Raw genomic sequence first — 57671 nt, forward strand, 5'->3', positions numbered from 1 at the left:
GATATTTTCTATACCTTTGCAAACAAAATAAAAGAGATTCATCCGCATGAAACAATATTTGGACTTATTACAACGCATCCGCACAGAGGGTGTCAGAAAAGACGACCGCACCGGAACCGGTACGATCAGCGTATTCGGCCATCAGATGCGCTTTAATCTGGAAGAAGGATTTCCGCTGGTCACGACCAAGAAACTTCATCTGAAATCAATCATTTACGAACTGCTCTGGTTCCTGAAAGGCGATACCAATGTCAAGTATCTGCAAGAAAACGGAGTACGTATCTGGAATGAATGGGCCGACGAGAATGGTGACTTAGGACATATATACGGCTACCAGTGGCGTTCATGGCCTGATTATGAAGGAGGTTTCATCGACCAGATTTCGGAAGCAGTGGAAACTATCAAGCATAATCCTGACTCACGCAGAATCATCGTCAATGCATGGAATGTAGCCGACCTGAAAAACATGAATCTGCCTCCTTGTCACATGTTCTTCCAGTTCTACGTAGCCAACGGACGTCTGAGCCTTCAGATGTACCAGCGTAGTGCCGATACCTTCCTCGGAGTGCCGTTCAATATTGCCTCGTATGCATTGCTGTTGCAGATGATGGCACAGGTTACGGGACTGAAAGCTGGAGATTTTGTCCACACCATAGGCGACGCGCACATCTATCTGAACCACTTAGAACAGGTGGACTTGCAGCTTACCCGTACTCCCCGCCCGCTTCCGCAAATGAAGCTGAACCCGGATGTAAAAAACATCTTCGACTTCAAATACGAAGATTTCGAACTGGTAAATTATGATCCGTGGCCTCACATTGCAGGAAAAGTATCTGTCTAACCCCTATAACCCAACATAACAATATGCTGTCGATTATCGTCGCTATCAACAAAAACAGAGGAATCGGATTCGAAAACAAGCTGTTATACTGGCTGCCGAACGACCTGAAACGTTTTAAGGCACTTACTACAGGACATACCATCATCATGGGAAGAAAAACCTTCGAATCGCTTCCCAAAGGTGCCTTGCCCAACCGCCGCAACATCGTGTTGAGCCGTAGTTGCCACGAATTTCCCGGAGCAGAATGTTTTCATTCGCTGCAAGATGCCTTGCACCAATGTAAGGAGGAAGAAGAAGTCTATATTATAGGAGGAGCAAGTCTTTATGCTGAAGCATTGCCTCTTGCCGACAGGCTTAATATCACCGAAATAGAGGATGCGGATAAAGAAGCCGATGTTTTCTTTCCGCCCATCAACCTCAACGAATGGAAGGAAGTACAGCGCGAAAGCCATTCCACCGACGAAAAGCACCAATATGCTTATCATTTTGTAGACTACGAACGTATCTAAAACAATAAATCCCCGCTTCCGGCGGGGATTATCATTTTTATCTCTTCTTCTTGAAAAATTCTTTCATCAACTTTGCACAGTCCTCGGCAAGTACACCTTTTACTACAACTGTCTTGGGGTGCAAGGCATCGGGCGCATACCGCTGATAGCCTCTTTTCTCGTCTTCAGCGCCAAACACCAGTTTTCCCGTCTGTGCCCAGGCTATTGCTCCAGCACACATCACGCAAGGCTCTACCGTAACATAAAGCGTACATTCATTCAGGTACTTGGCTCCCAGTGCATTGGCAGCAGCCGTTATGGCCTGCATTTCAGCATGAGCCGTCACATCGTTCAGGGTTTCGGTCAGGTTATGCGAACGGGCAATGATACGGTCGCGACAAACAACAACAGCCCCAACAGGAACTTCTCCCCTGCCGGCAGCTTTCTGCGCCTCCATTAAGGCCTGCTTCATATAAAAAACATCATCAGCCATAACTTATCTGCGCATATCGTGCTCCTTAAACAAAGTAGGATAATCGTCCTCCATATTCTGATGAATAAAAGCCAATATGGTTTCACGAAGCCAGCGCGCCTTGTTCTTTATCTGGTAAGTTTCCAGATACCGATCCACAATCTGCACTTCTTCTTCACTCATCAGGCATACCATCCGCTGCTTACGTGGCGGAACCGATGGTGGTACTTTTTTTCGTTTTTTTCCGTTATTCATCATTGCAGGTACAAAATTAGTACACTTCAACTAAATACAAAACAGAAAATACGTATTTTTGCAAAAAACAAAATGGCTAAGCACAACGAACTGGGAAAAGAAGGGGAAACAGAAGCTGCTGAATTCCTGATAAGCAAAGGCTACACAATTCGTCACCGCAACTGGCGTTCAGGAAAACGGGAACTGGATATCGTTGCACAGAAAGACGGTGAACTGGTAGTGGTAGAAGTAAAGACTCGCCGGAACGATGAGTTCGGCCGGCCGGAAGAGGCTATCACCGACCGGAAAATCAGAAACATCATCATCTCGACTGATGCATATATCAAGAAGTTCGAAATAGACCTGCCGGTTCGCTTCGATATTATTACAATAACAGGCACAGAGCCTCCCTTTCACATTGAACATATCGAAGAAGCTTTTTTACCGCCAATTTGGTAAGACATACATATAATATAACGTCAAGTCAGAAAAAATTATGGATATAGAAACCCTTCGTCAATATTGTCTAAGCAAGCCCGCCGTAACCGAATGTTTTCCTTTCGACGAAACAAGCCTTGTCTTTAAAGTTGTAGACCGTATGTTCCTACTAGTCGATCTGGAACATCCCGACCATGCCAGCATGAAATGTAATCCGGATTATGCCATAGAACTTCGTGACCATTACAACGGTATTGAAGGAGCTTACCATTTCAATAAGAAATACTGGAATCAGGTAGCACTGGAAAGTGATGTACCCGACCAGCTTATCCGTCAACTGATAGACCACTCGTATGAAGAAGTCGTCAGGAAGTTTACTAAAAAACAACGGGACGTTTTAGAGAAAACATCACCACGTTTTACTGAAAACGTGGGCACGTTTTCTACCGATTATCCGGAACCGATATTTCTAAGCGAAACAAACTCGACCAACAGCTACCTGGACGAATTGTGTAATACAACTTCGGTGGCAGAATTAACCAGCGTATATACCGACTTCCAGACTGCGGGACGCGGACAGAGAGGTAACAGTTGGGAGTCGGAAGCCGGAGCAAACTTACTTTTCAGCTTTGTAGTTTATCCTGACTTTCTGGAGGCTCGGAAACAATTCCTGCTTTCTCAGATCACAGCTCTTGCCTTACAGGAAGTCTTGTCGCAATATACCGACGAAATCCGTATCAAATGGCCCAACGATATTTATTGGAAAGACAAGAAAATCTGCGGAACCTTGATAGAAAATGATCTGACGGGCATACACATCAGCCGTTCCATTTCGGGCACAGGCGTGAATCTGAATCAGGAAAGCTTTCTGAGTGATGCCCCCAATCCGGTATCACTTTTTCAGATAACCGGACGGCGTTACGACCGGAAAGAAATTCTGGATGAATTCATGGAACGTGCCGCCTACTACTATTCACTCCTGAAAAATGGAAATGCAGAACTGATTTCTTCACGCTATCAGGCTGTACTCTATCGCAAGGAAGGCTTTTATGCCTATAAAGATAAAGACGGAAGTTTCCGTGCACGCATCTGTGGAATAGAACCATCGGGAGCTTTAATCCTGGAAGATGAGAGCGGAAAGAGAAGAGAATATATGTTTAAAGAAGTGTCTTTCGAATTATAATCCTAAGCATGTCACCTACCAGCCAACGAATATTACACATAGCTATACCTTCTATCATTTCGAATATTACAGTTCCCTTGCTGGGACTGGTAGATGTTACTATTGTAGGTCACCTCGGTTCGGCTTCATACATCGGAGCCATCGCTGTAGGAGGAATGCTTTTCAATATGATCTACTGGATATTCGGCTTCTTACGTATGGGAACAAGCGGACTGACGGCGCAAGCCTATGGCGGTCACGACCTAAAGGAAGTCACCCGCATCTTACTGCGTTCGGTCGGTATCAGCCTGATGCTGGCGCTGGCTCTACTTGTATTACAATATCCCATACGGCTCATTGCCTTCGAACTGATAGATACCAGTGCCGAGGTACAGAAGCTTGCCACATTATATTTTCACATTTGCATCTGGGGAGCTCCGGCAACTCTTGGTTTATATAGTTTTTCGGGATGGTTCATCGGCATGCAGAACTCACGTTTTCCGATGTTCATAGCCATTACACAAAACATTGTAAACATAGCAGCCAGTGTACTTTTTGTTTTTGTTCTTGGCATGAAGGTGGAAGGAGTTGCCTTGGGTACGCTAATAGCTCAGTATGCAGGACTTTTCATGGCGTACTTGCTCTGGCTGCGTTACTATCGTCCTTTACGAAAATATATCGGCCGGAAAAATCTCTTTACCCATGACGCCATGAAACGCCTGTTTCAGGTAAACCGAGACATCTTCCTCCGAACCTTGTGTCTGGTTGCCGTTACCGTGTTCTTTACTTCTACCGGAGCTGCCTATGGAGATGTAGTCCTGGCTGTCAACACCCTGCTCATGCAATTGTTTACACTCTTCTCTTATATCATGGATGGATTTGCCTATGCAGGAGAAGCGTTGACCGGCAAATACATCGGAGCCGGCAACAAGCAGGAACTGCACCGTACCATCCGGCATTTGTTCGGTTGGGGAATTGCCTTGTCGATTGCCTTTACTCTATTGTATGGAATAGGAGGACAAGGATTTTTAGGACTGTTGACGAATGACCTGTCGGTTATTGCTGCTTCGGGCGATTATTTTTACTGGGTACTTGCCATTCCGCTTGCCGGATTTTCAGCTTTCCTGCTGGACGGTATCTGCATCGGAACCACTTCCACCAACATCATGCTGAAAGCAATGGTGGTAGCTGCCGGAAGTTTCTTCCTGATTTATTATGGACTACACCATACACTTCACAACCATGCACTGTGGTTAGGCTTTATCGTTTATCTGGCACTGCGAGGCATCGTTCAGGCCTGGTTGCTCAACTCCTCCAGCCTTCGGACTGCCAGATGATGTTTCTTTCCGGCAGCTTTCCGATACCAATACAACGCTTTCTCCCTGTCCGGTGCACCGGTCCATCCTTCCTCATAAGCTTGTCCGATGCGATAAAGAGCATAGATATCTTCCGACTTTTTATATGCTTCGAAAGCCAAAGGAAGGGATATGGGTAAGGCTCCGCAACCCTTTCGGTATAAATCTCCCAAATTTGTAGGGGCATATAAATGATCTCCCTGAAGATAAGCCTGCTTGAACCAGTACTCGGCTTTCAGTCCGTCACGTTCTACGCCGATACCTTCCTGATAGATAGTTCCTAAATCGTTCAGCACGACTCCCGCTACATCCGCTCCAGCCTGATAACTTTCACCGAGAGCCACCAGCATTTCTGTATCTTCACGCGAATAGCTTTCCCAGGTTTCGGCCCCGTCTATCTGCCAGGACTTAACTCGTCCAATGGAAACATGCTGAGGAACATCGACTTCGGTTTCCAGCTCTTCCCGTCGATGGTCTTCTTCCAGTTCCGCTTCAGTTGCTTGTGGAAGCAGCCCTTTCCGCATGATATACTGTACATAGCCGTAAATGCGCGGAGTGGAAGAATGAAGATTCACTCCATATTGCGCCAATAAATCCAATGACAAATAAGGGGTTCCTTCCAATGGAAGCCCCACATAGTAACGTGGAAACACAGACAATGCCGATTTCAGCATTGCTATTTCTTCTCCAATGGCATCTTCAATCCATGCTTCATCGTATACACGATATACTGTTTGGTCCGCAGCACCGGGAAATGTCAAGTTCTTATGGTTAAGATGCTGACTCAAACAGTCTATCAGGTATGGAAAGAACTTATAATCGTTATAGGAAGCCAGTCCGTCTATCATGACTTCATATTCATCCGGTCCCTCTGCTATGACAAACATAGTTGTTGAGATTTCCGGACGAGTGAAATAATAATAGCTGCGTTCTCCGTCGTAACCTTCGAACTCAAATTGAAAAGGAACATCCAGTTCACGCAAAAAGACATCCAAATTTAGCCTGGCCGATGAATGTATATATACTGATTTCATGCCTTCTCTCCCTCTTCTGTACCATCCAACAGATATTCCTTTCTAAACATGTCAAGAAACAGCAGGAATAATGACACCAGCAAAGGTCCAAAAATAATTCCCATGAATCCAAAAATCGGCAGTCCGGCCACAACACCGAATATCGTAATCAATGGATGGATGTTAGCCATTTTCTTCTGAAGAATAAAGCGAATCAAGTTATCACACTGAGAAATAATAATACCTCCATATCCCAACAGGATAAGCGCATTCACCCATTCACCCATTATCAGGAAGTAAACAGATACCGGAACCCAAATCAATGCAGTACCCACCAATGGTATAATCGAAGCAAATGCTGTAAGCAATGCAGTCAGATACGGATTGGGAGCATCACACAGCCAATATCCTCCTAAAGAAATAATACCCTGTATAACAGCCAGCAACGGAATACCTATAGCATTCGACCGTACCATCAACTGGATTTTATTAAGTACTTCACGCTTATTTGTTTCAGTAAAAGGCATAATGGTCGATACATAATGCTCCATTTTCTTGCCTTCCCACAACATAAAAAACAAAAGCATAATGGCAACCGCGAGATTGACAACCAAATCGCTTACGCCAGTCATTATCTTTTGTCCGATAGAAGATGCCTGCGCTACCATAAACGACAAGCTTTGCTCTGACAGCAAATCGAATCCGGTGCGTTCCTCTATCACATCAATAACCTGGCGTGCAGGTTGAATGATCGACTGAGTATCAAAATGCATTCCCGAAATTTGGCTCACAATTGCCCAACTAAACAGCGACAACGGAATCAGGATAAAGAGAGTAACTCCGATTGTGATAATCCAGACTGCCAGAAGTGGCTTTATCTTGCTCTGAAGCCAATTCGAAAAATTACGCAATAACAGATATAAAGTGAATCCTCCTAATATACCATTCATAAATGGCTGTGCCTGACGAAACAACAAAATTCCTAATCCGATGATTAAAATAACTAAGGAATATTTCCAATATTGCTCTTTCATACTACAAATTTTCTTTTTAAAATTATGACAAACAGACTGTCCGATCGGGAGCAAAGTTACGGAATTATACTTATCGGCAAGCTTTTTAATGTCTTATTTTCCACGGAAAGTACATAAGAACATACGATAAAAGTACATACGCCCTGTCTTTTAAAAAGATATGATAATAAAAAAGGTCGTTTACGAACGTTACTTCATGCTTTCAGCACAAAATGAACGTTTCATAAACGACCCGGCATTTTTCAAATTCCACATTCAATAAAATGCCTTACTTTACCTAAAAAATTCCCAATACCTACGTATGCTTTGCCGGTTTACTCGATACCTATTTCATCAACAAAAATGAATGCAGGTCGTCCGTTACCCCAATGCCATGCAGGGATTTTATATTCCGGTTTAGCAATAATCTTAACATAACGAGTATTTACAGAGTTAAACTCCAATTCATGGGTATAAATACCATTTTTATCTTTAGAAGTAACAGGAGGAAAATCTTCCGTTTTCAATTCCTTAAAAGTTTTACCATCATCGGATGCCAATACAGAAATGCTTCTTACATCCAAAATTTCTTCTCCTATCTCAACATAAGTCCGTACCCATGCTTTATGAATGGAAGTTTCCTGCTTTAGGTCAACGACTGCTTCCATATCATTTTTATAAAATGCAATCCACCGTCCTGTTCTGTAGTTGGGTGTTCCACTCAGTCCGTCTACTAATGTATATTCGCCATTGAATTTATATTTTTCATTGATTGGTTGCAACAAAGTCAAAGGTTTGGCAGTAGCTTTATTGAAATCGATTTTTTCGGTAAGAACATCACTCTTTTTATTATTGCGGATAGTGATAGCTTTCAAGATACAACTTTCTTTTAACGAAAGTGTATCACTATATTGTTGCGATTTCTCTGTAGGTTCACTACCATCGAGTGTATAATAAATCGGTGAATTGCCAATTGCAGACAATACAACCTTTATTGAATTGTCTACGTAATCGGTAATATATTCAGCCTTGACGTTAAAAACATGCTTTGCATAATTATATCCCTTCAGGTCATAAATTGATATTAACTGAGGCAAACGCTGCAAGAAGTTATCATAATTCTTTTTCGCCGGCAAAGTCCACTGAACTTCAGACAATGCAGCCAAACGAGGCAGTTCCATATACTCCAACTGGCTATAGGTAGGAATATATTCCGTCCACAAATTAGCCTGAACACCAATAATATGCTTAGCTTCGTCTGCTGTCAGACTTTGATCGACCGGTTCATAGCTATAAACTCTTTCTACAGATACATAACCACCGATAGCTAAAGGCTCATTTTCTGTATCTATTGTCTGATAATAATCGAAATACAAATGAGAAGCAGGAGTCATAATGGCATCATTACCCAGCTTGGCAGCTTCAATACCTCCTTCACTCCCTCTCCACGACATAACTGTTGCGGTAGGACTTAGTTCTCCTTCCAAAATTTCGTCCCAACCTATTATTTTCCGTCCTTTACTGTTCAAGAATTTCTCCGCATATCCAATAATGTAGGACTGCAATTTCTGCTCGGCTGTATGCTTGTCATCTGCTTTAATTCCCAAAGCCTTAATACGAGCCTGACATTTCGGACATTTCTGCCAACGTACTTTAGGACATTCATCCCCACCTACATGTATATACTCAGAAGGGAAAATATCTACTATTTCTCCTAAAACATCTTCGATGAATTTAAGAGTTTCATCGTTTCCGGCACACAATACATCGTCTGAAATTCCCCACTGCTTCCAGACTTCATATGGTCCGCCCGTACATCCCAGATAAGGATAGGCTGCCAATGCTGCCTGCATATGTCCGGGCAAATCAATTTCAGGCACAACTGTAATAAACCGTTCTTGGGCATATTTTACAATGTCACGTGCCTCCTCCTGAGTATAGAAACCTCCATATTCTACATTATCATATTCTCCTGAATTACGAGCGATAACCGTTCCTGCACGTTTGGAGCCAATGGTCGTAAGTTCCGGACGTTTCTTTATTTCAATTCTCCAACCCTGATCATCCGTAAGATGCCAATGGAACCGATTGATATTATGTAAGGCAAGCATATCTATAAAACGTTTGATAGAATCTGCCGGAAAGAAATGACGAGAAACATCCAGATGTACTCCACGATAAGAAAAGCGAGGATAATCGTTTACGACAGTAGAAGGAAAAAGTACATCACCCTCTGCAACAGGCATAGTCTTACGCAATGTCTGAATACCATAAAAGACTCCGGCTTCCGTTGCCCCTGTAATAGTAATCTGCTGTTTAGTAACCTCCAGATGATATGCTTCCTTATTAGCATTGTCCAGCCCAAGTGACAAAACAATCGCACCCGATGAAGGAATTTCGTCTGTAAGCTGAACATTTTTACCCGTTTGTTCTTTGATATATTCAGCCAAAAATTCAGCATTACGCTTCATTGCATCATTACCTTTTGGATAAGCAATAACCGTATTATTACTCAAGACAAAGTCACCAGCAGAAGCTGTCTGTACTTCTTGTGGTAACGGAATAACGTCAAAATCAGCCTGATTTTTTACTCCTGACGAACAAGAAAAGAGTCCTCCACACAGAAGGATCAGCCCTAAAATGTACTGTTTTTTCATTTAAAATGATTGATTAGTTAACAAATTAATTATTTATCCCCCATTAATCTAATGATAACAAATTTATTATTTTTTTCGGAACATCTATATAAAGAGTCGCTACCTTTAAACACTGCAATAGTGTTTCTATATGGGCATTTTATTTTAAAATAAAAAAGCAACCGGTAAACAATATCGGTTGCTTCTTATTTATTTTAATCAATAAAATAATTTTTTACTGATACATATATACCGAAAATCTTGTAATATCTACACGGCCAGGAACATCAATCATCTGATATTTCAAGAAACGAGTGTCTATTCTCTGATCAAATTTGATAGTTTGGGTATAACCACTTGTTTCGAATACTCCTATAGACTCCCAAGTAGTACCATTTTCTGAAGTAAATAATTCTACTTTAGTTGGAGCATACTGATTTGCCCAATGCTGAGTCTGTATACCTGATATAGTTTTTACAGATTTAAAATCTACTGTAAGCCAGAAAGGCACTCCATTAGTAGCTACATCATTACTTCCTGTACCTGCCACAGTGTTAGCTCCCGGGTTTTCTACTCCGTCCATGAAAGTAAAAATCCATTCTTTCGGCGTAGTAACCAGTACATCTTGTTTGGGTTTCTCGGCTGTTTTCTTCACAGTAAATGCAAACCCTTTATTAAATTCGCTAAAAGTAACTCCCTGAGCATTCGAATTTATAGATTTCATGTTTATGCTAAGAGTGTATTCAGCAGCTTCTTTATTATCAGCCAATTCAGACCAGTCAGTAATACTTAAAGTAATAGGTTCTGACTGTTTTTGCCCAGCTTTTATTACGGCCTTCTGTGAACTCAAAGCAATTTTATCTGCACTGATAGGAAGAGTTGTAGTCACTTCAATATCTACAGTTACATCTTGCTCTACTGGTTTTGATGAAACAGCCATGAACTGAAAGTCTATCTTACCTTCTACTCCTGTACCTTCTGCATGATTCAAAGTAAACTCGGTAGTAAGAGGTTTCAAATAATCTACAGGAAGCAAGGAGATATAGCTCATATTCCATTCATTCAGCTGGTTTTCATCATCATCATTACATGATGTAAAAGGAATGGTTCCACCTATCAAGGCGGCCATTAATATATAATGAAAAAACTTTTTCATACTATTAGTCTTTATTTCATTCACCTCTCTGAAAGACAGAGAGGTGAATTATTATTAAAATTATTTATTTCCAAGGAGTTGCTGTATCAGTAGACAAGATACCATCTACCCAAGTAACATTTTGCTTGGTTTCCAATGTATAACCATGTTCTGTTACATCTTTAAATACAGTATAAGTACCATCGCTTCTTTGTTCGGTTGTACCTTCGTCCATACGCCAGTATGCTTCCAATCCGGTAGCTTTCGGGCTTACCTGTGTCATACTGTTCTGAATCTGAGCTGCATTGCGGGCTACAGACCAGATACGTATCTGGCTTACCAAAATCTTACAGCCATTCCACCAACCTGACTGATTTCCATCTCCATCAGTAAACCAACCAATGCCTTTGAATTTCAAACAAGGTTTTCCACCTTCCAATTTACCACTATCAACACCATTTACATAGATACGATAAGTAGTTCCATCGAAAGTCACAGCTATATGCTGCCATTTATTTACATCAAAATGATTGGTTGGATTCACATATGAACCATTCAACTGAATCTGAACCAATGAGTGAGCAGGATGATCATTATTGGCAGACTGAGGGTCTTCAAAACGTAACAACAGACTACCTCCACCATCTTCTCCATCACTGGTAGTAAATACGGCACGGTTACGGTTATTAGTATCACTAATCTGGAAACGTGCTTCTACAGTATATTGAGAATAACTCTTCGGGTCTGAAGCATATTCCGGTGAAGACAACTTAGCACCTCCATAGAACTGAGGAGCTGAGAACTGAATAATATTTTCAGCTAATATCACATAAGATCCAGTATTATCCATGACAGGATAATTACCATCTTTCGAAACCAGTCTGACAGGCAATGCATAAGCTTCTCCCGAATCTACCATTTCCTTGGTAAAAGCTTTCAAAGTTATTGTTGTTTCTTCAGCATTATATTCTCCTGATTTAATAACAATATCTTCGGGTAAAACATATTCACCTTCAGGAATGGTTACGTAACTTGTACCATTCTGCTTATTGTATGTTTCCAATACAGAAGGATCTACCACAAGTTTATAATGACTATCTACAGAAGCAGCATCACTCATATGAATATTGATTGTAGTTGTGGTTTCTCCTGTAGCCTGAACAGTTACTTTTGTACCTGTCCCATCAAGTGCTTCATTTATATAAGCATGAGTATCAAGAACAGAATATTCTGCATCATCACATGCTGCAAATATTCCCATACCAGCTATCATCGCTGAGCAAAAGAATGTTTTTATATAATTCAGTTTCATAATCTAATTAATATTTAAGTAATGAATGTGAAGAAGGATTCATAATCTGAATAGCTTTACGCAAATTCTTATATTCAGGGCTGGTTCCATATTCAGCTTCCATGTGATAAGTACCTACGCCACCTTTACGGAAACCATTTGAAGGTTGCCAGCGAGCCATACCTTCCAATGACATCATGGAATTGCCATAACGGTCTGTATATGGATAACCTCCATTCATGGCTGCATCAACTGCTTCAAAGTTTTCAGTCATTATGGTCATATTCGTTACTCTTTCTTCGCCAAGTTCTTCACCATAAGTTTGAATTAATCCTGGTCCAGCTCCTCCTCCATTAATCAAACGACCATCTAAGTTAGAATCACCAGAAGAATTATAAGCCTGTATAACGAAATAATCAAAATAATGTCCAATTTCAGGTCTTGTCTTAATACTTTGAGGTTCTCCATCAATCAGTAACAATTTACCTGTACCCGATTTAGGTCCTAAATGTTTACCTAATTCATCTACAAATATGAACATATTGTTATCGTCATTCACAATATTACCTCTATTTCCATAGTTAGGTTCATAGTCGATATCAAATCCATCATATCCATACTTATTAATAGTATCAACAATAGCAGAAGCATATTTACGAATAGAAGCTTCTACAGCTTCTTTATCGCTTTCATCTTTAGGCCATCCCCAGAAATCATTTACAGCTTCCTGCTCAGATGAATAACCTTTTTCTTCCCAAGTATCGTATACGTTTTGAGGAGTAATCTGAGTACCTACAGCAGTAATAATAAAGCACAGTGTAAAACGAGTTCCTTTTACTTCCTGACAAAAACGTAAATCTTTAATTTTAGCTTCAGAAAGATTAGACCAGTTTCCCCAAATAGAAACAATATCTACACTATCTGGAATACCAGCCAATGAACTCTTCATAAAAGCTCCTTCTCCAGTCCAGTTACCAAACCATCCAAAAGCTACAGAGTGTTCACTTTGTTTATAGGCACGTAATGCAGCATAATATTCATCAGAGGTTATTTCTTCTGGAAACGACTTTGCTTCCATATCTGTCCAATCACTACAACCTACAAAAATGGAAGTCAGTAATGACAAACATAAGGTATATAATAAAGATATCTTTTTCATAAATTTTCATTTAACGTTATTAGTTCTTTTTAGCCCACTTCAAATCGGTTGCCGGTGTATCAGCTCCACCTAAATCGGTAGCTCCCTGATCGCAATTCGCTTTATTATTCTGCTTTTCTGTATATGGGAAAGCCAGACGACGCATACCACGAGTAGTACTTACTACATTATTAGAAAGGTTATCGATACAAGGATACATTTCAGGATATCCGGTACGACGATATTCAGCCCATGACTCCAAGCCCAGCGGATAGTTGGCAATCCATTTCTGAGTAATGATACGCTGGAAGTTCTTTCCTGTAAGCGTATTGTCAGAATCATCCCATTTTACAGAAACAGTATTACTGATAGTTGCTGCGGCATTCTGAACATTGTCTTTCAAGTGAGAAACCATTGGAGCTGCATCAATTTGCATATATTCATCACGTGAAGCATCTGAAACATTATATTGACTCATTGAAAGGTTGATACCTTCTTCGTAGTATGCCTTTGCGTCCTTATCACCTACGTTCCAGCCACGAAGTTTACCTTCTGCACGCAAGAAAGCTGTTTCTGCTGCACAGAATACCAACATAGGATCATTAGCTGTTACATTAGGAGATGAAAAGCCGCCAGCATTTGCCTTGATTACATCTTTATCTCCTGTACGCATTCCAACATACTTGTCTGTCATACCCGAAATAGTAGACTTATTGAAATACTTTTCTCTACGAGGATCTTCGTATGCATTCATGTAATCTACAATATTTGCATTTACGCGTAAGTCTCCCCAGCTTACAGAAGCAATCTGATAAGGATTATTTTGTGTACCACAACTCATAATCGCATTATAAGCATTAGTTTCGATTAACCCTGCTCTGTGTGAAGTTGCTGCTTCAGCCGCAGCTTTTGCTACATCGGGCAAGAAATCACTAATACGCATAGCTACACGCAGACGCATTGAGTTAGCCAACTTTGCCCAACTTGCATAATTACCACTGAAGACAGGATCATTTGATGCTAACGGAGCATGACCATTGGTTTCTACACTGTAATCATACAATACATCAGCTGCATTAGCCAAATCATCCAAAATGCCCTTATATACCTGTTCTTGAGTATCATAACCCACATAAAAGTTTCCTTTCTTCACCTGGCTATAAGGCATCGGACCGTAACAATCAGCCACACGCAACATCGTAATAGCTCGAATCATACGAGCAAATGCATAATAGTGACCAACTGAATTTGTAGCTTCCTGTATCTGAAAGAAGTTACCATAGATTTTCTCAAAATTAGTATTCCAAGGAGTAGCATTCCAAGCATCACTTACGTTAAACGTACCGAAGTTTGTACCACTCCATGTATTAGAAGGACACAAATATCCTCCAAATTGTCCCACCATCTGATCTTGCATCTGAGAATCGTTCTGCTGAATATTCACAATGGTTTCAATCATTGATTTCATCAAAGTTGCAGGATCAGCTTCATGAATCTGATACTGATTCGTATTATATTCTTCAAATTTATCAGTACAGCTTCCTACCATCAGTAACAAAGCAGCACCAGCTGTTATATTTCTTATATATTGTTTCATGACATTAGTCTCCCTTATTAGAATTGAACTTTTACGTTAAAGCCAATATTACGCAAACTCGGCTGCATAAAATAGTCTACGTTCATATAGTAGTTACTTGAAGTAGATGCAGAAAGTTCCGGGTCAAACGGAGCTTTGCAGTAAATCAGCCACAAGTTACGTCCTACTAAACCTAAAGTAACATTTGCTACATTCTTAAACCATTTTTTAGGAAGAGTATAATTCAAACTTAACTCCTGCAAACGAACGTTTGTAGCGCTATACAAATAGTAACGTCCATAACCACCTTCACCAGTACCAACGGTCTGATAATATTTCTGAGCTTCTACCATACCATTATTAATAGGTACACCACCATTATCACGAGCTGTAGCAGAAGATTCTGATACACCGTAATAATCCAAGATACCCTGAGTAGCAGAATAAGCAAGACCACCTACACGAGCTGTCAGTACAACACCTAAATCAATACCTTTATAAGTAAAGTGGTTAGTCCATCCCAAGTTGAAATCAGCGTCCAAATCACCTACTTTAGTAGGAGTAGAAGAAGTGTTCATGCTAATATTACCGTTTTGATCGACTTCTATATTACCATTATTATCACGAGTCAACTGATTATATACGTAGATGTCAGTCATAGAACCTCCTTCTGTCAAGATAACACGAGGAGCAACGTTTTCCTTACCCAACCATCCAACGTACATTTCATCCATCTGAATTTCTTCGCCTGTTACAGGGTTAATACTACCACTTGCCAAACGTTTTACTTTGTTACGGTTCAAAGTAAATGTTGCATTAGATGACCAGCCGAATCCAGCCCATTCATCATGGAAACCTAAAGCTAATTCAAGACCTTGGTTCTGTACATTACCAGCCTGTACAATTGCTTTGTTATAACCAGATGAAGAAGGAATATCTACCTTAAATGTTTGATTTAAAGTATTAGAACGATAATAAGTAGCGTCTAAGTTAAAACGGTTTTCCCAGAACTTCAAGTTTAAACCAACTTCCCAAGATTTAGTCTTTTCCGGCTTCATATTATCCATAGGGAATACGGTCGGATTTTCCCAGTTATGAGTCTGTCCGTTATATTCATAACCCGGATTTGTCAAGAAACGGTCGAATGAAGAGGCAACAACTGTATATGATCCACGTACTTTTGCATAAGTCAACCATTCAGGAAGGCTCATCATTTCAGACAAAACAGCAGACAAACCAACAGAAGGATAGAAGAATGACGACTGATTAGAAAAAGCCAATTTAGAATCCCAGTCATTACGTCCAGTCAATGTCAAATACAACTGATTTCTCCAGCTCAATTCAGCACTTGCAAAAACACTCTGAATTTCGTCCGTATAACCACTTGGCTCCGGCTTATAGTTAGAAGAGAAATTGATATTGTTCATTTGGAAGAAATTCGGGATAATCAAGTCGCCTGCAATGGACAATTCATTCATTGATGTATGATAAATAGATCCACCAAAGTTGGCATTCAAACGGAATTCTCCAAATGTCTTGTCAATTGAACCCAATACATCGGCATATAAAGCACGTTCCTGACGCATTGCATCTTTCAAACCACCACTCAAGCCACAGAATGTAGTCAGTGTAGATGCATACTTTTCTTCCCTGTTACGATAGTCAGAGTTATCCAAGTTTACACGTCCTGTAATATTGAACCAGTCTGTAACTTTCCATTTCAAAGAAGCGTTCAACATATAACGTTTCTTTTCTGAAGTACGAAGAATACGATTCTGAATCCAGTAAGGGTTCTGCAAAGACATACCTCCATCTCCATAAGGCCAGTACTGTTCCATATAACCATAATTGGTGTTATAACGTTCGTACAAACGAATTTCATCGAAGTTATCACCGCGAGGGAACAAATACAAAGCTGGCAGCGGGTTGTAATACTGTCCTTGTGATACCATGTTCTTATTATTCTGAATAATGTACTGAGCACCGATATCCAATGTCAGGCGATCATTCAGGAAGTTAGTCGTATTACGAGCTGTAAAGTTATAACGATTATAGCTGTTATTAGGCAAAATACCATCAGAGTTAGTTGTAGAAGCAGATAAATAAGTCTGGTTCTTAGCATTACCTGTAGACAGAGCTATAGAGTTAATAATATTTGTTCCAGTATTAAAGAAGTCAGACGGATCGTATCTTCTATCAGTCAACTCTCCCCAGCTGAACAAACCGGTACTTGTACCATAGCGGTTTTGCATTTCCGGCATGATATACGCCTTCGAGAATGTTGTACTATTTGAAACAGTAACAGAAGTACGTTCTGTTTGTCCTTTCTTAGTTGTTACCAAAACGACACCATTTGCAGCAGCAGATCCATACAATGCTGCAGCAGAAGGACCGGTCATCATGCTGACACTGGCGATATCATCCGGGTTCAAGTCGGCTACGGCATCCGAACCACCCATTTCACCAAACTGTCCTTCACCACCGCTACTTCCGGTATTAAACATAGGCACACCATCGATTACATACAAGGCATTGTTATCTTTGGTCAAAGATTTCATACCACGCATTACAACACGAGTTGCACCACCGGCACCAGTTGCACCACTACTAATCTGTACACCGGCAACCTTACCAGCCAAAGAGTTCATGAAGTTGGCATCCTTTACAGCAGTCAAAGCATCACCTTTCACTTCCTGCACATTATAGCTCAATGCTTTCTGCGAACGTTTAATACCCAAAGCTGTTACAACAACTTCATCCAACACCTCAGTGTCCTCTTTCATTACAATTTGGCCTAATTTAGCACGAGCTGGCAAAGTCTGAGTCTTGTATCCAATATAGGAAATCTCAAGTGTTGCTCCTTCATTAACTGACAATGTAAAATTACCATCTATATCGGTAATTGTACCATTAGTCGTGCCAACCTCAAGAATACTTACACCAATAAGAGGTTCTCCCTTGGCATCAACAACTTGACCTGTTGTGGTGACCTTTGCCACAGAACTTGATGACAACGATCCATTCGATACTGAAACACCACTTTCGGTAGCATATGATGCTACGTTATATCCAGAGGCAATCAGCAAAAACAAGAGTAATTTTGAAAATTTACTTCGTTTCATAGATTAAGATTTAGTTTGTTATTAAAAAAAGGTATCTATCCTTTTATTTCTTAAAGCGAGGCAAAGATAATTATTTTATATTTAGCATGTACTTAAAACATAAAATAATTATCTTTATTTTTAGCCATAATTAAATTATTAAAAAAAATAAGACAATAAAATAAATTACTTAAGTTATAAACTTATTTTACTATTATTTCGTCAACAAACTGAATACCATCCTTATACAAAGAATCAGCCATAGCCTGATATCTGATATAACGGGCATCAGTCTCTCCCTCCCAACCGAATTTTTTAAATGATACAGAATCATCTTTTTGTACCTGATGTTTGATAGCAGTCAACTGAGTATAATCTTTTCCGTCAACAGAAGAAGAAATAACAACTTCAGATGGCATAAATACATAAGGTCCGCAAATCTGCATGAAATCGGCAGAAACAGAATGAATCTTCGTTACCTTTTCTAAATCGATAACTACATCCATACGATGATTTTCTGCAAATCCCAGCCAACGTTTATCATTATAATTCCAACCTCCGCGCAAACCATCGGTCAATGTCTTTTCTCCATTAGCCGGATAATTCGGCCAATACGGTATATTAAAAGTAACTTTCTTACCAACAGCCAAATGTTCTACTGGCTGGTTGTACTCTTTTCTATTACCTATTTCCTTAGCATAGTCAAAAGCATTATACCCTTTAGCCTTGAGCTGAGGAATAATCTTCAGGATCCGGTCATGGAAAGAATCCCATGATTTTCTTTCAGGAGCAGTCCACGCCACTTCCGACAAAGCAATAGCACGTGGATAAAGCATATATTCCATATGTTCGTCAGTAGGAATATATTCGGCCCATACATTAGCTTGCACTCCCAATATCATCTTTTGATTATCAGCGCTGAGCGAATCGGGCACGGGATTATAAGAATAAACCTTGCTCAAAGGCAAATATCCTCCGATAGCCTCAGGCTGAGAATAAGGTGCATCCTGATAACTGTCAAAATAACAATATTCACCCGGAGTCATTATTGCATGATGTCCCGACAAAGCGGCATCAATACCACCCTGTTCACCTCGCCATGACATGACGGTTGCGTTTGGAGCCAAACCTCCCTGAAGTATTTCATCCCATCCCAACAAGCTACGTCCATGTTCGTTCAAGAAACGTTCAATACGATGTATCAGATAACTTTGCAATTCATCTACATCTTTCAAACCTTCCTCTTTCATGCGTTTCTGACACAACGGACAGGTCTTCCAGGCACTTTTCGCTGCCTCATCACCTCCAATATGAATATATTCAGAAGGGAACAGTTCCATCACTTCGGTAAGAACGTCTTCAAGAAACTCGAATGTCTTCTCATTTCCGACACAGAAATCAGACTGTTTGCCCGGCTCATGCGTACACGACAATTCCGGATAAGCAGTCAAGACTTCATCCGAATGAGAAGGCATCTCTATTTCAGGAATAATTGTAATACAGTGCTGACGAGCGTACTCCACCATTTCACGGATATCATCTTTGGTATAATAGCCCCCCTGAGCCTCCGGATCGGTTTCTTCGCAATAACCTCGGTCACCATTCCACCATTCCTTCCAAGTCTTACCCTTTCTCCAGGCAGCAAACTGAGTCAGACGCGGATACTTATCAATAGCTATTCTCCAGCCCGCTGCATCGGTAAGATGCAGATGCAGTCTGTTGAACTTATAATGCGAAAGCAGGTCTATCTGCTTTTTCACAAAATCCTTCGAGCGGAAATGACGGGATACATCGAGCATGATACCACGATACGGAAAGCGAGGTTCATCCAAGACATCTACCGACTGTATGCAACCCTCACCCTGCTCTGCCAACTGTATCAAGCTCTGTACACCATAAAACAATCCGGCTTCCGACAAAGCTTGTATCTTTACTCCATCCTCGCCTACATGAAGCGAATAAGCTTCAGGAGAAGTTACCCCACTGATAGAATCAGCCAGCTCCAGCTGAATGCAATTATTTCCGGGCTGAGCTGCTGCAAACGATACAGGAAAACTGGTTTCCGAAAATGCAGTTTCCACAATAGTCTGTGCGTCCTTGCTGCCGTTAAATATGATACGAGTATCTTTATTCCATTCAAAAGAACCTTTCCCAAACGAATACGAAAGAGGTTCCGGTGTTATGCCTACATCAGTTTTCTTCGTGCAACTGACAACCAGCAGCATTGCACAAGCAATAAAAAACAACAGAGAGATTTTCTTCATATACTTATTAATTTAAATTTATTTCATCAACCAGCAAAAACGGCGTAAGTCCCGCATTCAAATGCCATTCGGGCATACGCTTCTCACTTACGACTTTTATTTTAACAAAAGCAGCCTTACAAGGGTCAAACGAAAGTTTATGCTCGGCAATGGTATCGCCATCCGAAGGCTGCATGGCAGGATAATCTTGTGAAGCAACTTCTTTATAGTTTTTCCCGTCGCTGGAAACGGCAACCGAGAATTTCTTCGCATCGAACAGCCAGGCATCTTTTCTGACATACACATGAATGGTGGCCGAACTTAATGTAGTTTCGCCTTGCATATCAATAACAGCCTCCAAGTCATTGCCGGCAACAGCTACCCATGCTCCTGTATCGAAACTGTGATTTCCGTGACGACCGTCGACCAGCACCACCGGACCGTCGGGGGTGAAGTTTTCCTGATTGGGCTGAAGCAGCTTGACAGGTTTCAGCGTAGCTTTATTGAAACGGATTGTATCGATAGAAATCTTGCTCGTACGCGATGGATGCACAGCCATTGTTTTCAGGATGGCATCTTTATCTATTGTAAACGGACCCGTATATTTTGCGGATTTTTCAGTAGGATCCTGACCGTCGAGTGTATAATAAATCGGATCGTCGGCCATAGTACCCAACTGTACATTCAGGACATGTTTCGCCGTATCGGCCTTTATATCTACATTTACATCGAAGACATGTGTAGCATAATTCCAGCCGTAACAATCGTATATAGCCGTAAGCCGAGGTATACGGGTAAGAAAATCTTTATAGTCTTTACGCGACGGGTCGCTCCACTGCACTTCTGCCAAGGCTCCCATACGGGGAAGAGTCATATACTGCACCTGACTGAATGAAGGAATATATTCGGTCCACAAATTTGCCTGTACACCTTTTATATATTGTTGCTCTTCCTTATTGAGTTCTTTCGGCATAGGCTCGTAGCTATATGTTTTTTCTATCGGCAAGTATCCACCGATAGCCAGAGGCTCGTCTTCTACCTGTTTCGACTGATAATAATCGAAATACAAATAAGTATTGGGCGTCATAATAACATCATGGTACTGATGAGCCGCTTCGATGCCGCCACTTTCACCAATCCACGACATCAAAGTTGCACCGGGAACCAGTCCGCCTTCCAGTATTTCCGTCCAACCTATAATCTGTTTGCCTTTTTCATTCAGACATTTCGTCGCCTCATGAATCATATAGCTTTGCAGACGTTCCTCTTTGGTATGCTTTGCATCCGACTTCAGGCCCAATGCCTTTATACGAGCCTGGCACTTCGGACATTTTGCCCAGCGTACCTTCGGACATTCATCACCACCTATATGAATGTATTCCGAAGGAAACATATCGGCTACTTCGGACAAGACATCTTTCACAAACTGCAACGTAGAATCGTTTCCTACACACAGCACATCATCCGATACGCCCCATGTTTCTCTCACCTCATAAGGTCCTCCCGTACATCCCAGCTCAGGATAGGCAGTAAGGGCAGCCTGCATATGGCCCGGCAGGTCTATTTCCGGAATAATTGTAACATAACGCTTGGCAGCATAATCGACAATGTCGCGAACTTCTTCCTGAGTATAATAACCTCCATAGGGAGTTCCATCATACACGCCACTACACCAACGTCCTACAACCGTCTGCTTTCGCTGAGAAGCAACCGACATCAGTTTAGGGTACTTCTTTATTTCGATACGCCATCCCTGGTCGTCAGTAAGATGCCAGTGAAACCGATTTATATTGTGCAGCACGCACATATCTATAAAAGTCTTCACTTCGTCTACCGTAAAGAAATGACGTGCCACATCCAGCATGGCACCTCGATAGGCAAAACGAGGTTTATCGTAAATTTCAACAGCCGGAAGATTTACATTTATGTGCCGGGCTACGGGAAGCGACTTGCGTAATGTCTGGATTCCATAAAAGACTCCAGCTTCGGAAGCACCGGAAATGCAAATCCGCTTATCGTTTACAACCAGTTTGTAAGCTTCCTTATTATCGTCGGTCAGGTCGAGTGTCAGGCATATGGCACCATCAACAGGTATTCCTGCCCGAAGAGTGAGCTTCAATCCCGTCTGACGAGCTACATAGTCTGCCAGAAATTCAGCGTTGTCACGCATCTTTGCATTATTCTCCGGATAGACAACAGCTATTCCATCCTTCAACAAAAAAGAAGAGTTTCCTTTGCAGTTTATCTCCAAAGGCTTAGGGATCACCTCATAATCAGAATTTAATGTTTCTTTTGGGGAACACGATACGAGATAACTCGACAGAAAAACGCAACACAAGCTTATGAAGCTAAATGAAATTCCTTTCATAGGGCAAGATAAGATTTAAGTATAACTAAATATAGGCATTTGTTTCATTATTTCAAAAACAACCTTCTACAAAGGTAAGAATAATATTAGAAAGTCGGATTTATTAATTAAATATTTTAAGAATTGCGGATAATTTATTTTTAAAATGAAAAGAACTTATCCTAAGAAAAAGTATTCCCCAAATTATAAATAAGTTTCAAAGCTATCCAAATAAGAACATATTGAATGAGATATCTACAATTATCCGTCATATAGACAGTTTGTTAAAGGTTGTAAACCATACAACTTGTATCTTGCCTTACCGTCTGCTTAGCAATATTTCGGCAACATATCACAACGACATTACGACGTTAGCCGAAATCCCTCTGATTATTCTCCCGAAAACGTCTGGACGTTTTTTTAAAATTTGTACAAAAACTTATTTTTTTTGTACAAATTTTCAACGGAATGTCACTATGTAATAAAAAGAACGCCGAACGACATCCGAAAGCCTCGCGGCAAGTGTTACCCGACCAAGCTTAACTAATAACACTAACCCGCCAAACGCTACACCTTATTTATATAATATATAATTTCAAAGATTCAGGGTTCTACCAAGACTTCCCGGGTCATCTTTTTTATAAGTTCCGTAAAAGGAACCGTCGTTATACGCCGAGTACATGCTTAACCGTTCTTTCTCTTTTTCCAAAGTTGCCAGCTATTGATGATATTCTGCCACACATTATACATACAGCATAATATAGCTCTGATTATCAAAGTAAAAGCCCACCTATTACTAATAGTGGGTAACAAAATAGTAACAAAAAAAACGAAGAAATCGCTTTGCGGTGGGCTTCATGTGCAAAGGTAACAAAAGCTCTCTAACCATAAAAGCAAAACTGGCGAAAAGAAGAATACTGTTTTTCTTTTCGCCAGCATATATAATTTGCTGTCAATAGAAATTAGTTTAGTCCGTTTTGGATATATAGACAAAAACACAAACTAAACTTGTGTTTATAATAACTTTTTCAACTTATCTATGACATATCTTCCAATGCAGAGAACTTTGAATGATTTAGGTAACAGATATTTGGATGTTTTAATTAGAATGTCCCTTTTTTACACCTAATATCTATCTAAGAAATCTTACTTTTGTTTGATAATTAAAACAGAATGGAGAAAATTCAAGTAATACAACCTACCAAATTGCTCGCTCCTTATATAAAGCAATATTGGCTTTTAAGGATAGATGATGTAAAGCAAGGCTTTCAACGTTCTATCCCGGCAGGTTGTGTAGCACTTGTTTTTCATAAAGGGAACAAAATTATTTCTTCTTTTCATAAGGGAACGCAGCCACATTACAAATAGGGTAAATTTCAATAATGGATTGTTTTGATGAAAAAAACTCTTCAATATTTAGACTTACTGACATAGGGCTGTCATAGAAGACGCTATCTTTGTATCAAAAAGTATTCAACTTAATATTATAGAATATGAAAAGATTATTTTTATGCTCATCATTTGCTGATGTTGCTAATCTATTTGTCGATTGTGCCAAAGAAGATTTGCAAGGGAAAATTATAGCTTTTATACCAACTGCAAGCCTTACAGAACCAATACGATTCTATGTAAAAAAGGGGAAAAAGGCTTTAGAAGAAGCAGGAATGATTGTTGAAGAAGTCGAGATTACCCAACTGCCCAAAGAGGAAATATCTTCTATATTACATAAATGCGATTATATCTACATAACAGGTGGAAATACATTTTTCCTTTTGCAAGAGTTAAAAAGAAAAGGTGTTGATAAAATTATATCTAAACAAGTGAAATTGGGTAAACTGTATATTGGGGAATCTGCCGGAGCAATAATAGCCTCTCCCGATGCAGAATATATGAGAAGTGTGAATTTTGATCCAATAGAAAAGGCTCCTGAATTGAAAGACTGTACTTCTTTAGATTTGGTCGATTTTTATACGATTCCCCATTATGGAAATTTTCCATTCAAGAAAAAAGGTGAAAAGATAGTTCAACTATATAATGAGAAGTTGCAGCTTATTCCTATAAGTAATAAACAAGCTGTTATTATTGAAGATTCAAATATTCAAATTAAAGATGCAAAATGAATAGAATAGACCGTATTTCTGCTATATTGATTCAGTTACAATCGCACTCGTTAGTGAAAGCACAGCAAATTTCAGAACGTTTTAATATAAGCATTCGCACTGTATATCGAGATATAAGAACATTGGAAGAGGCAGGCATTCCTATCATAGGAAATCCCGGTATTGGTTATTCACTTGCAGAAGGATTCAAATTATCTCCTCTAATGTTTACTCAAAAAGAGGCTTTGTCCTTTTTGATTGCAGAGAAATTAGTACATGAACTAACTGATTCAAATAGCAACGAACATTATAAGTCTGGAATAGAAAAGATTAGGTCTGTCATGCGTTTTGCAGACAAAAATATGTTAGAAACAATGGAAAAGTGCATGTCTGTATTGGATACTTATAAATCATCGACCTATAAACCTGATATTCTTTTACTTATTTTACAAAGTATATACCAAAAAAGAATTATTGAAATATCTTATTTGGGAAGTAATGCGTTAAGTGTTTCAGAACGAAAGATTGAAGCTGTTGGAATTTTCTTTTCGAGAACTAACTGGTATCTAATAGGCTTTTATCTTCCCAAAGAAATCTATCTTACATTTCGGATAGATAGAATTCAAAAAATGCACATTCTTAATGAATTACAATCACGGGAGCATCCTCCTTTGGAAAAATTCATACGCGAGTTTTACGATAAAGAAAAATTACATGAAATCGTTATAAGAATAGAAAAGAATAAAACCTCCATAATGAATGATGATAAATATTATTACGGATTAACATCTGAGAAAGAGATAGGGGATATGTTTGAACTTCATTTTCTAACATTTTCAATCAGTAAGTTTGCACATTGGTATCTGTCTTTTGCAGATAGTGCAACTATAATAAGACCAGATTCTTTAAAATATGAAGTTAAAAATATTATCAATAACATTTCTATTTGATTGCTGTCAAATAGTATTTTTAATCGACTCAATGAAAAAAATATTCGACCAAAGATTTTTCCGCTTATTGTCGGAATGCTCACAACGTAAAGTGTCTGCATCTGAATTTGCAGAAGCTATCGAAGAATTGGCGACCCATGTAGCCAATTTTAGTATCAATGAGCAGGATTACAACGTTTTACTACGTTATTTTTCCTTTGGTTTGCACCGTCTTAAATCGTATCGTGTACGGTTTGAGCAAGAAAAAAATGCCCCATCTGCATCTAATTGATGAAGCGATAGGACTTTTGAACACTGAAATACGCCTTATCGAGTGGCGCATCAAATACCCGGAACAGCTACAGCAACGTATCAACAAACAGCCCCTTTCCCCTCTCTATCTCGCAGACAAGACAACCCTTATCAACATCATGGAAATGGTAAGCGGTCTGTTCCTCTCCAAAAACATCGTGTATCAGAACGGCAAGCCCGCCTACTTGGTGGACTTGGCGAAAGCCTTTGAATGGCTGTTCAACATCAAGATAGGCGACTGTTACCAAAAACATGAGGACGTGATAAAACGAAAGCCGGGCAAACTGACCGGGTTTCTTAATGGATTGGTAGAACTTATCAAAAAGGAACATGACAAGAAAGGATATAGATAATCAGTGACTTATGATTTATTTATAGGGGATTCCATTAGTTCCCCCGTAATTTCTTTGCGCCTATTTTCTGAACTTTGCTTCATCAATTGATTGACAGACAAGAATGTATAATCAGAAAAATGAAGCAATCATGTATATAGACAATGACGATTTCAGCGTATGGATGCAGAAGCTGTACGCCAAGCTGGAAGAACTCTGCAAGGATGTACGGGTACTACGCAATGCGGACAAGGTACTACCCGAAGATGACAACCTATTGGATAATCAAGACTTGTGTTTATTATTCAAAGTAAGTATCAAAACTCTGCAACGCTACCGGGCTATCGGTGCGCTGCCTTACTTCACTATCAGCGGAAAAGTGTATTACAAGGCTTCCGATGTCCGGGAGTTTATTAAAGAACGGTTCAGCGTCACCACGCTACGCCAGTTCGAGAAAGAACACTGTACGAAGAAAAAGAAGTGAATCTGAAAAGCCGGAACGGTGAATGTACTTCATCTGTTCCGACTTTCCCTGCTTATGGCTTACCCAACTTATCGGCTTCTTTCTTTAGCTGTTCGGCTTGCTCATTCAACAGCCTTGCACGTTCCAGTGCTTCTGCCTGCTTTTGGATGCGATATTCAAAATCCATCACTGAATCGGTCAAACTTCGGATAAAACCGTTATCCCGTTGCCACTTGAACTTGTTTTCCAGCATATCAAAAGTTTCCCCGTCTGCCTGTCCTTGCATCAGCAAATAGCGGTATTTCATATCGTTGTCCTGCAACTGCTGCATACGTTCAGCCAAACGGACATTCAAGAATATGGAAACGGAACAGACGACCAGCACTGCCGAAAAAACAAACAATCCCGGACGAATCCAAGAAGTGACCTTGTTGTAAATCCGTTGATAGAACGGTAAGGGCGTAGCTTCCTCTTTATCCGTCTTGCAAGAGCCCAAAGTATCAATCATTACCTTGAAACAACGGTAAGTTTCCAATGTTATTTTCTTGGTGTCCTCTATGTTCTTCTGCTGACCTTGCATCCTGCTCCTTATGTCGTCAAGTTGGCTTTGAATAACCCGCAACTTTTCTTCGGGAACAGCCGAATTACTGTGCAGTTCCGACAACGCTTGTTCGATTGCTCCCAGCCGTTCGAGAGTTTCCTCCCGACTGGCTGGCGTTGCCTGTGCTTCCTGCTTCTCTTTCAGTTCCGTAACCATAGAGAGAAGCCCCTCTAAAATCAAATTATCTTCCATGTCTTTACAGTTTAAGTTGTTTTTTCTTTTTCTTCTTCTTTCTCAAATTAAAATTAGGTTCTTCATCCACTGGGGGAGAAGAAGCGGAAAACAGACCGAGCGAACCAGTTATCAACGGACTGTCAGCCTTGCCCGGTGCAAGTGCTTGCTCCCGAACGGGCGCGAAAGTTGTTTGCCGTTGGCTTCCGGCAACATTCATTCCTGCATACCCGAAACATTTGTCCAGTTTGGAAAAACTGAAACTCCGGTCTATCTCCGAACCCTTGAACGTGTATTCACCTTTGGAAAAGGATATGCCCTGTATCTCGTCGGTCTGTCCCTTTCGTTTGAACCGGACGGTAATACCCTTTTCTGCTAACCGCTCCTGTAACTGCTGCCAGTTACGGGATTTGCCGATTTCGTTCTTCACAGCCGTGTAAATCTCGTATTTCGACTTGTCCGGCTCTTTCAGTCGGTGCTGCTTTACCTGTTCTTTTCCACCAGCGAAATAAAGCCCGTGTTTGGCTTTCAGCTTCTTGCATACCTGTTCGTTACGGTACATATCGTTCCTGTCCGAAATGGTCTTGCCGTTATTGTCTATGCGGTTGAACACGATATGCACGTGCGGATGTTCCCGGTCTTGATGACGCACGATGATATACTGCGTATCGGTGATTTTCATTTCACGCATATACTCCTGCGCAAGTTGTACCATCTTCCCGTCTGTCAATTTGGGCGCATCCACTGTCGAATAACTTAACGCAATATGTCCGACAGGCTTCTTCAAATCGGGATTCATCCCGGTCTGCATACAGAAGCTGCGGATTATATCACCCCGGCTTTCAGTCAGAACCCCGTCCGCATGAAGCAAAACCGCCTGCTCCTTGCCAAGCACATAGTTCACACAGCCCTTAAAACCGCTTCCCTTTTTTATTTTTCCAATCATCCGACAAATGGTTTATGATTCCAATAATCCTGTTTTTGAGCTTCACCAGTTCCACCGCCACCAGTGCGAAACCTCCGGCATTCGCCCGGTGCGCCAACTGGTTGATGTTGTTGGCTTCCCCTGCCAGTTTGCGGATGGTGTCCGCATCCTGCCTGTTCAGCCGGGGTATGACCTCTGCCGAAACAACCGCCTGCCTTACATACTCACTGACACGCAACCCGGCTTCCCCGGCTCGCTTCCTGATGGCGTAATACTGCAACTCGGTCAGTTTCGTACTGACAACCCGTTGCTGCTTCTCTATCCGTTTCTTTGCCGGACGTCCCCCCGGCTTGTCCTTTATACTCGTCATGGTTTTTTACGTTTGAATGGTGTCTTAAAAATTGCGACCAACGGGAGAAATTTTCTTTGCGGTGAGCAAAGCAAGGTAGTTTCGGTTTACCGAAACATAACCTTGCTCTCCAAATAAACCGCCAGCCGTTGATAGTCCTGCCGGATTAAATGCCCCTGCCTCTCTTTTGTCTTGAGGCGGCACGTTGTCCGGTTTCCTGCTTCGTTTCCTGCACTTGGCTGGCTTCGTTTTTCTGTTCCTGCTTCCTGCCGCACAGATAATCGTTCAAGTCCGAATATCCCCTATAATTGTGCGAGAAGTCACGCACACGGTAGGAGTATTCCAATTCGATAGCCCGTGTCGCTTCATATCCAGCCTTGTCATTGTCAAGCATACAGTGGATGCGTTCATACGGGTACAGCACGTCAATGGCTTTCGGCACGTTGACAGTCGAATTAAGAATGACATAGTCCTGTCTGTCAAGGTCGGGCATGGTCGGGCAGTTCTTCATCCGGAGCGTGAGGAAAGAAAGATAGTCCATAAACCCCTCGAATACCAAACACTTCTCTCTCGGCTCTCCCTGCTGCCGTATATGGGTGATGTCTTTCGGGGCAATGCAGCCTTTGAAAAAGGAATTGCGAACCTCGTAACCTCCTGCCATGTTCGGGAAACCGATAGCAAAGAACGGTCTGCCGTTATTGGTAAAATGGAGTTCCTTACATTCTCTTTTTGCCAGTTCGACATTGATACCCCGTCCCTGCAAATAACGGAGCAATGCCGGATGGATAAGGTCACGGACTTCCAAATGCTGGAAGCTCGGTTCTGTCCTACGCTGGGGAAAAGAAAAACTGACCGGACGGACGTGCGGTGTCTGTTCCGCTATCCGGTTTAAAAGGTATGGCAAGCTGTCTGAACAATAGAGTTCCTTTGCCAGTGCGATGATGTTGCCGCCCTTGCCTGCGCCAAAGTCATACCAAAGGTTGCGGTCAGTGTTCACCTTGAAAGACGGTTCGTGTTCCTCCCTTAACGGTGATTTGTACCATAAACCGTTACCCTGCTGCTTGACAGGAGAGTAACCTAAACTGTGCAGATAGTCTGCGATGGGTATTTGTTTCACATCTTCGATGTTCATAACATTTTCTTTTTGGGGATTAAAAAATAGTTGAAAAGTGCACCAGTCCTGTTTAGTCCGTTATATATACACCCGTACCATACTAAACCTGCCTGTTCCGATACTGGGAAATAGTAAGTCCGTTCCTCTTGTATATACACCCGGACTAAACCAAACTGACTTTTAATAATGGAAATCGGGATTATAGCGGTAGCCCTTGCCCTCTTTCACAATCATGCGCTTGTTCACAAGAAACTTGTTAAGCGACACAAGAACATTGCGTCCACGCTCGTAACCGATACTCGCATAACCCTGTTTCAATGCCGCTATGACATTGGAATAGCCTTGTACCACCTGCTTGCCGAAACCGTTCTCCAACGCTTCCCGGTGTTGCTGTTCAGTCAGTTCCGTAAGCGAAAAGTTCCTGTCCTGCTTAGGTTGTTGGAATACATAATCATCCACGATTTCGGGTAAAGCGTTGTCATTGATACGGAATGCGAACGGGTCAAATTCCCGGTCACGTATGTGCATCGCCTTTACCTCGCTTATGTTGCCGTCCTGCTGGCTTTTCGTGATTTGCAGGACGGTTTCAGCCTTGTTGTTCAGTTCCGTACCGATATGCCCCCTTGTGTTGTCATCCCCCTTATTCAAATGCAGAACAGTGTGGATATGCAGGTTATATCCGCTTGACCAGCGCATCAAGAGGTTGATTAGGTCGGTTGATTCGCTGGGGCTGTTGATGTCATACATCAAGTCACGGATTCCGTCAATGATGAGCAACCCCACATCGGGCATATTTTCAAGCATATAGCCGATAATCTGTTTCCGCTTGTCGGGGGTCTGCTCCCTTAGCACGATGAAAACAAAATCGTCCCTGTCCTTGTCGGTAGGCAGTCCGGCAAGTCGCAAAATACGCTCCATGACCTTATGGCAATGGTATTTGCTCTGCTCGGTATCTACATAGAGGATTTTCCGCTTGTTCGGTGGCAGATATGCCGAATACTTCAGTACCTCGTCATTCTTCAACGCCGCCGCAACGATGGCGGAAATGTTGAATGTCTTTTTGCTCTTGGCTTTTCCTGTGGATGCGCTGAAATTACCCAGCGTGCCAATGGTAGAGCCGTTCACCCAGAGTATTTCGGGCGGCACTTCGTAAGTGTCCGTCACCTTTAGATGGATGGTTTTCCAAAGGGCTGCAAAATCCTCTTTCTGCATGGTGACATCCTGCCCGGCTTCTGTCGCTTTTCTATTTTCCATAGCCGCTATTTCTTTAAGGGACGGTTAAGGATATATTTCTGCGCTTCCTGCTCTATCTGCGCCTGCGTCTTCACCGGGTTCTGACGCAACCACGCTTCTAATTCCGCTTTCTCAAAATAAAGCATTTTGCCCTGCGGCTTGTAATGGGGTATCAAGTTACCCGAAGTCAGCTTGTACAGGTAACTTTTTGAAAGGTTCAAGAACTTGCTCGCTTCATCAAAACTAAGCACATTCTTTGAAAGGAACACTAAATTTTCGAGTTCTGCAACTCGCTTCTCAATACTTGTTTCCATATAACAAAAGTATTTGCGTTAGACAATATGGAGTGCATGCCCTCCAGTTTCTTGTAATCGATTACGGGGGCAAAAGTATTGAGGAATAGCTTGATAGTGGATTAAGCTATGTTTGAGGTATTAACCTATTCTTAAAGTTTTTTCAGTTGTTTGATATAATTGCTGATGGTTACATAATCTTTTTCATGTTCCACCCCTTTTACATAATTGGCGGCTGTGGCTAAATCACCTTGATTCAGATATTTATCTTTCTTTATATTCTTCGTAACAAACAACTTATTCTTTGCTATAACAGATTGCCAGTTAGGTGTTATCAAACCACGATTGCTTAATTCCGAAAAAAGAAAAGCTACCTGCCTGTTGTTATTAGACCTAAATATAACTTTTGGCTTACAGGAAAGTATTGCTTTCAAATCTTCAAAAGTCATAGGAGCATTGAAAATTTCCACTTCATTGATACAATCCACCAACAATGCTATTTGTCTGTCGTTTAAAATAGACTTAAACGGATTTTCTGTTTCAGCAATATGGGAGATAATTTTAGGCTCTTGGCATTTATCTTGAATTGGTTGCGGCTCTTTCTGTTGTGGCTGCATTTCCGCTTGCACCTTACTTTCTTTCTTTTTTCGCAAGTACGCAGAATATTTTTCCAATACAACAGTTTTAACTATTACGGAAAAATAAGGCAGTTCTTCATCATAAACCGTATTATCTTGCTCATACCGGGAATAATCAAATGAAAGAGGATTAAACGACATGTATTTTCTTTTCTCATCGGATTTCAAGGATTCATAAAAACCGCTTTCCCAAAAGAAATCAGATACAGAATAAAAATATTGAATATCATTCAACACAGAATAACGAATATATAACTGCACCAACTCATCAGCGGTACGAACATATTCTTGCTGTTCCAGTTTATCTGCCTGTTCTTCGTCGAAATATAAGGACTTAGAGGCAATATTATCTATCATAACTTGGCTGGCATGATTGATACAGCGATTGAATATACCTTGTATATGGTCGAATTTTATTTTCAGTTCTTCTTCTGTCATAATAATCTATGTTTCAGTTAGTAGAAACAAAGATATATTTTTCCGGCTAAACAAAGACAAAAAAAGAAAGAAAGTACGGTAACTGTGATATAACCATACTTTCTTTTTAAATCAGTCCGTCAAATTCGGTATCAAACTTATAGCTTCTTCTTTTTTCTTATCGACAATCTTCGCATAAATTTGAGTTGTGGCAATATTTTTATGTCCTAACAATTTGCTAACTGTGTACAAGTCAGCCCCCAATGTAAGCATCATGGTAGCATGGGTATGCCGGGCAACATGAAACGAGATATGCTTAATAATCCCTGCGTCTTTCGCCCATTTTTGAAGTATTTTATTTATAGTTCCCTCATGCGTCAAAGGAAAAATCAAATCATCGCCTTTTGCTTCATTTTGTTGCGGCAACCACTTTAACGCTTCATCGGATATAGGCAGATAAAGCGGTTCTTTTGTTTTCTGCATCTTTATTTCAATTCTTATTCTTTCACCGCTTTTCTGCAAATCGTTCCACTTCAATTTTCTTATATCGCTTACACGCAGTCCACACAAACAACTGAAAAGAAAGGCTTGTTTCATTATCTCATACTTGCACTCTGTCCCGATAAGCCGCTTCAATTCCTCTATTGTCAAATACTCCCTGCGGCTGACTTCCGCTTTTACCTTACTGGCAAAATCAAACTCTTTCGTTGGATTGACCGTAATAATCCCCTCTTTATAGGCTCTATTTATAGCGGTACGCAGCACCCCATAGTAAGCAATAACGGAATTATTACTTAATACACCCCCAGCCTTTAACAAACCAAACTTGCTTGCTTTCTTCGCTTGTTTCAAGAAATCCACAAAGCTATTCAAGAAGTCCTTATCTATATCACGAAAAGCGATATAATCCCCTCTGAACAATTTTAGTTCACGAATGGTATTACCAACGGTCTTTTCATAGTTCAAGCTGCCACGTTCTTTAGATTGGCTTCTCATGTTCATTAAATAATCAATCACATTCGCTTTTGACTTGTTGGTGTTCTGAAAGCCGTGTGCATCATTTTGCAACTCTACTATCCGCTTGCTTTGAATAGCTTTTGCAAGAGCCAACGTAGCTTCGTTCTTTGCCTTATCCTCTCTTGTCTTTTCGGGTATAAGGTATAATTTCAAAAATTCATATTGCCGTTTACCGCCAACATAATTTTCTTTTCTAATAACATCACCTGTATAGTAGTCCAAATAAATAGACTGGTTGCCATTGGCAAGCTGCTTGAATCTAATCCTTACAGGTTCTTTCAATTTAACTTCTTGTTTTTTCTTCGCCATAATTATGTTCTTATTTTGTTACCGATACAAATATAGCGATTTGTTTTGTTACTTCAATGAATACAGGTAACAAAATAGTAACAAAATAAAGGCATTTATTAGACTAAACAAGAAAATAAGGAAAATAAAGGAAATTACATTCAACAAACATAAAATACTAAATATCAATATCTTATGTTCAATATTTTATCTCATTTTTTCTCTTTTTCCACAACTGACAGCTGTTGATGATGTTCTGCCATACTACATAACTTCCAGGAGCTATTGCCGAAACGGGATTCAAATATGTACATGCCATCCATATGGCCAAGACCGTATTTTTTTGCCCTAATGCCTGTCCGCCGCTGATACGGTCGGAATACATACCCCCGATATTCTTTCCAGCCCAAAACTGAAGACAACAAGCGACAAGTGCCAACAGTGCTATCAGAAATTCCTCACCCATGGAGGTATCCCCTTCAACAACCGATTTCGTAGTCTGCCCCATTACGATAATCAAAGCCAATGCCCATAAATAAAATGCCATATCTTTCAGGCTCACTAAAAAGCGATGTACCGGAGGACAGAAACGACGCAACAGCACAGCGGTAAAGAAAGGAAACAGCAGCAACGGGAACACTTTACCTAAAATACGCAGAAAAGATTCTCCAAAAGCCATATCCGAAGGTTCAACCAACGGAAAAACCAGCGGCACAATGACGGCTGCCAGCAGATTCGACAACAACGTATAAGTGGTCAGCGAAGCCGCACTTCCTCCCAGTTTTCCGGTAATGACAGCAGCAGCTGTGGCAGTAGGGCAAATCAAACAGACCATAGTTCCTTCCAGTGCTACACTCCAATATTCATTCAGCGGCAGAAAAAGCAGTAAAGATGCGATTACGACACAAGAAACAAACTGGATAAGCAGCAGCCATACAGTCCAGCGCTGCGGAACAAGTTCCTTTACTTCCACCTTACAGAAGGTCAACAACAGCTGGGCAAAAATAAGAAAAGGAGTGAGCCATGCTATCATTACCTTTACAAGGGGCTTGGCAGGAGCCAGAAAATCGAAGGTCGCAAAGCAAAAATATCCGATAACTCCGGCAAGCATGGCAAGAGGAAGTGTCCAATTTTTTATAAACTGTAACATAAATGTTCTGATTTAACGAACGGCAAAATTACACAAAACCCATAAAACATATTGTATTTTTAATTGTTTTTATAGGCGTTATCTACTGATTAGTTAATTCTTATCTCCTTAAATGAAGACAGAGTACAAAAAAACTATTACCTTTGCAACGAATAAGCCATATGAAAAAGAATACATTCAACATACTTTGCATCATCTGTATCTTACTGATATCCGGCCTGCCCGAGCACGTACAGGGAGCCTCTCAGAAGCAGTTCACCGTAGTCATCGATGCGGGACACGGAGGAAATGACCCCGGAGCGATAGGCAGACGCGGACGCGAAAAGAACATCAACCTGAATGTTGCATTAAAACTGGGTCGGCTCATCGAAAACAACTGCAACAACACGCGAGTCGTTTATACCCGCAAGAAAGATATATTCGTACCGCTGCATACAAGAGCAGAAATAGCAAATAACGCAAAAGCCGACTTATTCATCTCAATACATACCAATTCCGTCGCCTCACGAAGCAGCAAAGTCTGTGGAACGGAAACTTATACGTTAGGACTACACCGCACTCAGGAAAACCTGGAGGTCGCCAAAAAAGAAAACTCGGTAATCCTGATAGAAGATGATTACAAGCAACGTTATGCCGGATTCAACCCTAATTCGGCAGAAAGTTACATTATCTTCGAATTTCTGCAAGATAAGTATATGTCACAAAGTGTCAGTTTCGCAACCATGATACAGCAGCAGTTCCGCCAAAACGCTCGCCGCGCAGACAAAGGAGTGCATCAGGCTGGATTTCTGGTACTTCGGGAAACATCCATGCCCAGCGTATTGATTGAACTTGGATATATCACCAACCCCGGAGAAGAAGCATATCTGCTTTCAGAAAACGGCTCGTCGGCATTGGCACAAAGCATCTATCAAGCGTTCCTCAACTATAAACAGCGCAGCCAGAAAAGTACCACGTCTGCATTACCAGCCAGCAAACCGGAAGAAGATACTATAACCGAACAGTCGGCACCACAGCAGGAATATGCAGAAACGCTGCCAAGTGAAGAAATGGTTTCAGAACAGGCTTCTGTACAAAAGTCATCTCGACCGACAGAAAAAGCTCAAACAGCCAAGCCTGTATTTAAAATACAGATTCTTACATCCGACAGAGTACTTCCATCGAGAAGCAGACTCTTTAAAGGTCTTTCTCCCGTAAGTTATTATAAGGAAAACGGAATCTATAAGTATACCTACGGAGAAGGTACAGACTACAACCGGATACTTCGGCTGAAACGCAATAAAGTAGACAGCAAATTCAAAGATGCTTTTATCATAGCATTCAAGAATGGCGAAAAAATGAATATCAACCAAGCTATCAGAGAATTTAAGAAAAACAGATAACAAAAAAGAATCCAGATAAATATGAGAAAAGAAGTAAAAATAGGTTTTGCAGGAATTGCCGCACTCATCATTCTCTACTGTGGAGTAAATTACCTGAAAGGGGTTAACATGTTCAAACCGGAAAGCTACTATCATGTAGAGTTCACAGACATCAACGGACTTGCACAATCGAGTCCAGTATTTGCCAATGGCTTTAAAGTCGGCATCGTCCGCGACATACAATATAATTATCGGAAACCCGGACACGTAGTGGTTGGTATAGAGATGGATCAGGAAATGAAAATTCCTACCGGAAGTAGCGCCGAACTGATAACCGAAATGCTGGGAACCGTCAAGATGAATCTGCTGCTGAACCATGAAAGCAATACTTATTATAATGAGGGGGATACCTTGCCAGGAACAGCAAATACCGGATTGCTGGGAGCAGCCGAAAAAGAATTGCTTCCCAAAGTAGAACAGATGCTGCCTAAATTGGACTCAATCTTAGGCTCACTAAACAAACTGCTTGCCGATCCTGCATTGAGCAAAACTTTGCATAATGCCGAACAACTGACTGCATCACTGAATGCAACAAGCACACAGTTAAACAAACTGATGGTGACAGATGTTCCTAAACTCACCAGCAATGTAACCGCTATTACAGAAAACCTGAAGACAATCAGCGATAACCTGAAGGATGTTGACTATGCAGCTACTATTGCAAAAGCAGACTCAACACTTCATAATGTATATCTGCTCACCGATAAACTGAACAGAAAAGACAACTCTTTAGGACTGCTGATGAACGATTCCAGCCTATACAACAACCTGAATGCAACGACTGCCAATGCAGCCAGTCTGCTGGAAGATTTAAAGGCACACCCAAAACGTTATGTACACTTCTCGCTCTTCGGAAAAAAAGACAAATAATCTTGCTTATATAGAAATATTCTAAATAGCAAAATAAGGTTATATCATCTTATAAGAAACAATAACTTGCTGATATTCAACACCGGAATATCAGCAAGTTAAAAACAGACAAGAATCATACAAATATATAAATATTTGAGAAACAACTTCTTGCAAACAAGCAAATCACAAAAATTGCCAATCAAAAAGCTTTAGTAAACAATATACTGATTTACAATACATTGCAAGATTAATCAAAAAAGCAAGCAAAAAGAGATTTGTTTTTCTGAAAATTGATTACGAAATTTGCAGCGTAGAAGTTTCGCTTTATTAATAACAGATTAAATATGATTGAGAACAATCAGGCTATTGTATTATGGAAACGTTGCCTAAATTTCATAAAGGATAACGTTAATGCGACAGCCTATAAAACATGGTTCGAACCTGTCGTGCCATTAAAATTTGAGGATAAGGCCTTGACAATCGGAGTCCCCAGTCCTTTCTTCTATGAATACTTAGAGGAAAAATATGTGGGACTTTTGCGTGCCGCTATATATAAGGAGATTGGTGAAGGAACAGAGTTGATGTATTCTATCCTTACCGATAAGACAAATCATATAGCCATTGACATGAAAGGGACAGAGCGTTCGTCAGCTTTGCCTCCGCAAACGCCTATACATAATGGTAATAAAGCGCCCAGCCTGTTACAAGCTCCGGCTGTACAGGATCTGGATCCACACTTGAACCCGAACTACAATTTCGAAAACTTTATAAAAGGAACAAGCAATGAGTTTTCCAGAACTGTTGCAGAAACAGTAGCACAGAATCCGGCACGTACATTCAACCCGTTGTTTTTGTACGGTCCGTCGGGTGTAGGAAAAACTCACCTTATCAACGCTATAGGTACACGTATCAAGGAATTGTATCCAGAAAAGCGTGTGCTCTATGTATCTGCTCATTTGTTTCAGGTACAATACACTGATTCTGTACGCACAAACCACTTTAACGATTTCATCAGTTTCTATCAGACGATTGATGTTCTGATAATCGATGATATTCAAGAGTTTGCGGGAGTTACAAAGACGCAGAATACATTCTTCCATATATTCAATCACTTGCATCAGAATGGCAAGCAGCTGATTCTTACTTCCGACCGTGCTCCCGTTATGTTGCAAGGTATGGAAGATCGTTTGCTGACTCGTTTCAAATGGGGACTGGTAGCAGAATTGGAAAAACCGGACATCGAATTACGCAAGAATATCCTGCGCGATAAGATTCGCCGTGATGGATTAATCATTCCTGAATCTGTTATTTGCTACATTGCTGAAAACGTAAACGAAAGTGTACGTGAGCTGGAAGGTATCGTAAACTCATTGTTAGTATACTCTATCCAGTTGAAGCGTGAAATAAACCTCGACTTAGCGCAACGCATCGTACGCAAGGCTGTACGCTGTGCTGAGGTGAAACCGCTCACAGTAGATAATATTATCGAAAAGGTATGCAGCCACTACAAGGTAGATGCTTCGACCATCCATACTAAAACGCGCAAACGTGAAGTTGTCCAAGTACGTCAGGTTGCCATGTATCTGGCAAAGAAACATACAGACACTTCTTCATCCAAGATTGGTCAACTCATCGGCAATAAGGATCATGCGACCGTACTTCATGCATGCAAGATTGTAAAAGATCAAGTAGAAGTAGATAAAGCATTCAAGGCTGAAATCGAAGAAATAGAAGCCAGCTTGCATCAGAAATAAAGATGAAACCATTGATACCCGAAGAAAAAGGAAATGTATTACAGCTAAAGATTCACATTCCCAACATTCGGGATTATCATCAAATAAAAATAGAAATCGCCCCCTCTGAAATTCAAATAAAATTTTTGAGAGGGCGATTTTTTATTATCTAAGTTTTCCCCAGCCTTGTGCTAAAATACCTGTTTCACTTTTCAACCAACGCAGAACAGAAAAGAGAAATACAAGGATAGAAACTGAGTAATGTTTTTTACTTATCGAATTTCTGTTCTTTCAATGTTTTCTTCAGCATGTCCGACATCACTTCATTATCAGCTTTCCGATAACGGATATCCGTAAAAATCTGAGCTAAAGTTTCAGTGTGATTGATTTCCACAAACTGACGATTTTCAGGAAGTGATTCTTTATAAGCAAAGATTTCGTCTATATCCTCTGGCGTATAATCGTGATAAACCTCTTCGTGTATAATACCCTTTATCGGCAAACGATCGGGCTGAACAGGAGTTTCATCCGGATAGCCCAACGTAATAGTTGCAACAGGAACAACCAGCTCCGGTAAATGTAAAATCTCTATAATCTGATGAGGATTATAAATAGTAGTACCCAGAAAACAAGTTCCCAGTCCCTTATCCTCCGCAATCGTGCAAAAGTTCTGAGTGACCAGCAACGCATCTGTCATTGCATTCATAAAAGAAAGCAAGTTATCATAACCCGGTTCTGCCTTCCGCTGACGACACCATTTACTGAAGCGATTGAAATCGGCACAGAAAGTCAAGACAACAGGAGCAGAAGTCACCATCGGCTGATTAAAATGAGCAGGCGCCAACTTAGCCTTCATAGCAGGATCACGAGTCACTACCACACTATACAATTGCATATTTCCCATGGTAGCAGCACGAAAAGCAGTTTCGAGCATTTCGTTCAAAAGATCAGCCGGAACGTCCTGAGCCTTGTATTTACGTATCGTACGTCTGTTTTTTATAGAATCCATAATCAATATTTTTAATTTATCTACAAAGATACAAATAAAAAATAAGTATATGCCAATGAAACGCCAACAAACACAAGAATAAAGCATTGTTATTCAAAATAGTAAACTTCGCAAGCACCCACAAATAGCCAAGCAACTAATTACCAAACATTTAAAACATAAAAACGGAAAACTTTTCAGATTGTTGATAACTTCTTTCTGTTTTATTTTGCAAATCAGAAAAACATCTTTAGCTTTGCAGCAGTTTGTTATTGAATAAAAAGCGAAACTATACATATTACAGAATAACGAACTAACATCATTATATAAAAGTGGAAAAACAAACGTACAGCTATGACGAAGCTTACAAGGCCTCGTTACAGTATTTTAATGGGGATGAACTTGCTGCTCGCGTGTGGGTAAACAAGTACGCAGTAAAAGATTCCTTTGGAAACATCTACGAAAAATCTCCTGAGGATATGCATTGGCGTATAGCTAATGAAGTAGCCCGCATTGAGGCAAAATATCCTAATGCACTCAGTTCGGAAGAACTCTTCGGCTTACTCGATCACTTTAAGTACATCGTTCCGCAAGGAAGTCCGATGACGGGTATCGGAAATGATTATCAAGTAGCTTCACTATCCAATTGTTTTGTTATCGGTCTGGAAGGATCGGCCGACTCTTACGGTGCAATCATCCGCATCGATGAAGAGCAAGTACAATTGATGAAACGTCGTGGAGGTGTAGGTCATGACCTTTCACACATCCGTCCGAAAGGTTCTCCGGTCAAGAATTCTGCATTAACTTCTACCGGTCTGGTTCCTTTCATGGAACGTTATTCAAATTCAACTCGTGAAGTTGCCCAAGACGGACGCCGCGGTGCACTGATGCTTAGCGTTTCAATCAAACATCCGGACTCAGAAGCATTCATCGATGCTAAAATGACAGAAGGAAAAGTTACAGGAGCAAATGTTTCTGTCAAGCTGGACGATGAATTCATGCAGGCTGCTGTTGAGAACCGTACCTATACCCAACAGTTCCCGATTGATTCTGAAAATCCTCAAGTAAAGAAGGAAATCGATGCTTCGGCTTTGTGGAAGAAGATTGTACACAACGCATGGAAATCGGCTGAACCCGGTGTATTGTTCTGGGATACCATCATACGCGAATCAGTACCCGACTGCTACGCAGACCTGGGATTCCGCACAGTTTCAACCAATCCTTGTGGTGAAATTCCCTTGTGTCCGTACGACTCCTGCCGTCTGCTGGCCATCAACTTATACTCGTATGTAGTAAATCCGTTTACCCCGGAAGCTTATTTCGACTTTGAACTGTTCAAGAAACATGTCGGACTGGCACAACGTATCATGGACGACATTATCGATCTGGAACTTGAAAAGATTGAAAAAATCATGGAAAAGATCGATTCGGATCCAGAAAGCGAAGAAGTAAAGGGAACTGAACGTCATCTGTGGGAAAAGATTTATCACAAATCCGGATTAGGACGCCGTACAGGAGTAGGTATCACTGCCGAAGGAGATATGCTTGCAGCCATGGGATTACGCTACGGAACAGAAGAAGCTACCGAATTCTCTGAAAAAGTTCACAAAACCATTGCAATCGAAGCATACCGTTCTTCTGTCAACATGGCAAAAGAACGTGGAGCATTCCAAATATACGACGCAGCACGTGAGGCAAACAATCCGTTTATCAACCGTATAAAGGATGCCGATCCGGAACTGTACGAGGATATGAAGAAATATGGCCGCCGTAACATTGCGTGTCTTACCATCGCTCCTACCGGAACAACCAGCTTGATGACTCAAACCACTTCGGGTATCGAACCTGTATTTATGCCGGTATACAAACGCCGCCGCAAAGTAAATCCGAACGATGCCAATGTACATATTGACTTCGTAGACGAAACAGGAGATGCTTTTGAAGAATACGTGGTATTCCATCACAAGTTCCTCACTTGGATGAAAATCAACGGATATGATCCAGACAAGCATTATACACAAGAAGAAATAGACGAACTGGTTGCCAAATCTCCTTATTATAAAGCAACATCAAACGATGTAGACTGGCTGATGAAGGTCAAGATGCAGGGACGTATTCAGAAATGGGTAGACCATTCTATCAGCGTTACCATCAACTTGCCGAATTCTGTCGACGAAGAACTGGTAAACCGTCTGTATGTAGAAGCATGGCGCTCGGGATGTAAAGGCTGTACCGTATATCGCGACGGCTCACGTGCGGGAGTTCTTATCTCTACACAGAAGAAAAAAGACACTCCGAAAGAAGATGACTGCCACTGCAAACCACCTCAGATAACAGAAGTACGTCCGCGTGTACTCGAAGCAGATGTTGTCCGTTTCCAGAACAACAAAGAAAAATGGGTAGCTTTCGTCGGACTGCTGGACGGTCATCCCTATGAAATATTCACCGGTCTGCAAGACGACGAAGAAGGCATCGTCCTGCCAAAATCTGTTACTTCAGGACGTATCATCAAGAGTTACGACGAAGACGGAACTAAACACTACGACTTCCAGTTCGAGAACAAGCGAGGCTACAAGATGACTATCGAAGGTTTGTCCGAGAAGTTCAACAAGGAATACTGGAACTATGCCAAGCTGATATCGGGTGTATTACGTTACCGTATGCCTATCGAACAGGTTATCAAGCTGGTTAGCTCACTGCAGCTCGACAGCGAAAACATCAACACTTGGAAGAACGGTGTACAGCGTGCACTGAAGAAATATGTACAAGACGGAACCGAAGCCAAAGGAATGAAATGTCCTAACTGTGGACACGAAACCTTGGTTTACCAGGAAGGCTGCCTGATTTGTAAGACTTGCGGAACATCTCGTTGCGGATAATCCTATGAAACCGACAGCAAACATGTATATCCACCTGAAAGGTCTGAAGTTGTATGCTTATCACGGTGTGCTTCCTCAGGAAAATCAGGTAGGTGCAGAATATACCATCGACTTGCGCTTGAAGACAGACTTCGCACAAGCTGCGGAAACCGACCGGCTGGAAGGTACCGTCAACTATGCGGAAGTGTTCAGTGCCGTGAAAAAGGAGATGAGTATTCCTTCCCAACTACTGGAACATGTGGCATGGAGAATAGCCAGGAGGCTGCTGGACGATTTCCCAACAATCAGCGAAGTCAATATCGCTCTTTACAAGCAGAATCCTCCGATAGGAGCCGACTGCTCTCAAGTTGGCATCGAGGCCACTTACCTCAGATAAGAAAAAACAAGCTCCGGATGGTGAAAATAATCCTATCGATTACCAGTCACCCATCCGGAGCTTGTTTTATTTATCAATATATCACGAAGTATCAGTTGTATGCCTTCAGTTCTCACCAAACAGCTTAAACAACCGATTCCTCCTAAAGCCTGCTTAGCCTTTATCGGAAAGCAAGGTTACTTTATCTATTCGTTCAGACGATTCAGAAAAAACCTCTGCACGTTTTCGGAAATTTTGTACAAATAAAAAATTTTTTTGTACAAAAAATAACCGAAACGTATCCATCTTTAATTGTCAGGATAATAAGAATTATTTAAAAGACAATATCATTCGATACCCACCAATAGGATATACTTCAAGAAAAAGCAATAAAAAACTGTCCACGTTTACGCTTTTCCAAACGAAAACCCAGACAGTTTCTTGTGCTGAATGCAAACAGTTATCAAAAAGAAATCTTATCGCTCTGTTATAGGAACATACCCGACTTCCTCAAGCACGTTCTTGTATGCCGGACGAATGATACGACGTCCCTCGAAATTCAATTCCTCGATGCGGTGTGCCGTCCATCCTACGATACGTGCCATGGCAAAGAGCGGCGTATAAATCTCCATCGGAAGACCCATCATCTCGTAGATAAATCCTGAATAGAAGTCGACGTTCGAACAAACTTGTTTCTTCGTCCCTTTCACTTTCTTGAAGCATTCGATGGCACGCTGTTCCAGCAGTTCGAGGAAAGCGAATTCTTTTTCGCATCCCTTCTCGGCAACCAGTTCGCTTGCCAGCTCTTTCAGAAGTACAGCACGGGGGTCGGAAATGGTATAAACGGCATGTCCGATACCATAAATCAGCCCGCTGCCGTCGTATGCCTCCTTACGTAACATACGCATCAGGTACGTATCTATTTCATCTACGTTCGTCCAGTCGGAGATAACTTCCTTCAGGTGATGGAACATCTTGACAACTTGTATATTCGCGCCGCCATGCAAAGGACCTTTCAACGAGCCGATGCCTGCCGCAATGCTGGAGTAAGTATCCGTACGGGTAGAGCTGGTTACACGTACCGTAAAGGTTGAGTTGTTACCACCACCGTGTTCTGCCTGAAGTACCAGCAGCAAATCGAGCATACGAGCTTCCAGCGGCGTATAGTCCTTCTTTATCATGTAAAGAAAGTTCTCGGCTATCGACAGGTTTTCGTGCGGATGACGGATATGAAGCGAACGTCCGTGAATACTGTGACGATAGATACTGTACGCATAAGCAATGATGGTAGGGAACTTTGATATCAGTTCGATGGACTGACGCATCAGGTTATCGCGTGAGATATCGTCCGGATTCGGATCGAAGGTATACATTTCGAGCACACTTCGTGCCAGGATGTTCATGATGTTCTGTCCCTCCAAGTCGATGATATTCATGGTCGTCTTCTTGTCGAGCGGCATATTGTCGTTTATCAGCTCCTTGAAAGCCTCCAGTTGTTCGCTGTCGGGCAGTTCTCCCGAAAGCAGCAGATAAGCAACCTCCTCGAAGCCGAAACGTTTTTCTCTCAGCAGGGCGTGGGCAATATCGTCCAGATCATACCCTCTGTAAAACAGTTTTCCGGGAATAGGCTTCAAGCCATCTTCCGTACGTTCATATCCTACAACGTTACCAATCTTGGTCAGTCCCACGAGAACACCCGTTCCGTCTTCATTACGCAATCCGCGCTTCACGTTGTATTTCGTGAAAAGCTCATTGTCTATCCGGCATGCCTGTTTGGCACACTCCGAAAGTTTATATACGATATATTCTTTTTTCATGTCTTGATACGCTCTTGATTATAATGATTCTAACACACGCTGTCCGAACTCTTTCGTACCCAAAGCTTTTCCTTCGGGCATGAAGCGTGCCAGATCGGACGTTGCTTCTCCCGCCTCAAACAGTTGTTCCAGAGCATTGGTTATGAGGGTAGCAGCTTCTTTCCATCCCAGATATTCCAGCATCATGACAGACGACAGCAACAACGAGCAGGGATTCACCACATTCTTTCCGGCAATATCGGGGGCCGTACCGTGAGTAGCTTCGAAAATGGCATGTCCCGTCAGGTAATTGATATTGGCTCCCGGAGCGATTCCGATGCCACCTACCATGGCAGCCAACTGGTCGGATATATAATCTCCGTTCAGGTTCAGGGTGGCAATAACCGAATATTCTTCCGGAATAAGCAGTGTATTCTGCAAGAAAGCATCGGCAATGCAATCCTTGATGATAACTTTTCCTGTATTCATCGCATCGGCCAGTGCAGCTTTTGCTGATTCTTCGCCCAAATCCTTCTTCAACTGATTGTACTGGTTCATCGTAAACGTACGGTCGGCAAACTCCGTTTCTGCCACTTCGTACCCCCAGCGCTTGAAACCTCCTTCGGTAAACTTCATGATGTTTCCTTTGTGCACCAGTGTAACCGACGGCAGTTTATGCTGCAACGCATACAAAATAGCCGCACGTACCAGACGTTTGGTCCCTTCTACCGAAACAGGCTTTACCCCGAACGATGAAGTTTCGGGGAAACGTACCTTCTTCACGCCCATTTCATCGCGCAGGAAAGCATAAAACTTCTGCGCTTCGGGAGTACCCTGTTCCCATTCGATACCGGCATAAATATCTTCTGTATTCTCACGGAAAATATGCATATCTACTTTTTCCGGTTCCTTGACGGGAGAAACGACTCCACGGAACCAGCGTACCGGACGCAGGCAGACATACAAGTCGAGCGTCTGACGCAAAGCAACATTCAGCGAACGGATTCCTCCACCTACCGGTGTAGTAAGCGGTCCCTTAATACCTATCAGATACTCGCGGAAAGCATCCATCGTAGCTTCCGGCAACCATTCGCCGGTCTGTGCAAAAGCTTTTCCACCTGCCAGCACTTCTTTCCATTCGATGGAGCGTTTACCGCTGTAAGCCAGCTTAACGGCTTCGTTTACAATCTGCTGACATACAGGAGTTATCTCAGCTCCTACTCCATCACCTTCTATAAAAGGAACTGTTACACAGTCGGGCACTACCAGCCGACCATCTTGCATATAGACTTTACTCATAATCTTTTTTATTGTTTTTTGAATGTATTCAGGGCACACCCTGCTTTAAACCAACCGATCTGCATTTCATTGTACGTATGCGATGCGAGGAATGAATCTTCTGTTCCGTCTTCATGTTTCACGATTACCTGCAACGGTTTTCCCGGAGCAAAGCTATCCAGTCCTACTACCGAGATGAGATCGTGTTCTTGTATCTTGTCGTAATCGTCTTTATTTACAAAGGTAAGTGCCAGCATACCTTGCTTCTTCAGGTTTGTTTCGTGAATGCGGGCAAAACTCTTGGCAAGAATTACGCGCACATTCAGGAAACGAGGTTCCATAGCTGCATGTTCACGGCTCGAACCTTCTCCGTAGTTTTCCTCTGCCACTACAATAGAAGGAATGCCTTTTGCCTTATATTGCTTTGCTACACTCGAAACGGCTTCATACTCGCCCGTCAGTCTATTCCACACACTATTGGTCTTGCCATTGAATGCGTTTACAGCTCCCATCAGCATGTTGTCGGAAATGTTTTCCAGATGTCCGCGGAAACGGAGCCACGGTCCCGCCATCGAGATATGGTCGGTAGTACATTTGCCCTGTGTCTTAATCAACAACGGCATATCTGTCAGGTCCTTTCCATCCCAAGCCGCAAAAGGAGCCAGTTTCTGTAAGCGCTTCGAATCGGGAGCAATCGAAACTTCTATATTCTTGCCGTCGGCAGCCGGAGCTACATATCCGTTGTCGTCTACCGTAAATCCCTTATCCGGCAGCGTTTCTCCTACAGGTGCATCCAGCTTGACCAGCTCACCTTTTTCATTAGTCAACGAATCGGTCAGCGGATTGAAGCACAAATCACCGGCAATAGCCAGCGCCATAGCCAGTTCCGGCGAAGCTACAAAGGCATGCGTATTCGGGTTTCCGTCGGCACGCTTGGCAAAATTCCGGTTAAATGAAGTAACGATGGAATTGGCGCGCAGCGGATCATCCGTCACACGTTTCCACTGCCCGATGCACGGACCACAGGCGTTTGTCATAATCACACCACCTACCGCCTCGAAATCGGCTATCATTCCGTCACGTTTCGCCGTACAGTAAATCTGTTCCGAGCCCGGATTGATGATAAGCTGGGCAGCCATTTTCAACCCTTTAGCTTTCACCTGACGTGCCAGCGAAGCAGCACGGCTTAAATCCTGATACGAAGAATTTGTACACGAGCCTATCAGCCCCACTTCCATACGCTGCGGATAACCGTTTGTACGTACTTTTTCCGCAAATTCCGATATCGGGCATGCCGCATCGGGCGTAAACGGCCCATTGATATAAGGTTCCAGTGTAGACAAGTCGATATCGATAACCTTATCATAATAGCTTTCCGGATGAGCTTCTACTTCTGCATCAGCCTTCAGATACAGCGCATTACCCGAAGCCATCGTTGCCACTTCCTTACGTCCTGTAGCACACAGATACTTTTCCATTTCCGCATCATAAGGGAAAATAGAAGTCGTAGCTCCCACCTCGGCACCCATGTTACAGATAGTTGCCTTTCCGGTAGCAGACAGAGAAGCCGTTCCTTCTCCAAAATATTCTATAATGGCGTTGGTAGCTCCTTTTACGGTAAGCATACCCGCCAGTTTCAATATGACATCTTTCGGCGAAGCCCAACCATTCAGCTTACCTTTCAGACGCACACCGATAAGCTTCGGCATTTTCAGCTCCCACTCCATACCGGTCATCACATCTACAGCATCAGCTCCTCCTACCCCGATGGCAATCATACCCAGACCACCGGCATTAGGAGTATGTGAATCGGTTCCTACAATCATTCCTCCCGGAAACGCATAATTCTCCAAAACAACCTGATGAATGATACCCGCCCCCGGTTTCCAGAAACCAATATTATATTTGGAGGCAACACTCTTCAAAAAGCTGTATACCTCTTTGTTCGTCTCTTCGGCTACAGGCAAATCCTCTTTCACTCCGCGATATGCCTGAATGAGATGGTCGCAATGTACCGTAGCAGGAACCGCAGAACTATCCTTTCCTGAGTTCATGAACTGCAACAATGCCATTTGTGCCGTAGCATCCTGCATGGCAACCCTGTCCGGACGAAAGTTTACATAATCTTCTCCACGACGGAAAGCGGCAGCTGTGCCCGCATCATACAAATGAGCATAAAGTATTTTCTCTGCCAATGTCATGGCCTTTCCCAGTTTTACACGCGCCGCATCTACATGCACTGCATACGATGCATAAAAGCGTTTCAGCATCTCAATGTCGTAAACCATTCTGTATTCCTTTCTTTTTTACCTTATTTCTATGTCACAAACATATAGAAAATATTTTCAATAATCAATAAAAATAGAATAAAATCATTCATTTTGACAGAAAAGTACACAATATTGCATAATTATAACATAAAATAAGCAATCAATGCCGGGTAAATATTCGACAGTAAAAGTACATCATCGGGAGATGGCGTCCTCCCGTTCTGAAAAAATAAAATCTACGAACACACAGACTTCACAGATAATCACTATCTTTGCCTGTGAATCATTAGGATAGATTATATGAGCAAACTGAAAAAAGCATGGGAATACATCCGTCGGCATAAATATCTCATTACGATACTTGCCTTTTTGCTGATAATCGGTGTATTGGATGAAGAAAACAGTCTGATACAGCGCTTTTCGCACTGGCGTGAGATTCGTACACTCAATACTGAAATCGAACATTACCGCAAGCAGTACGAAAGGGATAGCCGTGAACTGAAAGAACTGACTTCCAATCCGGAGGAACTGGAAAAAGTTGCCCGCGAAAAGTATCTGATGAAGAAAGAAAACGAGGATATTTATATTTTTGAAGAAGATTTGAAAAAGAACAAGGATGAGTAAATACTATTCTGTCATAGCTATCGTAGGGGCGATAGTTTTATTATTGGGAGCAGCGTTACAGATAACCAAACTGGTATGGGCTCCGTATTTTTATCTAATAGGTGCCATTATGTTTGCTTATGTACAGGTCATGAGCGGCTACGAAGGCAAAAATATCGTTATCCGCCGCTTACGTCGCCAGCAAATTATAGGAGCCATCCTACTGGTGGTAGCCGGAGTAATGATGATACTCTGGAAACGAAACGAGTGGGTAGCCTGCCTCACCATTGCAGCCGTACTGGAACTGTATACAGCTTTCCGCATACCTCAGGAAGAAGAGAAAGAAAAGAAACATTAATATACAAAGAAAAACGCCGGGACAAATCATTCAATTCATCCCGGCGTTTTTTTATCTCTCGCCACGTTTTCTTTATTTCATTACCATGTTTTTTTAAGAACATGTATCATGTCAACGCACGATAGTCATTTCGTCTATCAGATGCTTGGCACCGGCATATTTATCGATGACAAACAATACATAGCGAATATCGACACAGGCAGCACGCTGCAACTGCGGATTATAGGCAATATCGCCGGTCAGACCTTCATAGTTGCGGTCGAAGCCGACACCTATCAGTTCACCTTTTGCGTTGAAGACCGGAGAACCTGAATTACCTCCCGTGTTATCGGTTGCTGTAACAAAGCATACAGGCATCCGTCCGTCGGACATGGCATACGGTCCGAAGTCCTTCTTTTCATACAATTCCTTCAATTTGGGAGAAACTACAAACTCCGGATTGTCCGGATCTTCTTTTTCCATAACTCCCTTCAAGGTAGTATAATACAAATACTCCTTGCCGTCGGCAGGCTCATACGAACCAATCTTTCCGTAGGTCAGTCGCAAGGTAGAGTTTGCATCCGGATAAATGGCCTTACCTTCCTTCTGTTTCAGAGCCAACATACCGGCAACCCATGTCTTGTGAGCACGGTTATATGCATTCGTTTCTGCTTTCATGGCCTCATCCATAGCCTTGTAACCTTCCTTCACCGACTTGGCATATTGCACCATCGGGTCGTTTTTCAGTTTTTCGGCATTAGGATTTTTCAGGAAAGCAGCCAGAGCCTCAGGACTACGGAAGATTGACTTGTCAAAGCAAGCGTCGACAAAAGCATCGGTATTGCCACCGAATTTGTCATCTATCAGCTTGAAGATGCTGATACGCTGTCCGGCAGGAATCAGCTGTGCATACAGTGCAATCAATTGTTTGGAAACCTTGCGGTCGACTGCCGTACTGTAATCTTTATTAAAGAACTTCTTTCCTTGCTCGTCCAAAGCAGCAACAGCCGCTTTTATACCTTTTTTATCATTTTTTTCCAGCGAAGCAAGCAACTTATCCGTGTCAGGAATCTTCGAAAACTCCGTACCCAGCATCAACGCTTCATAGATAGCCTGCTGATGATATACCGCATCGTGACGCTTGGCCACAATCTGCTTGATCGTTTCGTATGCCTGACGATAGCTGTCATTACCTGTTTCCTCGCCGAAAGCCAGCAGACGTTTCTGTTCATCTTTCTTACGGTCGAGCACTTTCAGCGACACAAGTCCTTCGTTCATGCCGATAGCATTCTTCCAGTAATTGGCAGAAGAAGCATACTTGGCTGCATACTGGATACGTGTTTTGGCATCTTTTGCCATTTCTTCACCCAGCACTCGCAGACGGACTCCGCGCACGGTATCACGCATAAAGTTGGTAGTCTGCATACGTTCCTCCACTTCATCACTGATCATGTAACGCCAGTTACGTCCGGGAAATCCCATTACGAAAGTAAAATCGCCTTCCTTAATGCCACCCATGTTGATAGTAAGATGTTTCTTAACCTTCAGTGGAACATTATCGGCTGCATAATTGGCAGGCTTTCCATCCTTCGACGCATAAATGCGGAAGATAGAAAAATCACCACAATGACGCGGCCACATCCAGTTATCCGTATCGGCTCCGAACTTTCCGATAGAAGAAGGAGGAGCACCCACCATACGAATATCCTTATACACCGTCTTGACAAACAGGTAATACTTGTTGGCTCCGTAGAACGGCTTCAGTTCGAGAACGGTAAAATCGTCCGTCTTGATATTTTCTTTCTTGGCAAAACGCGCTGCAACGGTCGACAAGTACGAAGGAGAAAGGTAATTCAGTCCTTCCGGATCATCATCCTTTTTCAATTGTTCCTGCACATAATCCGTCACATCGAGGATACGGTCGATAAACGTAATGGTCAGTCCCTCACAAGGAAGTTCTTCTGCACGGCTCATTGCCCAGAAACCATCGGTCAGATAATCGTGTTCCACCGAGCTGTGCTGCTGGATATACTGATATCCGCAGTGATGATTGGTCAGCACCAGTCCTTCGGAAGAAACAACTTCTCCAGTACATCCGCCACCGAAATGCACAACAGCATCCTTCAGGCTGATACTGTCGTCGGGACAATACACCTTGTCGATGCTGATATCCAGACCCAGATCCTGCATGACAGCAGCATTCTGTTTCTTCAGGTCGGTCAGCATCCACATGCCCTCGTCGGCATATCCGGCGAGAGAGCATGCGGCAAGCATGGAAAATAATAAGGTTTTCTTCATTATTCAACGATAGTCATTTCGTCGATCAGGTTCTTGCAGCCACCCAGTTTCTCGACGATGAATAATACATAACGAATATCTACGGCAATACAACGCTGGAGGTTGTTGTCGAAGTTGATGTCACCCGAAAGTGATTCCCAGTTTCCGTCGAAAGCAGCACCGATCAGTTCGCCGTTGCCATTCAGCACCGGAGAACCTGAGTTACCGCCAGTAATATCGTTGGTAGTCAGGAAGCAAGTCGGCATTTCACCGTTAGGCAATGCATAGCGGCCGAAGTTCTTCGTAGCATACAACTCTTTCAGTTTAGCAGGAACAACAAATTCCGGATTGTTCGGGTCTTCCTTTTCCATTACTCCCTTCAGGGTTGTATAATATTTGTAGTGAATGCCATCCTTCGGATCGTACGATTTTACGTTACCGTAAGTCAGACGGATAGTAAAGTTAGCATCCGGAGCTTTCGGAGTCGGAGCATACATTTCGCACAAACCACGCACATAAGTCTTGTGCAGCAAGTCGATATCACCGCTTACAGCACTATATTTTTCTCTCAACTTCTGCGCCATGTCGTTCTTGCTTGACGAATACTGGATAGCCAGGTCATTGTCGATAGCCTTTACCGTAGGGTTGCTGATGAACGCATTGAAGTTCTTTTCGTTAGAGAAGATACTGTTATCGTACAAAGCATCGATATAAGCATTGTAATCACCTTTGAACTTTGTCTGGATAGTCTGATAGAATGCAGGCAGTGCATCAGCCGGAACACTCTTGGCGTACAGCGGAATCAGCACCTTGGCAACCTTGCGGTCTACTTCGTGGTCGTAATCCTTATTGTGAACATCGGCATACGCTTCCTTCAGGTTGCTGATAGCCTTTTCAACATCTTTCTTTTTGCCTTTCTCCAGCGCCGTCTTCAAGTCGTTGAACAACATGTAAGTTGCACCAAACTCGATGCCGCTTCTGAATGTTTCGCTGAAGTAAACCATCTGTTTGGTTATCGGAGTAGCCTTCTGAACATACTCGTCAATCTGGCTTACCACCTTGGCATAGTCGGCATTGTTCTGTTCTTTAGCAAACTGAGCAAACTTAGCTTCCTGTTCAGCCTTTGCCTCAAGCACCTTATTGTCGATAATAGCCTTGTTCATACCGATAGAGTTTTTCCAGTAGTTGCTGGAAGAAGCGAACTTACTTGCATACTGGATACGTACCTTATCGCTGGCAGCCATTTCCTTACGCAACACGTTCTGACGTGCTTCACGAACTTGAATACGAGGAGTATTCGTACCTTCCATACGCATTCTTACTTCGCTCTCCGTCAGGTAACGACTTGTACTTCCCGGGAATCCCATAATCATGGCATAGTCGCCTTCCTGCAAGCCCTTCAACGAAATAGCCAGATGCTTCTTCACCTTCAGAGGCACATTCTCTGCACTATATTCTGCCGGATTACCATCTTTATCGGCATAAATACGGAACATAGAGAAGTCGCCCGTATGACGCGGCCACATCCAGTTGTCGGTTTCACCACCGAACTTACCAATTGACGAAGGAGGAGCGGCAACCATACGCACATCGCTGTATGTCTTGATAAAGAACAGATAGAACTTGTTTCCTTCGTAGAACGGAAGTGCTTCGGTAGAAATACCCGGTTTATCCTTCAAGTCACTCTTCTTCAACTCTTCAGATGCCAGTTCATTCAGATATTCAGCACCGAAAGAATTGATTTCGGTAACCTTTCCGTCTTTAATATCTTGATTTACCTTATCGGTTACATCCACGATTCGTTCTACAAACTTAAAAGTCAATCCCGGAGTAGGAAGTTCCTCAGCACGGCTTTTTGCCCAGAAACCATCGGTCAGATAGTCATGCTCAACCGAGCTATGCTGCTGAATAGCATCGTAACCACAATGGTGATTTGTCAGGATCAATCCGTCCGGAGATATGATTTCACCCGTACATCCACGTCCGAAAATACCCACAGCGTCTTTCAGTGTCACGCTGTTCGGACTGTAAATATCGGCAATATCCATTTTCAGACCTTGTGCTTTCATACGGTCGGCAAGGTTCTGTTCCTTCATCAACTGAAGGAGCCACATTCCTTCGTCGGCTTTCACCGGTGAAAAGGCTGCACAAATCAGTGCAAATGCTAATACTTTGAGTTTTTTCATTGTTATGATATTTAAATGATAATTGAATATTTTCCCTTTATCCGCAATAGTTAGCAAAGATAGCGAAAAATACGTTTAGCGTATCTTAATTCAGTAATAATCCTCTATTTAGTTTAATTTTTGATAATTTATTTTCACGACATTTCTAAACATTATACCTTTGCCCAAGAATTTTCTAAAGGCTTATTGCATGTATAGATTTTATTTTTTTCTCTTTTGTGCCATCATTTGCGCTTCATGCGGAAAGAAATATAATATAGAGGGTATTTCTTCTGTATCGAAACTGGACGGAAAAATGCTTTTCATAAAGGTGCCTTCCGGCGACAAGCTGGTAAATATCGACTCGGCGGAAGTGATACACGGAATTTTCAAGATGAAAGGGAAAGTAGATTCTACGGTCATTGCCTCGCTGTATATGGATGATGACTGTATCATGCCGGTTGTGATAGAAGAAGGTAATATCAACATCAATATCGACAAGGCCGGCTTTTCGATAAAGGGAACTCCCCTGAATGACAGTTTCAACGAATTCATCGTAAAGAAAACTTCTCTGGAAGACCGGGCTTACGAAGTTGAAAGAATGGAAAGCCGCATGATTATGGACGGCAAGGACCCCAAATTTATCCAGGAAGAAATGGATAAACAACGTACTGCACTGGGGCACGACATGGACGAACTTGCCAAGACCTTTATCGAAGAAAATTATGACAATGTATTGGGAACAGGCGTATTTCTGATGCTATGCAACGGATTTCCTTATCCGGTACTCACTCCTGTCATGGAAGAAATAGTAAACAATGCTCCCGAATCGTTCAAAAACAATCCGATGATTAAGGAATATGTTTCGGTAGCACGTAGCAACATGGACAAACTGCAAGCCGTTCAATAAGAGCTTTGCAGGCTGTCGACTTCAGAACTTCGGAAAGACATCGGGAAAAGAATCATAAAAGAAGATAATGCTTAACGGAAAATTTGTACAAATTTTCCGTTTTTTTGTACAAATTTCTGAAGACTTTGTACAAATCATATTACAAAGGCCAGCAGGTTTTAAAAGAGAACGCACAACTTTTCTATAAACCTGACTGCATATTTTACCCCCTTTATCTGCATGCGCATCTACCGGAACTCCGGTATGATGTCAACTGAATGAGATAAAGGGGGTAAAACGTCTTACTGGTCGGGATTTTCAACCTTACCCTTATATTTTTCGGGCAAATCTTTCTCTATCGCTTTATACGATTCTGTCATCAGCATTTGCAGGTTTTCTTCACCTTTCTTGCCAAGCGGGTAAATAGGCTCATGTATAGTCAGCGTCATCGGATGCCAGTGAAGGAGTTTGCCCGTACGAGGAAGGATGTCGAAAGAACCGTCTATCGTCAGCGGAATGACGGGCAACTGAAGCTGGTCGGCCAACAGAAAGGCACCTTTTTTGAAGTTCGCCATGTGGCCGGTAAAAGTACGTGCTCCCTCAGGAAATACCACCAGTGAAGTTCCGCCCTGAAGCACTTTTTCTGCCCCCTTTATGGTTTCATAAATCTTGCGCGGACTGGATTTGTCGACAAAGATGAATCCAGCCGACTCGCATGCCTTACCGACAAACGGAATTTTACGAAGGCTTTTCTTCATCATCCATTTAAAGTTACGCCCCAAAAAGCCGTATACCAGAAAAATATCGAACGAACCCTGATGATTGGCAACGAACACATACGAAGTTTTCTTGTCCAGATGTTCGTGTCCCCGAACTTTAACAGGAAGTAAAAACAGAAAACAGGTCAGCTGCGACCACAGTTTTCCGGGATAATAGCCCCAGAAATGCCCGTTTCCCAACCAGCAGCCCAGCATGGTAGTCAGGGCAGTCAGTATAGTTGCCACCAGAAATATAGGCAACCCGATACAGATTTGATAGATAATGTATAAGAATCTCATTGCTTGTATAGTTTATAAATTATTATTTCTTCCGTAAGGTAATGACCGTTATCTCGGGCCATGCTCCCAGCCTCATAGGAAAGAGCACATATCCCAGTCCGATATTGACATATAGTCCACGTCCCTGTTGCAGGTATAATCCCCGATGTTCGGGATAAACAAAGCGGGAAAGAGAAAATCCAAATAAATTGACTTGCATATCGTGCGTATGTCCAGCCAGCATCAGTTGGATATCCGTATCCGGCAAAACGCTTCTTCGCCAATGAGTAGGGTCGTGACTCAGCAGCACCTTGAACATGCCCTCCGTACCTTGTTGCGCCCGAGGTAAATCACCACGGTCAGGGAAAGGAGGCTTTCCGCTGTTTTCTACTCCTATCAATGCAATCGAATCGTTTCCGCGGCGGATAATGCGATGGTCGTTCATCAACATCTTCCAGCCCATCTGTTCTTCCCTCATTACCAGCGTATCGATATTTGCCAGTCGTTCCGCCTCGCTATTCCATTGAGCATAGGTAGCGTAATCGTGATTTCCAAGTACGGAATATACTCCATCTCTGGCGTGCAATTTTGAAAAAACCGGCATGAACTCTTTCATTTCATCGGCACGGCTATTCACCAGATCGCCCGTAAACACAGCCAAATCGGGATGCTGGGCGTTACAAAGCTCTATAGCTCGCTGCAAGGCTTCCGTATTCCCTTTCCAGCTTCCGGAATGAATGTCCGACAACTGAAGTATCCGATATCCGTCGAATGCAGCGGGAAGATCGGGAGAAGAAAAGGTGACCTGCTTTACTTGAAAGTATTCCTTACCCCATATCGCACCAAAAAGGACATAAACCAATGTAGCAACGGCTACTACAACCGATACAGTCTTGTGATACAACGGTACACGGATAAGCCGGTGTAAGGCTCTCAGCAAGATATCGCACAACACAAATATCAGTTTCGGTACAGCAAAGCATAAAGTCACAATCAGATAAAAGCCAAAGGACTCATGCAGGGAATTATGGGCTGCAACGAAAACAATCAGTGCCAGCAACAGCAATGTGGTAGGCAACCAGTATAGTTTCTTCGACCAAGCCTGCTCTGCCTGTCTTATATATACCTTATAGATATACCAGTCGGGCAATAACAGCAATACGATAAAAAACAGTGAAACTCTTGCCAGTATCATAATACTTCTTATTGTTGCAGGTTAGCCACTAAATATTTTCTGATTTCACTCACATCGCATCCACGTCGGGCAGCATAATCGGCAAGCTGTTCCTCGTCTATCTTCCCCACCGAGAAATAGCGAGAAGCCGGATGGGCAAACATCAGTCCGCATACCGAAGCATGGGGCTGCATCATACCGTTTTCCGTAAGCCGGATGCCAATGCGTTTCATGTCGAGCAGTTCGTCCAGCAGAAAGCTGACGGAAATATCGGGAAGCGACGGGTATCCTACCGCCGGACGTATGCCCTGATAATCCTCATTCAGCAGTTGTTTCATGGTCAGGTGCTCGTCTTTGGCATATCCCCAGACCGTTTTCCGGATGGTTTCGTGCACTTTTTCGGCCGCAGCTTCTGCCAGGCGTTCTCCCAAAGTCTTAATCAGCATAGATTTATAATCATCGCCTTCGAATTCCTTCTCCATAGCCTCATCGATGGTAGTGGCAAAGGCACCTACCGTATCGACTATACCGGAAGACAAGGGACGGACGAAATCACTCAGACACAAGAACGGATCGTCCGGCCGAACCCGAGTCTGCTGCCTCAGCAACGGGAAACGGGTTCCCTCCAGTATCAGATTGTCACCATCGGCATTGGCATTCATCAGCCGGTAAATGGCATATACCTTATAACGTCCGTCTATACTGTTCAGCATGCGATTGGCTTCCTTATGGAGCTGCATAGCTTGTGCTGCCTTGGCACAATCCTCCGTAGGAAACGAAGCCAGCCAGCTCGCCCGACAGGC

Annotated in this window: 49 protein-coding genes and 1 pseudogene (1 of these 50 running past the window's edge); 20 read left to right on the forward strand and 30 right to left on the reverse strand. The window is 42.2% G+C overall.

Translation table 11 applies throughout. The annotated features are described in order from the left end of the window. The first annotated feature begins 46 nt into the window (after window positions 1-46). Together WKT12_RS08445 and WKT12_RS08450 are read left to right on the forward strand one after the other, a co-directional pair. Window positions 47-841: a thymidylate synthase gene (locus WKT12_RS08445; RefSeq protein ID WP_340319415.1), complete on the forward strand. Its 795-nt coding sequence runs from the start codon at window positions 47-49 to the stop codon at window positions 839-841. Between the two features lie 23 nt (window positions 842-864). Then, the gene (locus WKT12_RS08450) at window positions 865-1350 is read left to right on the forward strand and encodes a dihydrofolate reductase (RefSeq protein ID WP_021970824.1); all 486 of its coding nucleotides are present in this window, start codon (window positions 865-867) and stop codon (window positions 1348-1350) included. Between the two features lie 37 nt (window positions 1351-1387). Here the strand turns inward: WKT12_RS08450 and WKT12_RS08455 are convergent, their stop codons facing one another. Further along, entirely contained in the window at window positions 1388-1822 is a 435-nt protein-coding gene (locus tag WKT12_RS08455; protein ID WP_021970823.1) for a nucleoside deaminase, read from the reverse strand. Window positions 1823-1825: 3 nt separating this feature from the next. Further along, entirely contained in the window at window positions 1826-2059 is a 234-nt protein-coding gene (locus WKT12_RS08460) for a hypothetical protein (protein ID WP_340319416.1), read from the reverse strand. A 69-nt stretch (window positions 2060-2128) separates the two neighbouring features. Here WKT12_RS08460 and WKT12_RS08465 point away from each other — a divergent pair, with 69 nt between their 5' ends. The 4 genes and pseudogenes from WKT12_RS08465 to WKT12_RS08480 all read left to right on the forward strand — a co-directional run bounded on the left by WKT12_RS08465 (window position 2129) and on the right by WKT12_RS08480 (window position 4972). Beyond that, the gene (locus WKT12_RS08465; RefSeq protein WP_021970822.1) at window positions 2129-2494 is read left to right on the forward strand and encodes a YraN family protein; all 366 of its coding nucleotides are present in this window, start codon (window positions 2129-2131) and stop codon (window positions 2492-2494) included. Between the two features lie 37 nt (window positions 2495-2531). Continuing rightward, a pseudogene (locus WKT12_RS08470) lies at window positions 2532-2819 on the forward strand (MmcQ/YjbR family DNA-binding protein); the annotation flags it as partial. 84 nt (window positions 2820-2903) lie between these two features. Beyond that, window positions 2904-3656: a biotin--[acetyl-CoA-carboxylase] ligase gene (locus WKT12_RS08475; RefSeq protein WP_340319462.1), complete on the forward strand. Its 753-nt coding sequence runs from the start codon at window positions 2904-2906 to the stop codon at window positions 3654-3656. Window positions 3657-3664: 8 nt separating this feature from the next. After that, entirely contained in the window at window positions 3665-4972 is a 1308-nt protein-coding gene (locus tag WKT12_RS08480) for an MATE family efflux transporter (RefSeq protein WP_340319417.1), read from the forward strand. Here WKT12_RS08480 and WKT12_RS08485 read toward each other — a convergent pair. From WKT12_RS08485 to WKT12_RS08530, 10 genes are all read right to left on the reverse strand, one after another. Further along, the gene (locus tag WKT12_RS08485; protein WP_340319418.1) at window positions 4927-6024 is read right to left on the reverse strand and encodes a tetratricopeptide repeat protein; all 1098 of its coding nucleotides are present in this window, start codon (window positions 6022-6024) and stop codon (window positions 4927-4929) included. The two genes, WKT12_RS08480 and WKT12_RS08485, sit on opposite strands and share 46 nt — an antisense overlap. Then, window positions 6021-7037 (reverse strand): AI-2E family transporter, encoded by a 1017-nt coding sequence (locus WKT12_RS08490; protein ID WP_021970818.1) that lies wholly within the window; start codon window positions 7035-7037, stop codon window positions 6021-6023. Before WKT12_RS08490 ends, WKT12_RS08485 begins: the two co-directional genes overlap by 4 nt. Window positions 7038-7351: 314 nt before the next feature. After that, a complete protein-coding gene (locus tag WKT12_RS08495) occupies window positions 7352-9673 on the reverse strand; it encodes a glycoside hydrolase family 20 protein (RefSeq protein WP_340319419.1) in 2322 nt (773 codons plus the stop codon). A 214-nt stretch (window positions 9674-9887) separates the two neighbouring features. Continuing rightward, window positions 9888-10808: a DUF4999 domain-containing protein gene (locus WKT12_RS08500; protein WP_340319420.1), complete on the reverse strand. Its 921-nt coding sequence runs from the start codon at window positions 10806-10808 to the stop codon at window positions 9888-9890. A gap of 64 nt (window positions 10809-10872) precedes the next feature. Next, complete coding sequence (locus WKT12_RS08505) at window positions 10873-12102, reverse strand: DUF1735 and LamG domain-containing protein (RefSeq protein ID WP_340319463.1); 1230 nt, start codon at window positions 12100-12102, stop codon at window positions 10873-10875. Between the two features lie 4 nt (window positions 12103-12106). Beyond that, entirely contained in the window at window positions 12107-13237 is a 1131-nt protein-coding gene (locus tag WKT12_RS08510) for a glycoside hydrolase family 18 (RefSeq protein ID WP_340319421.1), read from the reverse strand. 19 nt (window positions 13238-13256) lie between these two features. After that, complete coding sequence (locus WKT12_RS08515) at window positions 13257-14813, reverse strand: SusD/RagB family nutrient-binding outer membrane lipoprotein (RefSeq protein WP_340319422.1); 1557 nt, start codon at window positions 14811-14813, stop codon at window positions 13257-13259. Between the two features lie 17 nt (window positions 14814-14830). Next, complete coding sequence (locus WKT12_RS08520; RefSeq protein WP_340319423.1) at window positions 14831-17914, reverse strand: SusC/RagA family TonB-linked outer membrane protein; 3084 nt, start codon at window positions 17912-17914, stop codon at window positions 14831-14833. Between the two features lie 182 nt (window positions 17915-18096). Next, window positions 18097-20157 carry a glycoside hydrolase family 20 protein gene (locus WKT12_RS08525; RefSeq protein WP_340319424.1) on the reverse strand — a complete coding sequence of 687 codons (2061 nt, stop codon included), beginning with the start codon at window positions 20155-20157 and terminating at the stop codon, window positions 18097-18099. Window positions 20158-20164: 7 nt separating this feature from the next. Next, window positions 20165-22504, reverse strand: a complete 2340-nt coding sequence (locus tag WKT12_RS08530) for a glycoside hydrolase family 20 protein (RefSeq protein WP_340319425.1) — start codon at window positions 22502-22504, stop codon at window positions 20165-20167. Window positions 22505-23656: 1152 nt separating this feature from the next. Here WKT12_RS08530 and WKT12_RS08535 point away from each other — a divergent pair. From WKT12_RS08535 to WKT12_RS08560, 6 genes are all read left to right on the forward strand, one after another. Next, complete coding sequence (locus WKT12_RS08535) at window positions 23657-23851, forward strand: DUF6597 domain-containing transcriptional factor (RefSeq protein ID WP_049129949.1); 195 nt, start codon at window positions 23657-23659, stop codon at window positions 23849-23851. Window positions 23852-23976: 125 nt separating this feature from the next. Beyond that, the gene (locus WKT12_RS08540) at window positions 23977-24603 is read left to right on the forward strand and encodes a Type 1 glutamine amidotransferase-like domain-containing protein (protein ID WP_004315354.1); all 627 of its coding nucleotides are present in this window, start codon (window positions 23977-23979) and stop codon (window positions 24601-24603) included. Then, window positions 24600-25532: a helix-turn-helix transcriptional regulator gene (locus WKT12_RS08545; protein WP_004315355.1), complete on the forward strand. Its 933-nt coding sequence runs from the start codon at window positions 24600-24602 to the stop codon at window positions 25530-25532. Before WKT12_RS08540 ends, WKT12_RS08545 begins: the two co-directional genes overlap by 4 nt. A 31-nt stretch (window positions 25533-25563) precedes the next feature. After that, a complete protein-coding gene (locus WKT12_RS08550; RefSeq protein ID WP_004315356.1) occupies window positions 25564-25803 on the forward strand; it encodes a hypothetical protein in 240 nt (79 codons plus the stop codon). Further along, the gene (locus tag WKT12_RS08555) at window positions 25757-26176 is read left to right on the forward strand and encodes an RteC domain-containing protein (protein WP_008770715.1); all 420 of its coding nucleotides are present in this window, start codon (window positions 25757-25759) and stop codon (window positions 26174-26176) included. Before WKT12_RS08550 ends, WKT12_RS08555 begins: the two co-directional genes overlap by 47 nt. Before the next feature lie 130 nt (window positions 26177-26306). Continuing rightward, a complete protein-coding gene (locus WKT12_RS08560) occupies window positions 26307-26639 on the forward strand; it encodes a helix-turn-helix domain-containing protein (RefSeq protein ID WP_008997282.1) in 333 nt (110 codons plus the stop codon). 52 nt (window positions 26640-26691) lie between these two features. On the opposite strand, the gene WKT12_RS08565 is transcribed toward WKT12_RS08560, so the two are convergent. The 9 genes from WKT12_RS08565 to WKT12_RS08605 form a co-directional block, all read right to left on the reverse strand. Continuing rightward, window positions 26692-27411, reverse strand: coding sequence for a hypothetical protein (locus WKT12_RS08565; protein WP_103877822.1), 720 nt, complete (start codon window positions 27409-27411; stop codon window positions 26692-26694). Window positions 27412-27415: 4 nt separating this feature from the next. Beyond that, the gene (locus WKT12_RS08570) at window positions 27416-28336 is read right to left on the reverse strand and encodes a relaxase/mobilization nuclease domain-containing protein (protein WP_004315360.1); all 921 of its coding nucleotides are present in this window, start codon (window positions 28334-28336) and stop codon (window positions 27416-27418) included. Next, window positions 28302-28685, reverse strand: a complete 384-nt coding sequence (locus WKT12_RS08575) for a MobC family plasmid mobilization relaxosome protein (protein ID WP_004315361.1) — start codon at window positions 28683-28685, stop codon at window positions 28302-28304. The genes WKT12_RS08570 and WKT12_RS08575 overlap by 35 nt, the downstream gene beginning before the upstream one ends. Window positions 28686-28830: 145 nt before the next feature. After that, complete coding sequence (locus WKT12_RS08580; RefSeq protein WP_004315363.1) at window positions 28831-29796, reverse strand: toprim domain-containing protein; 966 nt, start codon at window positions 29794-29796, stop codon at window positions 28831-28833. Between the two features lie 162 nt (window positions 29797-29958). Continuing rightward, window positions 29959-31032, reverse strand: coding sequence for an AAA family ATPase (locus tag WKT12_RS08585; protein ID WP_004315364.1), 1074 nt, complete (start codon window positions 31030-31032; stop codon window positions 29959-29961). Window positions 31033-31037: 5 nt separating this feature from the next. Continuing rightward, entirely contained in the window at window positions 31038-31325 is a 288-nt protein-coding gene (locus tag WKT12_RS08590) for a helix-turn-helix domain-containing protein (protein WP_005802192.1), read from the reverse strand. A gap of 131 nt (window positions 31326-31456) precedes the next feature. After that, a complete protein-coding gene (locus tag WKT12_RS08595) occupies window positions 31457-32380 on the reverse strand; it encodes a hypothetical protein (protein ID WP_004315366.1) in 924 nt (307 codons plus the stop codon). Between the two features lie 111 nt (window positions 32381-32491). Beyond that, window positions 32492-33685, reverse strand: coding sequence for a site-specific integrase (locus WKT12_RS08600; protein ID WP_004315367.1), 1194 nt, complete (start codon window positions 33683-33685; stop codon window positions 32492-32494). 178 nt (window positions 33686-33863) lie between these two features. After that, window positions 33864-34814, reverse strand: coding sequence for a transporter (locus WKT12_RS08605; protein ID WP_340319426.1), 951 nt, complete (start codon window positions 34812-34814; stop codon window positions 33864-33866). A 161-nt stretch (window positions 34815-34975) separates the two neighbouring features. On the opposite strand from WKT12_RS08605, the gene WKT12_RS08610 reads away from it, so the two are divergent. From WKT12_RS08610 to dnaA, 3 genes are all read left to right on the forward strand, one after another. Further along, window positions 34976-36196, forward strand: coding sequence for an N-acetylmuramoyl-L-alanine amidase family protein (locus WKT12_RS08610; protein ID WP_340319427.1), 1221 nt, complete (start codon window positions 34976-34978; stop codon window positions 36194-36196). Between the two features lie 21 nt (window positions 36197-36217). Continuing rightward, on the forward strand, window positions 36218-37105 hold the full coding sequence (locus WKT12_RS08615) for an MlaD family protein (protein WP_021970807.1): 888 nt from the start codon (window positions 36218-36220) through the stop codon (window positions 37103-37105). Window positions 37106-37431: 326 nt separating this feature from the next. After that, a complete protein-coding gene (gene dnaA / locus WKT12_RS08620; protein WP_021970806.1) occupies window positions 37432-38841 on the forward strand; it encodes a chromosomal replication initiator protein DnaA in 1410 nt (469 codons plus the stop codon). 247 nt (window positions 38842-39088) lie between these two features. Here the strand turns inward: dnaA and WKT12_RS08625 are convergent, their stop codons facing one another. Then, entirely contained in the window at window positions 39089-39829 is a 741-nt protein-coding gene (locus tag WKT12_RS08625; protein ID WP_021970805.1) for an NADPH-dependent oxidoreductase, read from the reverse strand. A 311-nt stretch (window positions 39830-40140) separates the two neighbouring features. Between WKT12_RS08625 and WKT12_RS08630 the strand changes: the two genes are divergently transcribed. Together WKT12_RS08630 and folB are read left to right on the forward strand one after the other, a co-directional pair. After that, window positions 40141-42687 carry an adenosylcobalamin-dependent ribonucleoside-diphosphate reductase gene (locus WKT12_RS08630; RefSeq protein ID WP_021970804.1) on the forward strand — a complete coding sequence of 849 codons (2547 nt, stop codon included), beginning with the start codon at window positions 40141-40143 and terminating at the stop codon, window positions 42685-42687. A 4-nt stretch (window positions 42688-42691) separates the two neighbouring features. Next, complete coding sequence (folB, locus tag WKT12_RS08635) at window positions 42692-43063, forward strand: dihydroneopterin aldolase (protein WP_340319428.1); 372 nt, start codon at window positions 42692-42694, stop codon at window positions 43061-43063. 455 nt (window positions 43064-43518) lie between these two features. On the opposite strand, the gene WKT12_RS08640 is transcribed toward folB, so the two are convergent. The 3 genes from WKT12_RS08640 to WKT12_RS08650 are packed head-to-tail and all read right to left on the reverse strand — an operon-like array spanning window position 43519 to window position 48404. Further along, window positions 43519-44859, reverse strand: a complete 1341-nt coding sequence (locus WKT12_RS08640; protein ID WP_340319429.1) for a citrate/2-methylcitrate synthase — start codon at window positions 44857-44859, stop codon at window positions 43519-43521. A gap of 18 nt (window positions 44860-44877) precedes the next feature. After that, entirely contained in the window at window positions 44878-46137 is a 1260-nt protein-coding gene (gene icd, locus WKT12_RS08645; protein WP_021970800.1) for an NADP-dependent isocitrate dehydrogenase, read from the reverse strand. A gap of 8 nt (window positions 46138-46145) precedes the next feature. Continuing rightward, the gene (locus WKT12_RS08650; RefSeq protein ID WP_340319430.1) at window positions 46146-48404 is read right to left on the reverse strand and encodes an aconitate hydratase; all 2259 of its coding nucleotides are present in this window, start codon (window positions 48402-48404) and stop codon (window positions 46146-46148) included. A gap of 282 nt (window positions 48405-48686) precedes the next feature. Here WKT12_RS08650 and WKT12_RS08655 point away from each other — a divergent pair, with 282 nt between their 5' ends. Both WKT12_RS08655 and WKT12_RS08660 read left to right on the forward strand, forming a co-directional pair. After that, window positions 48687-49010: an FtsB family cell division protein gene (locus WKT12_RS08655; protein WP_021970797.1), complete on the forward strand. Its 324-nt coding sequence runs from the start codon at window positions 48687-48689 to the stop codon at window positions 49008-49010. Then, window positions 49003-49347: a hypothetical protein gene (locus WKT12_RS08660; protein WP_340319431.1), complete on the forward strand. Its 345-nt coding sequence runs from the start codon at window positions 49003-49005 to the stop codon at window positions 49345-49347. Before WKT12_RS08655 ends, WKT12_RS08660 begins: the two co-directional genes overlap by 8 nt. Before the next feature lie 111 nt (window positions 49348-49458). Here WKT12_RS08660 and WKT12_RS08665 read toward each other — a convergent pair whose 3' ends face one another. Then, complete coding sequence (locus WKT12_RS08665; protein WP_340319432.1) at window positions 49459-51624, reverse strand: S46 family peptidase; 2166 nt, start codon at window positions 51622-51624, stop codon at window positions 49459-49461. Then, complete coding sequence (locus WKT12_RS08670; protein ID WP_340319433.1) at window positions 51624-53789, reverse strand: S46 family peptidase; 2166 nt, start codon at window positions 53787-53789, stop codon at window positions 51624-51626. Before WKT12_RS08670 ends, WKT12_RS08665 begins: the two co-directional genes overlap by 1 nt. 190 nt (window positions 53790-53979) lie before the next feature. On the opposite strand from WKT12_RS08670, the gene WKT12_RS08675 reads away from it, so the two are divergent. After that, window positions 53980-54678, forward strand: a complete 699-nt coding sequence (locus tag WKT12_RS08675; RefSeq protein WP_021970793.1) for a DUF4369 domain-containing protein — start codon at window positions 53980-53982, stop codon at window positions 54676-54678. A 281-nt stretch (window positions 54679-54959) separates the two neighbouring features. On the opposite strand, the gene WKT12_RS08680 is transcribed toward WKT12_RS08675, so the two are convergent. The 3 genes in view from WKT12_RS08680 to WKT12_RS08690 are tightly spaced (at most 22 nt apart) and all read right to left on the reverse strand, a layout consistent with a single transcriptional unit that may run on beyond the window. After that, window positions 54960-55715: a lysophospholipid acyltransferase family protein gene (locus WKT12_RS08680; protein WP_340319434.1), complete on the reverse strand. Its 756-nt coding sequence runs from the start codon at window positions 55713-55715 to the stop codon at window positions 54960-54962. 22 nt (window positions 55716-55737) lie between these two features. Continuing rightward, window positions 55738-56889, reverse strand: a complete 1152-nt coding sequence (locus tag WKT12_RS08685; protein ID WP_340319435.1) for a metallophosphoesterase — start codon at window positions 56887-56889, stop codon at window positions 55738-55740. Between the two features lie 8 nt (window positions 56890-56897). Next, window positions 56898-57671, reverse strand: partial view of a vitamin B12 dependent-methionine synthase activation domain-containing protein gene (locus WKT12_RS08690; RefSeq protein WP_021970790.1) — the 3' portion only. It continues 132 nt past the right edge of the window; the window shows 774 of its 906 coding nt (coding positions 133-906); its start codon lies beyond the right edge, outside the window; the stop codon is at window positions 56898-56900.

The organism is Phocaeicola sp. HCN-6420, assembly GCF_037890145.1.
In the GTDB taxonomy this organism is placed as follows: domain Bacteria; phylum Bacteroidota; class Bacteroidia; order Bacteroidales; family Bacteroidaceae; genus Phocaeicola.

Bases quoted from the DNA above. Each gene is read 5' to 3' on its own strand.
- WKT12_RS08625 (WP_021970805.1), bottom strand. From the start codon at position 39,829: ATGGATTCTATAAAAAACAGACGTACGATACGTAAATACAAGGCTCAG.
- WKT12_RS08550 (WP_004315356.1), top strand. From the start codon at position 25,564: ATGAAAAAAATATTCGACCAAAGATTTTTCCGCTTATTGTCGGAATGC.
- WKT12_RS08540 (WP_004315354.1), top strand. From the start codon at position 23,977: ATGAAAAGATTATTTTTATGCTCATCATTTGCTGATGTTGCTAATCTA.
- WKT12_RS08480 (WP_340319417.1), top strand. From the start codon at position 3,665: ATGTCACCTACCAGCCAACGAATATTACACATAGCTATACCTTCTATC.
- WKT12_RS08455 (WP_021970823.1), bottom strand. From the start codon at position 1,822: ATGGCTGATGATGTTTTTTATATGAAGCAGGCCTTAATGGAGGCGCAG.
- WKT12_RS08670 (WP_340319433.1), bottom strand. From the start codon at position 53,789: ATGAAAAAACTCAAAGTATTAGCATTTGCACTGATTTGTGCAGCCTTT.
- WKT12_RS08650 (WP_340319430.1), bottom strand. From the start codon at position 48,404: ATGGTTTACGACATTGAGATGCTGAAACGCTTTTATGCATCGTATGCA.
- WKT12_RS08485 (WP_340319418.1), bottom strand. From the start codon at position 6,024: ATGAAATCAGTATATATACATTCATCGGCCAGGCTAAATTTGGATGTC.
- WKT12_RS08665 (WP_340319432.1), bottom strand. From the start codon at position 51,624: ATGAAGAAAACCTTATTATTTTCCATGCTTGCCGCATGCTCTCTCGCC.
- WKT12_RS08680 (WP_340319434.1), bottom strand. From the start codon at position 55,715: ATGAGATTCTTATACATTATCTATCAAATCTGTATCGGGTTGCCTATA.
- WKT12_RS08615 (WP_021970807.1), top strand. From the start codon at position 36,218: ATGAGAAAAGAAGTAAAAATAGGTTTTGCAGGAATTGCCGCACTCATC.
- WKT12_RS08460 (WP_340319416.1), bottom strand. From the start codon at position 2,059: ATGATGAATAACGGAAAAAAACGAAAAAAAGTACCACCATCGGTTCCG.
- WKT12_RS08530 (WP_340319425.1), bottom strand. From the start codon at position 22,504: ATGAAAGGAATTTCATTTAGCTTCATAAGCTTGTGTTGCGTTTTTCTG.
- WKT12_RS08685 (WP_340319435.1), bottom strand. From the start codon at position 56,889: ATGATACTGGCAAGAGTTTCACTGTTTTTTATCGTATTGCTGTTATTG.
- WKT12_RS08500 (WP_340319420.1), bottom strand. From the start codon at position 10,808: ATGAAAAAGTTTTTTCATTATATATTAATGGCCGCCTTGATAGGTGGA.
- WKT12_RS08660 (WP_340319431.1), top strand. From the start codon at position 49,003: ATGAGTAAATACTATTCTGTCATAGCTATCGTAGGGGCGATAGTTTTA.
- WKT12_RS08490 (WP_021970818.1), bottom strand. From the start codon at position 7,037: ATGAAAGAGCAATATTGGAAATATTCCTTAGTTATTTTAATCATCGGA.
- WKT12_RS08655 (WP_021970797.1), top strand. From the start codon at position 48,687: ATGAGCAAACTGAAAAAAGCATGGGAATACATCCGTCGGCATAAATAT.
- WKT12_RS08510 (WP_340319421.1), bottom strand. From the start codon at position 13,237: ATGAAAAAGATATCTTTATTATATACCTTATGTTTGTCATTACTGACT.
- WKT12_RS08450 (WP_021970824.1), top strand. From the start codon at position 865: ATGCTGTCGATTATCGTCGCTATCAACAAAAACAGAGGAATCGGATTC.
- WKT12_RS08535 (WP_049129949.1), top strand. From the start codon at position 23,657: ATGGAGAAAATTCAAGTAATACAACCTACCAAATTGCTCGCTCCTTAT.
- WKT12_RS08610 (WP_340319427.1), top strand. From the start codon at position 34,976: ATGAAAAAGAATACATTCAACATACTTTGCATCATCTGTATCTTACTG.
- WKT12_RS08495 (WP_340319419.1), bottom strand. From the start codon at position 9,673: ATGAAAAAACAGTACATTTTAGGGCTGATCCTTCTGTGTGGAGGACTC.
- WKT12_RS08600 (WP_004315367.1), bottom strand. From the start codon at position 33,685: ATGGCGAAGAAAAAACAAGAAGTTAAATTGAAAGAACCTGTAAGGATT.
- dnaA (WP_021970806.1), top strand. From the start codon at position 37,432: ATGATTGAGAACAATCAGGCTATTGTATTATGGAAACGTTGCCTAAAT.
- WKT12_RS08445 (WP_340319415.1), top strand. From the start codon at position 47: ATGAAACAATATTTGGACTTATTACAACGCATCCGCACAGAGGGTGTC.
- WKT12_RS08515 (WP_340319422.1), bottom strand. From the start codon at position 14,813: ATGAAACAATATATAAGAAATATAACAGCTGGTGCTGCTTTGTTACTG.
- WKT12_RS08560 (WP_008997282.1), top strand. From the start codon at position 26,307: ATGTATATAGACAATGACGATTTCAGCGTATGGATGCAGAAGCTGTAC.
- WKT12_RS08520 (WP_340319423.1), bottom strand. From the start codon at position 17,914: ATGAAACGAAGTAAATTTTCAAAATTACTCTTGTTTTTGCTGATTGCC.
- WKT12_RS08570 (WP_004315360.1), bottom strand. From the start codon at position 28,336: ATGATTGGAAAAATAAAAAAGGGAAGCGGTTTTAAGGGCTGTGTGAAC.
- WKT12_RS08590 (WP_005802192.1), bottom strand. From the start codon at position 31,325: ATGGAAACAAGTATTGAGAAGCGAGTTGCAGAACTCGAAAATTTAGTG.
- icd (WP_021970800.1), bottom strand. From the start codon at position 46,137: ATGAGTAAAGTCTATATGCAAGATGGTCGGCTGGTAGTGCCCGACTGT.
- WKT12_RS08565 (WP_103877822.1), bottom strand. From the start codon at position 27,411: ATGGAAGATAATTTGATTTTAGAGGGGCTTCTCTCTATGGTTACGGAA.
- WKT12_RS08545 (WP_004315355.1), top strand. From the start codon at position 24,600: ATGAATAGAATAGACCGTATTTCTGCTATATTGATTCAGTTACAATCG.
- WKT12_RS08605 (WP_340319426.1), bottom strand. From the start codon at position 34,814: ATGTTACAGTTTATAAAAAATTGGACACTTCCTCTTGCCATGCTTGCC.
- WKT12_RS08575 (WP_004315361.1), bottom strand. From the start codon at position 28,685: ATGACGAGTATAAAGGACAAGCCGGGGGGACGTCCGGCAAAGAAACGG.
- WKT12_RS08595 (WP_004315366.1), bottom strand. From the start codon at position 32,380: ATGACAGAAGAAGAACTGAAAATAAAATTCGACCATATACAAGGTATA.
- WKT12_RS08465 (WP_021970822.1), top strand. From the start codon at position 2,129: ATGGCTAAGCACAACGAACTGGGAAAAGAAGGGGAAACAGAAGCTGCT.
- WKT12_RS08640 (WP_340319429.1), bottom strand. From the start codon at position 44,859: ATGAAAAAAGAATATATCGTATATAAACTTTCGGAGTGTGCCAAACAG.
- folB (WP_340319428.1), top strand. From the start codon at position 42,692: ATGAAACCGACAGCAAACATGTATATCCACCTGAAAGGTCTGAAGTTG.
- WKT12_RS08525 (WP_340319424.1), bottom strand. From the start codon at position 20,157: ATGAAGAAAATCTCTCTGTTGTTTTTTATTGCTTGTGCAATGCTGCTG.
- WKT12_RS08580 (WP_004315363.1), bottom strand. From the start codon at position 29,796: ATGAACATCGAAGATGTGAAACAAATACCCATCGCAGACTATCTGCAC.
- WKT12_RS08585 (WP_004315364.1), bottom strand. From the start codon at position 31,032: ATGGAAAATAGAAAAGCGACAGAAGCCGGGCAGGATGTCACCATGCAG.
- WKT12_RS08675 (WP_021970793.1), top strand. From the start codon at position 53,980: ATGTATAGATTTTATTTTTTTCTCTTTTGTGCCATCATTTGCGCTTCA.